We start from the raw sequence: 43,260 nt of genomic DNA, 5'->3' as shown, positions 1-43,260 counted from the left end.
AACTCGCCATCCAGTACTCTATGGTGACTCCCTCCCAAGCAGGAGAGAGCACATGAACCAGTGCCAAGTTGCGATCCAGGCCAAGTTGCTGTACTAAAGTTGTTGCACTTGGCTGTTCGCAGATTGCCCCACCTGTACGCTTATACAGCGGGGCCGAATTGACAGAAACTGCAGCGCTCGGTTGCTTTGTTCGTCCGACGCCAAACAGTTGCTGTTCTGCTTTCCACTTTTCAATTGTCAAGGTACCTGTTTGGAGATGGTTCGTAAACCTTCACTTGTAAAAGTATACTCCATTCATGCAAATGACCCGAAGGTTTTCCGTTCATTTGCGCCAGTACGTGTATTATCTCACATCTTTTGTGATCTGTCAAGAGGTTTTCGGTCTAGATTATATCTTTTCAAGATCACTGATTTTTGTTTCTTTCTCCATGAGCCTCTTACAGAAGCAGGCATGCCCAAAAAGAGCACGCGAACTACTGTGTATAAGTTTCACTCAGGAGAATGTTCCTTGAGGAGAGCCACCTTATCGTGGCTTTGGAGTACTGGCCGCTCGTCAGATAGGAGCATCAAATCCTGGCAGATCAGATGATTATCTTCACGAGGCTCTGGTATTATGCCATAGCTCTGACGCGTTGTCAATAGTTTTTTCGCAATTTTTTTGAAATTTATGCTTCTGTTTTGATTGTTTCCTGCTCTTGCAGATACAAATGCCACCAGCGCCCAGATAAACAGTACAGGCCCTTTTCTTCATGTGAATAGAAACCAGATTCCCAGGGCAACGAGGAGAAAAGCACTCAAGATTTCGCTGAGTTCTTTCACAGGCTTGAGGAGATTCCGCAAAGTACGGCCCAGCAACAGCCCGGTAATGGTCATCAAGAAGCCTTGCACACCTATTAACGCGCAAAGAATCAAAGGATTTACCATCCTGTTGCCAGAAGCGCCGTTTGCTATAGCGCCAAATGAAAAACCAATCGCTAACTCATCCAGGCTGATGCTGAGAGCGAGCAGGAGCTGCGATCCCCATTGAGGCCGCTCTTTTCTAGCCGGTTTGCTCTGAATGCTCGCTTGTCGAGATTTTCTCCATTTGCTGACATACTCGCGACCCTCTTCAAAAAGTTCCCATAAGCCAACACCGATTAAGAGCAGAGGTCCAATGAAGTGCATCAGATTGCCGATCAGCGCGGCAGCGGCAAAGCCAATGACAAGGCCAACTAATGGCATCAGCATTTCTGCTAACGAAAATAAGAGCGCGGAACGTAACCATGTTGGAATCTCCAGGCTTCTGCTTCCACTCCCAGCATGTTCTCTAGAATAACTTTTGATACCAAGACTGATCGAAACCCCAAGCGTATCCAGGCCCAATGGAAGAATAAATAAGAGTAGTGATGCCGGGGGCATAAAGCCTCCTTTCATCGCTCATAGCGTGTGGGAAGATGTAATCAGAAATACACCAGCGATTCCAGCCACTCCTCTCCATCAGGGCCTAATGCTGTCCCCAGCATTTTCGTCACCTCATCGCTCAATAAAATAGCCCGGTCTTTGCGATAGAGATTCAGGAAACGGGGCAAGACTTCCACGTCGAAGTTCGCGAGGATATCATCCGCAAATCGTTCGAGCAAAAGCGTATAGATCAGGTAGTCTTCGGCGCTGGTATCCTCGTACCAGTCGAAGCCACGCACCGTGACGGGTGTTTTCCCGTCCGGCTCCGGTTCGAAAATCTCCTCGTATTGCTCGTGCAAATCCGTCATGATGATCCCATAGCCGCCATGAATCTGGCGGAAGAGCCAGAAAGCGGCAAATTGTAGCTGCCACTCGTCGGCCCATAGCGGACTTTCTCCCGGCCAGGGACGAGGATCAGCCTCAACAAAGGCATGCGCCAGTTCGTGATAGAGAAGAAAGGCGAGTTTTTCTTGCGCCGGCTCCCCGATTATACTATCAAGCTCTTGAGGGACCACAAGTGAGGGGGGCTGCGTCACACTCGTCCAATAAGGTAAGGAGAGGACTGCGCCGGTTTCCTCCTGCTCCTCTCCCGGCGCGGAATCCCAATCTTGAGGCGCAACCACGAGTATTTCCATTTCGGGCATCGATTGCCCCAGCAGTTGCGTAAGCAGTTTACCGGCTTTTTCGACGGACTGAAAAACCCGACGCGCAAACTCTTCCTGGCCGGTTGGGTAGTAGACCGTCAATGGCTCGGCCAGTGTTTCATACTGTTCATAAGGAAATGCTTTCATCACCGCGCATCCGGCCTCACCATTGTGTCACTGCCAGCGGGTTCCGAGATTATGTCACTTCCCTTTGGCCCCTCCAGCGCTAGTTGAGCATCGCTGCCCTCGATCGCGTACTGGTGCAATTCTGACGGAGATTTTTCCCGGCGGAAGAGGCGATAAAAGTCTGTATAAAGCTCGCGTATACGGTTGGGACTGATGCGTTTGCCACCCTCATAGTACTCAAGCGCGACCTGTCCGATAGCCCATGTGCCGGCACCGGCAATTGCTCCGGCAACGAAATCACCACCAAACGGAACAGCTTTGGCCAACTCTTCGGCGAGGTAGCGCAGGCTCAAGCCGCCGACCATGGTGACAATCAGTTCGCGTGCATGTTTCATAGCGTCCGCCGTGTCCATCTGCTCGCCATACAACGCCGCTATCCGTAAAACCAGGCGTACCTGCGTCCCTAGTAGAATAGGAATATCCACCAAAGGTATCGGCTCTAAGCCGGCTGCCAGGCTAACCAGCGTGGCATTGCGAATAATCCGCTGGGCGGCCTCGCGACGATAGATAGGAAGCTCACGCCCGATCACCAGCGCCGCCTCAGGGCTGGCCTCAATCATTGCGGGAATAAGTTCCTCGGCCACATTCTCGCCTTTGAGGGCTGAAATCGGTATTACTCCCGGCACGCCGAGCAGCACCGACACCTCGTCAGCCATCTGCTCACCGCCTTCGCCGCCATGCAGCTGGTCAACCTTATTGAGAGCGATAATAGTGGGTTTATCGAGTTTCTTTATGCCGTTGTAGAGGTCGCGGTCTTCCTTCTGAAACCCTTTTGTGGCATCAATGAGAAACACGATCACACTAGCCTGATCCATGCCACTTTCCATCACATCCGGCAAGTGTCCTGGCGTATCGATCAGCGTGAAAGGGCCAAAATCACTGCGTATCAAGGTCTTGGTCGTACCGGCTTCGGGCGAAACAGGAGAAATTTGCTTGCCGATAATCTGATTGAAAAGAGTACTCTTCCCACTATTGGGCTGGCCTACAATGGCGACCGTGTTATTAAGCCCCTGGAGGACTTCGCCTTGAGCCTCCCGCCAGTTAATAGCCTTCATAAATCCCCGCACCGTCGTAATGTTCGTCGGCAAATTCCTCAGTGTCCGGATACCCAGATCGCGCCAACTTTTGGGGCGGTTCGTGCGACGTAGTAAACTCTTTACCGCACTGCTGATAATGTTCTGCTTTGTTTTTTCGTCACCGGTCGATTTCACTTCTCGTTTGCTAGCCATAAACGCACCTTTCCTCTCTCTATTTTTTCTGCCCTGCCTGTTTCATAAATTTCAGATGGACTCCCGAAGGTGAGGCCACACGACCAGGTTCAGGACAGGAGGCGCCATTGCTTCATCACACTCATTATAACCGCGCTTACCTGCTTAGAGCAAACTATTCGCCTACTATATAGAGAGTCCCTACAAACTAATACGTATGAAGGGCTATCTTGCAATACATATCCGTTCATTTGCCGCAAGATTCAAGCTCTATGCACCACCCGGGCAAAATTTGCTACAATTTAAGTGATCTATTGTATTGCATGTCCGGGCATATTCATACCCAACAACTATAGCAGAGACAAAGAAAGGAAAGAGGTTACCCATTATGGATCAGGCACAGATAACTCCCATTGCGGATAGGCAGCAGGAGGAAGAGTCGCTCATATATTCAGATTATCACAGCATTATTACAGGAGTGAATCGCTCCTGGGAATATGGTGGTTTTCCGCTGCCGGATGGCACCTTCTGGCGCTATCGCGAGCCTGACGCGGCGGTTGTAGTCGAGGGTGAGCGCATGCGCGTATCAGCCAAAATCAGCCGGGCCAACGACCAGGTACAGATACTCGATAACGCCAAAAACATGTTCTTCTCCACGCGGCTCTTCGATGTGCCAGAGCAAGGCGAAATATCATTTGAATGGAATATGCGCGCTCGCTGTGCTAATACTGCCCCGCACGACCTCTATGACGGGTTCGTGTCCGTCAACCTGCTCGACTTCACCACAGGCGCCGCGCTCGACTTCTTCGTCTGCAACGACATCATAGCGACCGTGTACGCTATCTTGCCTTTCCCAGGCGTACCAGAACCCGTCGATCCAGAAAATGCCGACAGACCCAAATACTTCTGCGACTTCAACGAACTCCCGCTAGAGACTGCCCCCGGACAGTTGCATCGCTATCGCATCACCTATTCGAGGAGGAAAGACGAGGTGCGCTATTTCGTGGATGGGCAAGAAGTAGGCGTCTACACCGGAGTTCCGGTCAAAATCAACTCCCTGATCATCGCGCTCGGCTTGATGACCGAGAAAAGCATCGAGGAAGGAAAAAGCGTCTCCGTGCATGGCCAGATTTTGACCGGCGAATGGGGTGCGTTTACGATTACCACTAGAAACGCATAAAAGCACAGGTATGTAGTGGTGCGATGATAAGACATCCCGAATCTGAGGAACAGGGAAGGAGAGAGGGCGACCAAAAAGGTGCGCTCTCTCTAAGCCCACCTGGCACCATTACATCCGTTCTCACAATTGTTCCAAACGCTCCAAAACCCTATCGATCTCTTCGGGCGTATTGTAATGAGCCATACCCAGCCGCAATGCTCCACCCTGTTCCTCAAGCCCTAAGCGCTCCATAATACCGAGCGCATAGTAATTGCCGTTCCAGGAGAAAATGCCGGCCTCGGCCAGGTATTCGGCCAGTTCTTGCGGCGAATGACCCTCAATATTGCAGGTAATTGTTGGCACTCTCCATGCTAAATCCTGCGGGTTGGTAATGCCATAGACCTGAATGCCCTTTATTTCCCGCAGGCCCGACAGCAACTGCGCCGATAAGCCACGCTCATAATCCATCACCGCCTGCATCGCCACCTTCAACTCCAGCTGCCTCCCGCTATACATATGCCCACCGCCAGTGGTTCTGAAGGCGTCCTTATACTGTTCGCCCTGTTCGCGACCCAGCATGGCCAGGTAATCAATCACGCCCACCAGTCCGGCCAATCCCTCGTGATTGAGCGTGCCCGTTTCCCAGCGTTCGGGAATATCGTTGCTGGATGGACGCACCTTATAGGCAGGAAATCGCTCCAGGTACTCGGCCTTACCATACAGGATACCGAGGTGCGGGCCAAAGAACTTATAAGATGAGCAGATCAGGAAATCGGCATCCAGCGCCTGCACATCAATTGGCCCGTGTGGAGCGAACTGCACGGCATCGATCCAGGCCAGGGCTCCGGCTTCGTGCGCCCAACGAATGATCGTCGTCACATCATTGATCGTGCCGACCGCGTTCGAAGCATAACCAACGGCTACCAGCTTCGTGCGCTCTCCAATCTTTGCCCGCATATCTTCCATATCCAGCGTCACATTCTCTGGATGCACATCAACCGTGCGAATAACCACGCCACGCTCCTGCAATGCCAGCCACGGCGCGACATTGGCATCGTGATCCAGCACTGTCACCACAATCTCATCGCCCGGCTGCAATGTTTTTCCAATGGCGCGGCTGAAAGCAAACGTCAAGGTGGTCATATTCGGCCCAAATACGATCTCATCTGGACTGCCGGCATACAAAAAATCCGCCATGGCCTGGCGAGCGTTCGCAATTACCTGGTCGGTACGGTGGCTCGTGAGAAACGCGCCATGTGTATTGGCATTTGCCTCCAGAAAATATGTCACCATCGCGTCGATCACCTGCTGCGCCACTTGCGTTCCACCCGGATTATCAAAATAGACGGCATGGTTGCCATTGACCTTCAACGCGAGCGAGGGAAAATAACGACGATACGGACTCAAATCGAGCGATTGCATGGGTTAAACCTTTCTTTTTGCTCTCGGAAATCTTCAGTCCTTCTATTTTACACGCTGCGATATTGCCGGCGATAGCTTATTTTCAGGATAAAAAGGATACAGCACCATCAAAAAATTACTCTTTGGCCTCTTGGCAAGGACTGCATCCCTGCCAAGAGGCCAAAGAGTCTACATTCTACTTGACCGTATATGATGCTCCTGAAGAACGCTCTTTTCCCCTACTTCATACCAGGCCCTGCATAGAGCATTCTCAACCAGGCTACGCGTAAAAGTCTCCAACCTTATTTGCCACCGCCTCGATGAACCACTCTCCGTAGGTGTCCATTGGCCCACTGTTAGCAGTAGGAACCGGTATGTCGCTCACACCAGGTTCGCTCGGACCGTTAATATTGACAAGTCCGATCTTATTGCCGTTGAACTCGGCGAATGATGCACCCAGAGAGAATGCCGATATACCCATCGGTTCACTATTGACCGTCGGAAGCGTATATTCGGTAAGAGAACCGTCGGAAGCAATTTCCCCAACCTTGTTGGCGGCGTATTCGGTGAACCAGAGCGTCGCACCATCGTATGCCGTTGTAATGCCATATGGTTCACTATTGGCCGACGGAAGCGGACTATCAAAAATCTTAGTGACAAACACACAATGGATATGAGGAGGAACACCAGAACATTGGGCTTGCACTTGCGTATGTCCGATCTTGCTGGCGTTATACTCAGTGAACCAGATGCGTGTGACAGAATTGCTCGGTTGTCCGCGATAGGTAATCCCTAATGGGCCGCTATTGGCGGTTGGAATCACGTATTCGGTAATAGCTCCCGTCGTCGTAATTTCCCCTATTTTGTTCCCCTTGAACTCCGTGAACCAGAGATTGGTTCCATCAGAGGTAATACTAGCCGGTTCGCTGTTGACTGTCGGGATGGGAAATTCAGTGATTGTACCGGATGGAGTAATGCGCCCGATCTTGTTTCCATTGAACTCCGTGAACCAGAGATTGCCATCCGGCCCACTGGTAATGCCTTGCGGCCCGCTCCCAGCCGTCGGGATGGGAAATTCGGTGAGGGCAGTTACTCCCTGGCCCGGCACAATCGTGGCCCTTCCGATCTTGTTTCCATTGAACTCCGTGAACCAGGCATTGTTATCGGATCCCTCAACAATACTGCTTGCCCAACTGCTAGCTGTCGGAATGGGAGACTCATCAAAACCATAGGTACTCACAGAATAGGATGCAACGCAACTACCAGAAGCATTACTCCAAAGTGGCTGAATCGCAAAGGTGCCGGTTGGTAACGTAATGTTCTGCAAGTTGATCCACTCGCACTTGTCACCAATCTCATAGCCATCCCAATCGGCCCAGGCATTAAGTTGGGGATCGGTCTGTGCCTCGGCAAGCTCATGTCCGGCAACGATACTGACGCCATCCAGGTAGCCTGCAGGCCCAGGATTCACATCATTCATGCCACACTCCCCGCCAGCATCAGGAATGTATGGGAAGTCCGTGTATTCCACCGGATCAGACTGATTCCAGATGACATTATGCCAGGCACAATACTGAGAGCCAAAACCAGCACTCGATTTGCCCGTTGCGGTGGCGATGAAGTAGGTAGCGTCAGGGTTATATCCAAAATGGGCCGCTGAGACCAGCGCCTCTTGTGCTAACTGACTTTGCGTCGGCTGGGTCGGCGCCGGGTCAACGGTATCGTTCCAGGTCCCGAGAAGCTGATTAGACGGGCTGGTGACGTAGCCACGACTGGTGTCATTATACTGTGTCACCGTATTGAGCCAGCTACTTCCTCCCACTCCGGCAAGGAAATTTTCAAGGTACGGCGCTTCACTATAGGGATCACTGCTCCAGTCCCAGAATGTGATATACACCTTGGGATATTTTTGGATCGGGCCTCCAAAGTATTGGAGATTACCGCTTCCTAACTTCGGTGCGGGAGCACCTTTAAGGCGGAAGAAGTGCGGCCCAGAGCTTCGGTGGATGTTGCTTCTACCTGTTATCGCAGCAGAAGCACCATGCAGTCGAGCGCTGTTGGAGCTATTAAACTCACTGGCGCCTGCGGCCAGCGTACCAGGAACTGTGACAGTCAGGGATACAAAGAGCATTACCAGGGCCGACAAGCACAAAAACCAGCGTAGGCTGCCACGAAGATGAATAGCTTGAAAGAACTTTTCAAAGAACATAATGTCTCTCCTTGCAGGGAATAACCTGCCTCAATCAACAATTGGCACTCAGAAGCCACATGGTTTGTCCATAGCGTTTCTACAGAATTTTTAGAAAAGATTGCCAACTAGTAATGCAGACATGCTGTTCAAATTTTCAGAGAATAGACGTGATAAGAAACCGTTTTTTGTGAATGAGATAGAAGGCGTCCAGGGGGAATTCTCCCCAAAAAGTACGAGCGACTACTCTTCTGCCATGATTGTATTTCATCTTCTCACCCTCAACCTCTTGCCAACACTACAATAAAATCTTAAATAATCTTGAAGTACTTTTAAGTATTGCAAATTACGGTAAAATCATCTATACTAATCTTAGTTAGATCGTAGTTCGCTACTTTATTAGAGAGGATATTATGGAACGCCTACTGACAACAGAAGAAGTCGCTGATCTGCTACGGATCGAGCCGGTAACTGTGAGGCGTCTGGTGACACGAGGTGAATTGATCGGATATCGTATTGCTGGAGAGTATCGTTTTGCCCCAGAGGATGTAGAGAAGTTTGTGCAGGGCCAGCGCGTCACTGTGAATATCAGGCCAGGGCCAGATCATCCATTTGCCAAATTCACTGAACGCGCACGCAAAGTACTGACGCTGGCGAATGAGGAAGCGCACCGCTATAATCACGATGGTATTGGAACAGAACACGTATTGCTGGCCCTCATGGAAGAAGGTGAGGGTGTCGCGGCCAGGGCGCTCAATCTTTTAAAGCTCCGGCAGGATGAGGTGCGGGATCAGATTGAAATGTTGCACCCAGCGGGAGAGCACGCAATCGAGGATGCACAGATTGGGATGACACAGCATGGGAAGGCAAGTATTGAGCTGGCGGTCCAGGAGGCACTACTGCTCAAGCATCATTACATTGGTACAGAACACCTGCTGCTAGGTCTGATTCGCGAACAAGAAGATATTACAGATCAGATCTTCCGAAGATCAGGGGTAACGCTTGAAAAGACACGCACCCTCATCAAGCAAATCCTGGCAGGGGAAACGGCGACTGTGTCTGAGCCGAAACGACAGGCAGAGTCATAGTGCAAGACCAGGCGATAGCCTTTTATGGTATGCCTCACTCCTGGTCATAACCAATTTTCCAGCGAAATCGTGTTTTGGAAATACCTTGCGCGGCATATGTGTTATACTATAAGAGTGACGTCAGATGTTGTTGTATCGTGTATGTGGGAGAACGTTTCCACCGACAGCAATTGGTTTGTAGACGTCGATGTGGGAGCATCAGAACTTGAGACTCTATGTAGGTGGCTTGCCGTATGCAACGACAAGCGAAGATCTTGCCGATATTTTTTCGCATATCGGTCAGGTCGTTTCGGCAACTGTAATTACCGATCGTGATTCGGGACGCAGCAAAGGTTTTGGTTTTGTAGAGATGAGTAACGATCAGGAGTCACGTGACGCCATTGATCAGTTAAACGGTTCGCGCGTCGGAGACCGCACGATCATCGTGAATGAAGCACGCGAGCGACAACAATTTGGCGGAGGCAATCGCTATCAAAGCCGAGACCGGCGTTCAGGCCCTCGCGACAGGGACGGATACCGGGACCGGCGCTACTAGTCTGCACTACTTCAATTCATTTTGATTGAGCAGATGAAAAAAAGGAAGCCAGCAACGTTGCTGGCTTCTTTATTCGATTGCCCGTTTTTGCCCTTGACAGCACATCTTATTAAATGTTAGTATTTGAGCGAGCATAATAGATACTTTAAAGAAGACAGGATGAATCACATGTTACACATGTTCAATGGCGGACCAAATCTCGCAGTCTGCTTACCCGCGTAGGCGATCACGCCGGGCTTACGCGGTAGGAAATGGCGCTACTTGATGCACCTGCTCACTTACCAGCTATGAAGTGAGTAGCTTTGTTTTACTGCTATTCGCATCTCCAGAGTTGCTTTCTTTCCTCCCTCGATTCTCTCCTGGCGTATGTCGCCGGGCATCGTTTTCTCGTTGCACCAAACCCAGCAACAGTACATGTCGCCCGCTACACCCGCGCCTTGCACGAGAACATGCCCCCAGTCGCCCGGATATCCTACAAGGTATCTCCAGGCATTTCTTTATTCAATCTCACTCACTTTTATCGCTTCGCAGTCCGCACTGTGAAAACTGAGATACATGAGGTACATCAGACACAATCGAATACCCGGCAAACTGATAAGGCAAGCAAAGAGTCTGATGGCTATAGGAAAGAGCAAACGAACATGTTACAGGTCAATCACATACATCTTTCATACGGCCCGCACCTGGTGCTGGACGATGTTTCATTTACTGTAGCGCCAGGGGAAAAAGCAGGCTTAATCGGCGTGAACGGCGCGGGCAAAAGCTCGCTACTCAAAATCATCGCGGGACTACAAGAGCCCGACAGCGGACATGTGATGTTGCCGCGCAGTCATGGCTACCTGTCACAGGATGTGGCCCATGAAACATCCGTCGCCGACGGTATCACCGTGCGCGATTACATCTTCGAAAGTACCGGTCTTGATGCGGCCATTCGTTCCTACGAAGAGGCATCAAATCGGCTTTCAGAGTCAGGTAATGGAGATATATCCCTGCTCTTGAAGCGCTTTGAGCAGGCACAGAGTTCGCTTGAGCGGCTGGGCTATTATAATGCCGATGCCCGTGCAGAGCAGCTGGTTGCCGGATTGAATCTCGGCGGCGTTACACTGGATCGTCTGGTATCCACGCTCAGTGGTGGGCAGAAGACGAAGCTTACGCTGGCGCGATTACTCTTCCAGGCTCCCGACCTCCTGCTGCTAGATGAGCCGACGAACTTTCTCGACGTGCAGGCCACGGCATGGTTGATGGAGTTTCTGGAAAGCTACCGGGGCGCGATTCTGATCATCTCGCATGACCTGGATTTGCTTGATCATAGTATCAATAAGATCCTGCGTCTTAACGAGTTCACACACAAACTCGAAGAATATCGCGGCACCTACTCCAGCTATCTCAAGCAAACCGGAGATGCGCTCGCCTTGATGGAACGCACGAGGGCACAGCAGGAGCGTGAAATAGCGCGCCTGCGCAAGACTTCGCAGAAACTTCGCAGCTATGGCGCAACACGCGTAAGCCAGCGTATCGCCGTCGATAAGCGAATCGCCACGCTTGAGGCAAGCAAGCCTGTGTTGCCTCAGACCAGTCGCCGCATGAAGATCGATTTTCCCATGCGCCAGCCGAGCGGGCAGATAGTCCTGCAAGCCAAAAAGCTTACCAAGAGCTATGGGACGAAGCAGATCTTCCGTAACATCAGCTTCCAGATCGAACGCGGGCAGCGCCTGGTCGTGATCGGCCTGAACGGCGCCGGCAAAACGACTCTGCTGCGCACCCTGCTGGGCATGACTGCGCTCAATGCCGGCACTGTAACCATCGGTGATCGCGTGCGCACCGGCTATTATGCTCAGGAGAACGAGGGCCTCGATTACACCAACACTGTGCTGAACGAGGCCAGAGCCATACTCCCCGATGATAGCAAACGGGTGCGTGGAGTACTGGGCCGTTTCATGTTCAGCGGCGACCGCGTATTCCAGCAGATTGGCACGCTGAGTGGCGGCGAAAAGACACGCCTGGCGCTTGCTAAGATGGTTCTCGATGGCCCGAACTTACTCGTCCTCGACGAGCCAACAACGCACCTGGATGTACTTTCGCGCAACATCATCGGCGAGGCGCTTGGCAACTACAACGGCACCATCATCGCCGTCACGCACGATGTCGAATTTGTACGCTACCTGCAGCCTGATACCTTGCTGCTGATGCCCGAAGGACGCATAATTCCTTATACGAGCGAACATGATGAGTTGCTGAAACAGGCTTGATCTGCTCTTGACTTTTCAGCAACACTCATGTACCCTTGTATCAATCAAACTCTTAGGAGACAAAAGTGATAACCTTCATCTAATCACATACCAATATTGTGGAATGCACCTGATTACAGCAAGATACCGCCAAAGTGGTATTTTATGTATTGCTTTTCGCACTGGTATTGTTTGAAGATGAAGGTTTTTTTGCTATGGCAAATGAGAGTCGCAGGCTCCAGGTCTACACTTGAGATAATACCCTGCAAGACACAGCATTGAAACTCCATACCCAGACCATTCAAGCAAGTCCTTTCACCGATGCCGCTCCAGGTGCTTTCCCTCAAACAAATTTCGCTTTCCATCTATCCTCATAAGGAAGGAATTTTCTATGGCAGAACAAAATATCGTCAATACTAATACAGATAAACCATTGAGCGGCCTGCTCTCAGCCGCGCCTGAACGGGCTATTCTCGTAGGCGTAGACATGCCGGGCGCGGACTGGTCGGTTGAGGAATCGCTTGACGAATTGGAGCAACTGGCAACAACTGCCGGCGTTACATGCGTTGAGCGCGTCATGCAGCGCCTGGATCGCCCACATCCCGGTACTCTGCTCGGCAGCGGCAAAGTGCAGGAAATAGCCGACCTGGTCCGCTATCACAACTGCGATGCGGTTATCTTTGACCTGGAATTGACGCCCGGGCAGCATCGCAACCTGGAGCGAGAACTGGAAACGCAGGTAATTGACCGCACGGCACTCATCCTGATCATTTTTGGTCAGCGCGCCCGCACACGCGAAGGACGGCTGCAGGTCGAACTCGCCCAGATCGAATACGACCTGCCACGGCTTGCCCGCCAATGGTCGCACCTCTCGCGCCAGAAAGGCAGCGTGCAGCAGCGCGGCGAGGGTGAAAAACAGATCGAAATCGACCGGCGCTTGCTGCGGCGACAAAAATCCCATATCGAGGAAGAACTCGAACACGTGCGCACCCATCGCCAATTGCACCGCGCTAAACGTAAGAATACCGGGGCACCCGTCGTAGCGCTCGTCGGCTACACCAACGCGGGCAAATCCACGCTGCTCAACCGCCTCGCGGGCGCGCATGGCCTGGCAGAAGACAAACTCTTCGCTACACTTGATCCTATGACGCGTCGTGTCCGTCTCAATGGAGGCCAGGAGATTTTGCTGACCGATACGGTGGGCTTCGTGCAGCGCCTGCCAACGACGCTCGTAGCAGCATTTCGCGCTACGCTGGAGGAAGTGGCCGAATCCGACCTGCTCGTGCATGTGGTGGATGCCTCAAGCCCTTCCATGCAGCGGCAGGTAGAGGCGGTCGAACACGTCCTCGAGGAGATCGGAGCGGCAAGCTGCCCCATTATCATCGCGCTGAATAAAGCGGATTTGCTGCCCAGTGACGACAGGATAAAACTCGCAGGCATGGCCGCAAACTTGCCCTCGGTGCAGGTATCCGCACTCGCTGGAACGGGCATCGATGAACTACTACACGCTATCAGCGACAATTTGATTGCGCAATTCGTTGCCCTCGACGTGCTTATCCCATACAACCGTGGCGACCTTGTAGCACAATTTCACCAATTCGGCACGATTGAGTTCGAGAGCTATGAGCAGGACGGCACCCATCTATACGGGCACATGCCAAAGAATCATAGTGGGCCATACATGGCATTCCAGCAGGTAAAAGCAACGGCTAAAAAGAGGCGCAGGGCTTGACATCTCTTATCTTGTAAGGTAATATATTCAAGGAGAGTATACCCAGGTTGAATATATTCATCTTGAAAAGAGAAAACAATGCGACCAGCAACATCTGATCCTGAAAAAATGCTCCCGCTGACTCCAGCAGTCTTCCATATCCTGCTGGCCCTGGCCGATGGCGAGCGGCATGGCTACAGCATCATGCAAGAAATTGCCGCCCAGACACACGGAAAACTACGGATTGGGCCAACGACACTCTATCGATCGATCAAGCACATGCTAGAAGTTGGCCTGATTGTCGAGTCGGATGAGCGGCCCGATCCAACTCTAGACGACGAGCGCCGCCGCTATTACCGTCTTACCGACCTGGGCAGGCGCGCGACGGTGGCAGAGATGCAGCGCCTGGAGCAATCCCTTGCTATCGCACATAGCAAAACATTGCTGAGAAATATGACCGCCGCATCGCCAGAGCAAGGAGCATGAGTATGTCAACAGGAAAATCATCCAGGCCCCGGATTATTGCACTCTCCCTGTTTCTCTACCGCTGCTTGCTGAAGCTGGCGCCCGGCACGTTCCGCCGTGATTATATGCAACCGGCGATACAAGATTTTCATAGGGTTTGCGCTGATACCTGCCGGGCAGATGGCGTCGCCGGCGTCCTCGCACTCTGGCCATTGTTATTTGGAGAAACAGTGTCGGGCATATTTGCCGAACATCTGAACGAAATCTTCGGGAGGAATCGGCCAATGCTTCCGACCATGCGCCGCTCGATGATCGTGGCTTTCTCGGCTTTTGTGCTTTTCATGCTGGCCTACACCGCTCTGGGGCATACTGCCGATCCCAGCGCTCCGTTCGATGCCCTTGGGCGTATCTATCCGCAAATAGGCATCGCTCACAGTATCCTGGCATACAGTGGGGATATCGCGCTGCTGGCGATTCTGATCGGTGGATTGCCGATCTTATTCGCAGCCGTGAGACATGCTCTTCCTGGTGGATTGCGCAACGTGCTGGGACTGTTTGTGATAGGCCGGAAAAGGGCTTTATTACTATTAGAGGTCGCATTGGCTATCACTATTTGTTTCCTTGTTTATCTTCTGGGAACGCAATACCTTTTCGGCCCTCCTGCATGCACTTCCACTAATGGATGCATTTCAGGACAACCTGCATTGTTGGTAGCCCTCAGCTTTGTCGCTATTATCCTGGCGATAACAGTTATTGTCTTCGTAATCCTGGTATTCACCGCTTCACTTTCTCTAGCTGTGCTGCGCAGTGAGTTCAGCGAACAGCAACTCCGCTTTTCGCTCATACCCATTGGCGTACTGACTATCGTAATGGGTGTCGGAACAGTGGCCGCGACTACCTGGCTCATCAGCTTATGGATACTGGCGCCGCAGTTCGCGGCAAGCGGGTCAGGTCTGGGTTATGGACAGACGGCGTGGGCCATTGCTATGATAGCAGCAATGGCTCTAGCAACAGTTGTAACAATAGGGGCATTCGGAAGCGGCCTGAGATCATGTAGAACCACAGCAGTATGAAAGGAATCATATTTGGGAACGACAACAGTAGAGATTCTCGTTATCGGTGGCGGCGTCATCGGCAGTTCCATCGCCTATCACCTGGCGCGACAGGGACGCCAGGTACTTGTTGTCGAACGCTCGCGGGTCGCCAGCAGACCGGCAGCTTCCTGGGCCAGCGCCGGAGGTGTACGAAGGCAGGGAAGGCACATTGCGGAAGCGCGGCTCGCAATTGAAGCAATCGCCCGCTGGCCTACGCTTGAACAGGAACTCGATGCGGACTTGCGCTATCGCCAGGGAGGAAACCTCTTGCTGGCCGAAAGCGACACCGAAGCCGATCAGCTCGTTCATTTCGTTCGCCACCAGCACGAAATCGGCTTCAGCGACGTACAACTGCTCGACCGCCAGCAGGTGCATGATCTCGTGCCAGGGCTGCACGCAGGAGTCACTGCCGGCAGTTTTAGCCCCGCCGACGGACAGGCAGACCCACCCCGCACTACACAGGCATTTGCCACAGCAGCGATGCGGCTTGGAGCAACCTGCTGGGAAGAAACACCTTGTTTCGGCCTACTGACGCAAGGCGAAAAGGTCACCGGAGCCTTGACCACGCGAGGTGAGGTACAGGCCGGACAGATCGTGCTTGCTGCAGGAACGTGGAGTGATGAAATCGCCGCGGCTACCCGTATCCGGCTGCCCATTCGCACTCGCGCATTGCAGATGGTGCTTTCGACTCCCGCGGACGCAATTACCGTGCAGCCCGTGTTGAGCGCCGTCAATCGTTCTCTCTCCCTTAAACAACTTTTCGATGGCGCATTTTTCCTGGGAGGAGGGTGGCTCGGCGAACCCATTGCCAACCGCACCGATTACCAGCTACGTCCTGCCAGTATCGAGGGCAACTGGAAAACCGCCTGCGAGCTACTGCCAGAAGTAGGCCGCCAGCAGATTGCCAACGCCTGGTGCGGCCTGGAAGCGCAAAGCATCGATGGCATTCCGTTTCTCGGCCCCATGCCAGGAATAGATGGTCTCACCTTAGCTCTAGGTTTTTCCGGGCATGGATTCGCGCTTGCTCCCGCTGTCGGGCGCGCCATTGCCGATCAGCTCGCAGGTCTTTCAACTCCGGAATTAGATGGTCTCAGCCCAGATCGGATCGCAACGTTTCAAGCTGATCAGGTCGAGGCATTCATTCATCAAATGGACGAGAGAGATTCATTGGAGTGAGATCAAGTTCTAGCCCTCGCAAAAATCGGGATATTTTAGATGTTACGCTTTCTGGCACCGAATCCAGATAGGCGAAATACTCTCTATCGGGAGATCAAACAGGCCAGGTTGTTCGTCGGTGCGGAAAAGCTGCGCAAAATCCCCGGCAGTATAGGCTTTCTTCAGGCGCGAGGCATAGGAAGTCACCAGCACGCGCAGATAGTGTTCGACATCGTAATCACGACGATTCTGGACATCAGCAGCAAGAGTTGGGTGCTCTCGTTCCTTCGCGGCATCTGCGTTTGCATCAACTTCTTCAGCATTGTCCTCGCCAAAGGAGATAGCCTCAGTCTCATCGGGTATCCACACGGAAACACCACCGGATGCGCGATAAAAGCGCACGCGCTCCCCAGGCGCCCATTTTGTGCGCCCGGCGGCTAACAGCGCCTCGTAAGCCTGCTCCATATGCCCCGTTCGCGTAGCCTCATACGTTTCAGGAGACTTGGAGAGACGCACGCTGGCCGCAACATCCGCAGCCGTAAATTTCCGCTGCCGCAGCGCTCTAACGGTCTCCAAAAACGCATTTCGCGCGCCCACTACATCGCCCGTCATAGTGCAGAACAATGCCTGGTGCAGGAAGCGCTCGCCGAAGCGTTCCGCGCGGCTGGAACGCAGCGCGACTCCATGCACAATCAGCTGGCCGTCGTAGGTGAGCAGAGCATAATTCTTGACCTCGTGGCTGAACATAGCGCGGTAACGCCCCTCGTACTCCAGGCGAATACCGGCAGGCAGTCCGGCTCCGATTTCCGCCACAAGCTGCCTCTCCTGCTGTTCCGTCCAATCCATCGGAACCGCGAAATAGACACCATCGGTATCAGCCTCGATCAATGCCATGCCGCGCTGGCGCAGGGCATCGAGTACCTGTGATAGCACCTCGCGCCCGCGCCTCGTCACCTCATCTGCCGCGTGAATATCGGCGAAGAGCGCCATCGAACCGGCCCCCATGTAGCCATAGGCAGCGTTGATCAAGATTTTCATCGCCGCTTGCGTCGCATCGTGCATATTGGCTTCCAGCGAGCCGGGAATAGCCGCCCGCGCCGCCGCTTTATGCTCCAGGCGTAAATCCGTCAATCGATCAAGTATACCAAGCAGAACGCCCAGCCGATCACCGGATGGTCCGATACGAAATGAACGCATCAGAGATGGATAGAGGGACGCCACGTCGGCTTTGACCACGTGCTCAGCTATCCCCGTCGCGAAGAGGTAGACAGCTCCCCCTTCATGCGACCCATGCGTGGAGTCCGCCTCTGCTTTCTGCCGCGGTAAGGCCATACCTGCGCGGAGATAGGCCCGCACAAGCACCGGTTCGAGAATCCCCATCGCCGGTCCCGCCGATGCTAATCGTTCATAGCGGCGCGGTGCCATTCCCGCCAGGGCAAATGACGCCCCCAGCAGGCGACGAGAAAGACCATCCACTTCCCGCACGTCGTCGAGCGCATAGCGGCGCACCATCTCCGAATCTCTACGATAGGTCTCGAAAATCGCCGCGCCTTCAAGGTATACACGATCTTCTCCTGCTATATGAAAATAACGGGCAACATCTTTCAGGCCGTAGCTTGGCAGGTCGCGCACCACGAAATCATAGCGGCGTACTGCATCCAGCGTATCGATCAATTCTCGTCCCGCTACACTATAGCGGACACGGCGACGAGCTTCCGGCCCGATAGCCAGCGTTTCATAACGCCGTTCCATCTGCTCCGGGCCACCACTGCGTCCCAGCCGCAGTGGTATACCCAACGCCTCGGCACGGTACTCCAGGAATTGCAGGTCAAAAGAGAAAAGGTTATGATTTTCGATAATATCGGGGTCGCGCTCGCGCACAAGCTGGCAGAGCGCCAGGATCATCTTCGCCTCGTCCTCAGCGCGTGGTGCCTCAAGCGCCGTCGCAAAGCCGCGGCTATCACGAATGGCAATCAGGAAAATACGCCCGCGGTGTGGATCAAGTGAAGTTGTTTCCAGGTCGAATTGCAAACGATGCAGGTCTTCATAATTCAGCCCGCGAAAATAGACGCGCCCGGTCTGCATCAAGTACTGTTCAACAGGCCCGACCTGATAGTAGGTATCCGCAAGGTCGTTGACGCTATTCACACGGCGCTCAAGACGCCGCGATGCGCCTTTGAGCAGCTCCCGTTCAAGAAAGCGCCCATCCCGCGCGCTGATAAGATAGCGATACGAGCCATCTGCCCCATCCAGGACACAATAGCTGATGAGTGAGGTATCGGCCCTCCAATCTGCACCAGAGAGGGTCAAGGTAGTCCCAAGGTGTGCAAGGTCGTCTAGAGAGGTTGCAAACAGCCAGGGGCGGAAGGTTTCCCGGAAACGCACGATGCGCTCGCCCTCGCGCCTCCAGACAATCGCACGCCCTTCGCGACCGGCCCAGACGGAAACGATACCGGGCAGAGGGTCCCAACCGAAGAGATACTCATCCTCGGAAAGGATTTCGAGATTATCAGAAACTGGACGAGGGATTGCCAACATGCTTCTCCTGGTAGAACTGTACGTTACGAACGTTCTTTCCAACTAAGCATAACATGAAGAACAGCTTGATAGCAAGGAATGCCAGAGTGCATAATGCATTTATGATAGGCCAGAAGATTGAAAGGGGATGTTATGGCCAAAGCGATGTCCATACAGGCAACCTATCAAACAGGAATGCAGTTTGACGTTACTTCTGGTTCCGGCCACCATGTCATAGTGGATAACGTCATCTTGCCGGGTGACCAGCATGTTGGCTTCAGCCCGATGGAAATGCTGCTGGTGGCGCTCGCGGGCTGCACCGGCATCAACGTGATCTCAATCCTGCAAAAGAAACAACAACAGGTCACCGCCTACGAAATGCGCGTCAATGGTATTTTGACCGAGCAGTTTCCCAAAATATTTGTAGAAATCAGCGTCGAGCATTTCATCACCGGGCCTCATGTAAAACCGGAGGCGGTAGCGCGGGCCATCGAACTTTCAGAAACGCGCTACTGTGGTGTCAGCATCATGCTCAGCAAAACGGCCAAAATCAACCACACGTTCCAGATCAGAGAGATTGCGCAGCAGTCGAATTTGCCGGGTGGCCAGTAGAGGCCACCCTTTCTCAACTATGCTGTCTCGTCGACGGTCTCAAAGCGCTCAGCCGTATATTGCAGGTGGCGGCCAAGCTCCTCGCCTTGCTGTGATAGGCGAACCGCGAGCGAGCGCCATTCCTGAAACAATTCCTCAAAACGCTGGCGGCTGATCCCCTGCCAGTCGCTCTCAAGCTGGGCAATACCGCCATGGATTTGCGGCATAATTTGATTCTGGATTTGCTCATCGAGCTGCACGAAGATTTGACCGAGATGGCGCATCACATCGGTATTTACATGAATATTTGACATTGCGTACCGTACTCCTTTCCCTGTAGGAAAAACAGAATTTGTCTTGACTCGATCCACATGCTTCAACAACGCCCGGCAAACAAACATATCTCAACGTATGTCGTCGTATCTTCTGTGTTTGCCTGCTTATATGCAATATAATTGTCCGCTCAATTTGCTTATGCACACATACTTATATGCTTATACATCCGGGCCAGGCAAAAGCCTCAGCAACCTCTTGACACAAGCCATAAAGGCAGGTATGCTTGTAGTAGATAATAATGACCAATCGCCCAATTTAAAAACCTGCATAAGCCGGGGAGAGAGAGTATATGCCAAAAATTGTAGACCAGCAGACACGCGAAGCGACTCGCAAACGCATCATTCGTGAGGCCGCAGCAGAATTTGCTCGCCTGGGATTTGAACAGGCCAATATCAACACTATCGCTGAGCAGGCAGGCATTGGCAAGGGAACCATCTACCTGTACTTCGAGAACAAACGCGACCTCTTTCTCGCCATGCTGCGCCAGATCGCGCACTCGCACCTGGCCTCAATTCGCGCAGCTCTTGCCGGTGACGGAAATCTCCATGCACGCCTGAAACGTCTTTTCCTGGCTTTCGTGCAGCTCGCCAATGAGGATGCCGATAGCTTCAATGTCCATATGAGTACTTTATATGGTGTTAACCGCGCTTTTAAAGCTGAAGCAACAAAGCTCCTGCGCGACTATATCGCCGTCATCGCCCTGACACTCGAAGAGAGCAGGATACGTGGTGAAATTGAATCTACTGATATAGAGGCTACCGCATTGATGGTATTAACATTGACCGAGTCATATGTACTTTCTGCTAATGCGCTGGGCCAATCATTGCACGAAATGACGCAACAGGCGAATCGTGTTGCCGATATGATCCTGCACGGGATTGGAGTATCCTCTCCCTGAGGCAAGCGGCGATATTTTTTTAACCCTTTTTATGACCGACCGCCCACTCATTTATGGATGTGCTAGTAGCAAAGAAGAATGGAGTAAAGACTTGAGGGGAGAGACTATGATTTATTCAGCAATCATCACTTTTTTCCGGCGGCTCTTTCACCTGCGACGCACGGCCCGCAGCTTCGAGAGCCCGCGCTATCTGCTCAAATGGCTGCTGCTCAGTACCCTGATCGGTTTAGTTGCCGGGCTGGGTGCTATCGCTTTCTTCGCATCAATCCACTTCACCACCCAGGTCCTCTTAGGGAACATTGTGGGGTATCTCCCGCCGAATCCTGCCGGTGAGGGAACCATGACCGCGATACCATTCTGGTCGGCTGCTCGTCCCTGGCTGCTGCCGGTTATCACTACCGCCGGTGGTTTAGTGGCGGGCATCATCGTATTCACCCTGGCGCCGGAAGCGGAAGGACACGGTACCGATGCCGCCATAGCTGCATTTCACCAGGGCAAGCCTATCCGCGCTCGTATCCCCTTGATCAAGCTGGTTGCCTCAGCCATCACTATTGGTTCCGGCGGGTCGGCGGGTCGCGAGGGTCCATCGGCACAAATCAGCGCCGGGTTCGGTTCGCTCTTAGGCACCTGGTTACACCTTGATTCACAGGATCGTCGCCTGGCGATTGCCACAGGCATTGGCTCCGGCATTGGCGCCATCTTCCGCGCCCCACTTGGTGGTGCTGTGCTCGCCGCTGAAATTCTCTATAAGCATGACCTGGAGATCGAAGCAATTATCCCTGCGCTTATGGCAGCCATCGTAGGATACAGCGTCTTCGGTCTCTGGTCGGGCTGGAATCCTATCTTCGGAACACAGGGCAACCTGGCATTTACCTCGCCCCCGCAATTGCTCTACTACGTTGTGCTCGGGCTGATCTGCGGGCTGGTTGGAGTTTTGTACGCGCGAGGCTTCTATGGCATCACGCATTTCTTTCATAAGATTCCTTTGCCCAACTGGATCAAACCGGCTATCGGCGGACTCTGCGTGGGGTTGATTGGACTGGTCATTCCACAGGCCCTGGGTATGGGATATGGATGGGTAAATATCAGTATGGGGCCAGGCCTATTTAACATTCCTCTCTGGGTACTTCTGGCTTTGCCATTTGCCAAGATTATAACAACCGGCCTGTCAATCGGTTCCGGCGGTTCCGGCGGTATTTTTGGCCCCGGTATGGTAATCGGCGGCTTTCTGGGCGCAATGGTCTGGCGCGTTTCCTATCACCTGCTGCCGGGGCTTCCTGCGACCCCCGCTCCATTCGTCATTGTAGGTATGATGGCGCTTTTCGGTGGCATTGCCCACGCGCCGTTAGCGGTGATGCTGATGGTTGCCGAGATGACCGGCAACCTTTCCATGCTTGCCCCGGCTATGATTGCCGTTGGTATCTCCTCCATTATCGTCGGTGAAAACACCATCTACACCAGCCAGGTAGATACCCGCGCGGATTCGCCTGCTCACCGCTTGCAACTCTCTTTCCCCTTGCTTTCTACCCTGACAGTCAGGCAGGCGATGGTGAAGGCCGGGCTGATCTTCTCACCCACACAAACAGTGGCAGAGGCAGAGAAAATGCTGGAGGGCCGCGTGGAGAGTGGCGCGCCCGTCATTGGTCCGCTCGGAGGTCTGAAAGGCGTACTTACCGTTGCCGATATTCAACGCATACCCCTCAATGAGCGCGACCAATGTAAGGTCGCGGAAGCAATGAATAAAGGGGTGTTCGTTATTCATGCCGATGACACGCTTGACGCTGCACTGGAACAGCTTACCAGCCATCGCATCAGCTGGGCGCCCGTCGTCGATCTCGAAGTACATCCCGAGGGGCCGCATGTGATAGGAATCCTCTCGGCCAGCGACATCATGCGCGCATATCGCGAGACCCTGGCAAAATCCTCCCGCCGCATGCGCGGAGTGGTTGAAGGAACGGTAATGATCGAGGTGAAAATCGAACCAGGTATGCGCATCGCCGACCGCCCGCTGCGCGAGGCGCATCTTCCGATTGAAAGCCTCGTCGTCTCGATTCGCAGGCAGGACGAACTGATTTTCCCCCGTGGCAGTGCCGTCATTAAACCCGGCGATGTGGTTACCTTCCTTGTCAGTCCGGCAGGAGAAGAGCGTTTGCAGCAATACCTCGCGGAAAGAGAAAAACTGGCAGCAGCCGTCCAGCGGGAGCCAACCACAAGCAAAACGGCATAGCTACATGCCTGAAGGAGCGGTAGAGATGTAAAGCATTTCAAGCTCTGCCACTCTTTTTCAGATCTTTTCTAAATCGATCAAAGACGGAGACTCTGCCAGGGGCCGATTGACACCGGCATTCATTTTCTGACATAATAACTGTGGTGATGCCGTCTGAACGAAAGGCGTCAGAAACTTTGCTCAAGGAGCAGTCCCGGTTATGCAACAAATGCCTGCAAAAGAAGAAATGGAGCGCGACTACCACGCCGGTTATGCACGCGTTATGTGGTTCGCCGAACAGGCCCGCTTACGCGGCTGGCGCTTAACCGACCGGCAGCTGATTCATGAAATCATCCAGCGTGAACGAGCCGCCCAGATTCGCGAGAAAAGTTCTTTACCCGTTGTCGGCCCAGGCATACGCTCGGCTGCTTATAATCGCGGCCAGGCCGACGCCTTGCGCGCTATTCTACGAGAGCAGCGCGAGAAACGCTGATCATTTGCTCTCACATTTCCTGATCACAGCAGGCCTATCTTCCTGTTAGCTGCATTCCTACTCGTTTCCCCTCTTTCTGCTGCTATCTCTATATTTGTATAAAATTCATTGATAAATTGTCGCGCTTAATTGCATGTTTATTTTTGTGAAACTCATGTGTTATTTACACAAGATTTTCTACTGAATTTTGATTGTTCAGTTGACAATTTATCAAATATATTTTATAAATCAGAATGGCACGGGGAAAACGAGGAAGGGGTACTTCCTCGCAGAACAAAAGTTGATAAGGGGGGAACGAACCATGAAAACTGTAATGAGATTCACACTTCTACTCGTCTCCGTATTTTTGTTGATGCTGACAGCAGTAACATCTCCAGTTCTTGCTTCCAGCAAAGTTACGTCTAGTAGTGGCGTATTGCCCGCAGTGGCACATGGATCGGCTTACGCGGGATATTTGAAGGTCCCAAAGGGCGGGCATATAGCAAGTGTAGGGCCGCTCTTCCCTGTAGGCCTGGGATGTAATACATCATCGAAGACCGTCAGTGCCACGGCGGGTTCTTTATCGCTAAGTGGGTTCGCCACATCCGGCTCGCTCGTCGATAAAGTCACGACAAACTATTCGATGTCAACAGTCAGCGTTCAGGCAAGCTCTGATGTGCAAAATGTCAATGTGCTTTCGGGTCTGATTAGCGCTGACGAAGTAGACGCTGTCGCAGCGAGCACAGCTACAAGCTCAAGCGCTTCGAGCTCGAACAATTCAACCTTTACGAACCTGGTGGTTCTGGGCAATCACATTAACGGCACTCCTGCTCCCAATACAAAGATCACACTTCCCGGTTTAGGTTACGTCATTTTGAACGAGCAGGTTGGTCCTGTGAATCACCATACCCAGACGCACATCTCGGTAACAGCTATCGACGTAGTTGTGACTACAACTAATGGCTTCAATCTACCCATCGGCACCCACATTCTCATCGCGCATGCTGAAAGTGGTATTACGGTTCTCAGTTTCCCGGCAATCGTTGGTGCCAGGGCTTACGGCCTGCTTACCTACGACAAGATCGACAGAAATTTTGTCAAGAGCGGGCCTTTTGCGAACGTATCGATTGGTTGCTCTGGCGGTAACAAGACGAACAGCGTGGCGAGCGTCACGGTGCCGGTCATAGGAAGTACCGGAACAATCACGGATACCGCGTTCGGAAAAATCCAACCCGCAGGGGGGAACGCCAACAGCTCATCTACAGTCGAGCAACTGGACCTGCTCAGTGGCCTCATCTCGGCTGACACCGTTATGAGCAGCACAAAGACGGCTTTTAGCACTTCGGGATCTGCCTCTGCCACCACCAGCCTGGTTAACGCGGTGGTAAACGGTGTACCGATTTCAGCTAATCCGGCACCCAATACGAGGATTGATATCGCAGGACTTGGCTACGTTATCGTGAACGAGCAAACGCTCAAAGTCACATCATCGCGTGCCTCTGCCTCGGTGAACGCCTTCGATGTTGTTGTCACCGCAAACAACTCGTATGGCCTTCCCATAGGAGTACACATCATCATTGCGCATGCCGACTCTCACGTGAACACCTTCTAATCGTGAATCACCATTCGTGGTGAGTAGTAATCCTCTGTGCGAGCTATAAGACGAACGCCGGACATGTTTAGATTGCCTGGCGTTCGTACTTCGTGGCATACCGATTCTCCATCTTGAATGTTTAGGAAAGAAGTAATCAGTAGTTAATCATTTCTTCCCTCTACGTCCAGGTATATACCTGCATCAAACTCAAACCTGGAAATACTTCATGGACGGGTTATGGCTAGAATAGTAACGATCATCAATTTCAAGGGTGGTGTTGGGAAAACAACCACGGCAGTTGAACTATCTGTCTCTCTGACAAAATACTTTGGACGCAGAACGCTGCTCGTCGATCTCGACCCGCAGGCCAGCGCCACCTTCTATGTGATGGAGCAGGAACGTTGGAAACAGTGGAAAGACAGCAACGGCACCACTTATAACATCTTCGAGCAAAGCAACAGGCGCTTCTCCATTCGCAATGCCATCGTTCCAGATGTCATCCAGGGGAAAGCGCCTATCTTCGGCTTCGACCTGCTGCCATCGCATCCCGATCTCGTCGACGTAGACCTGCGCCTGGCGGATTTCATCGGCTACAACGTCCTGCAGCGTCACCTTGATGATATTCGCGACGAGTACGATTACATTATCTGTGATTGTCCTCCGAATTTTAATCCGGTGACAAAGAATGCATTATGGGCCAGCGATGCCTATGTGGTTCCAACCGTGCCGGATTTCCTCTCAACCTACGGTATTGGCCTGTTACAGCGCTCGGTCAACAAACTCTTCGCTTCAGTACCACGTGGCGCAACATTCAGCGGCCCGGTACTTGGCGGCATCATACTGACTCGCATCAAGGCGAATACGCGGCTGCACACTGACTATTGCAACCAGGTCTATTACGAATATCCCGGCAAAGTGTTCAAGCATACGATCAGCGATAGTATCGTTGTTGCCGCTGCCGCCGACGGCCACCTGCCCATCAGCGCCCTCTACTCCACCAACGAGTACCAGGGGAAATTACAACGCCAATTCCAGGACGTTGCCGGAGAATTTATCTCGCGCATCCATCACTTCCACTCGCAAAGAATCCGGGAAGCCAGTCGATTTGAATAATACGTGAATATGAGGAGCCACTTATGAAAACGCGTCTCACCATCTCCGAGCTTGAACAGATGAAAACACACGAACTCGCCGATCTGCTTGCCAACGTCGTCCTCCTGCTCCGCCGTATGCCAGATGTCGAATGCGGGCAACTCACCCAGCATGTTGCACCACTCGAAGACTTCAGCCAGCCTGAACTTCCCCCACAATCCATAGCAGAGATGTCTTTTACCGAAAGCGAACTGAACAAGAAAAAAGTAGATGAGCTAAAAACGATTGCCAGGGGTATGAATCTTTCAACTGCCGGCAAAAAAGCTGACCTGCTGAAGAGGATACTGACAAGGGCGAGAGGCGGCAAGAGCGAGCAGTTCGCGATCCAGGATGTGTAGATAGATCAACAGGTTGAAAGTCTATAAAAACCATGATTCCTTCCGTCTCTTCCTATATCTTGCTACTGCGCCAGCACTACAATATAATGGCCTACGGAGGATACACTTTATGCATTGATCGGTAATTTGCTGCGCTTCCAAATCATAGTGCAGAGAGGAGTCGCACTTGCCAACAGAAGAGGTAATTCAGAACGCTGGCTCCGTCTGGTTCCTCACAGGCCCTCTGCGAGGCAACTCCTATCCCATGATGGGCCATAGCATCACCCTTGGCAGCGATCCAGGCAACGATATCGTCATCAGCAATGATCCCGCTATCGCGCCATTTCATGCCCGCCTGCTCCGCAAAAACGGAATCTGGCATATCGAAAAACACCCTCAAGCCAGCGCGCTCATCGTCAACAAAAGTCCTATCACTGCAAGCACTCTTGGCGATCATACCCTTGTGGAAATAGGCACAGATACATCCTTCCTCATCTCTCTTCATCGCCAGGAGCAAAAAGAACCATCTGATACGCTTACACTGCAAGCACCAACAGCACGCTCATTAAGGCCGGAAGCTAACGCGACTCAACTGGCAGTATCTCCCGGCACCAGGCTAGATGAGACGGAAATAGCGCCCCTCTCCTCTCTCGGCCTACCAACCATTGAAATCAGCAGCAATGCTTTCAGTAACAGGCAGGTCTACGTACTCGATAAACCGGTTACCAGTATCGGGAGGAGCAGCAGCAACGACATAGCCATACCCGCCCAGTGCGTCTCAGCTCAGCATATGCAAATTGTTCGCGAGGGCAACCAGTTCGTCCTGATCCATCCACATCAGGAGCGTGAGAAAACCCTCAACGGACTCCTCTATCAGGGCCGCAAAATCCGTGGCGATGAACACTTCCGAAAAGTGCTCACCCAGGGAGATATCTTCCGTATTGGCAACGAGAATGGCACTTTCGTCACCATTACCTATCATGACCGAAAAAGCGAGACAGAGGACGAATTGCCGCCGGTACGCCCGATCAGCCTGCGTAACGCGGAAGTAACCATTGGAAGACTCCCAGATAATGAAGTCGTGCTGGCGCATCCCCAGGTTTCCGCCCATCATGCGCGCCTGCTACGAGAGGGCGGAACCTACCGCATCATCGACCTGAATAGCACGAATCACATCTACGTCAACGGTCAACAGGCCACAAACCACCTGCTCAGAATGAGCGATGAAATTCGTATTGGCCCTTACCGGCTCATCTTCGAAGGCAACCAGCTCGCTCAGTACGACGAAAGTAATTTCATTCGCCTCGACGCACTCAACCTCAAAAAATATGGCCATAACCGCACGACCCTGCTCAACAACATCTCCCTCTCCATTGCGCCGCGTAAATTCGTCGCCATCGTTGGAGGTTCCGGCGCCGGAAAATCCACCCTGCTTGGCGCATTGAGCGGCCTGCGGCCGGCGGATGACGGCCAGGTGCTTTACAATGGACAGGATTATTACCGCAACCTCGCGGCTTTCAGCGCCCAGATCGGCTACGTCCCCCAGGATGATATCGTCCACCGTGACCTGACCGTTGAACGCGCGCTCTATTATGCGGCAAAGATGCGCCTGCCGAAAGACTTCACACACGAACAAATACAGCAGCGTATCGAAGAAGTACTGGAAGATGTAGAGATAGCGGAGAGGCGCAACCTGCTCATCAGAAAACTCTCGGGTGGCCAGCGCAAACGTGTTTCTATCGCCCTGGAATTACTGGCCAATCCCCCACTCTTTTTCCTCGACGAGCCCACCTCTGGTCTTGACCCCGGACTGGATCGGAAGATGATGTTCCTTTTGCGCAAGCTCGCCGATAAAGGACATACCATTATCCTGGTTACCCATGCCACGAGCAACATCAGTACCTGCGACTACGTCTGTTTTCTGGCCCAGGGTGGGCTTCTCGCTTACTTCGGGCCTCCCGACCAGGCAAAGATTTTCTTCAATAGAGATGATTTCGCGGAAATTTATAGCAATCTTGAAGCTACCGAAGAGAATAGAGACATCCCTGAAGAGGCCGAGCTGCACTTCCGCACCTCCAAAGATTATCAAACCTACGTGGCGCAACCTCTGCGCGATGTAAAAGAACCAACGGGCAAGGTCGCAATTTCAGCCCCAAAAAAGCCAAAAGCAACACAAGGAAAGCGTTCGAAACGCGGCAATCCCTGGAAGCAATTTATCCTGCTCAGCATGCGCCATGTTGAATTGCTCAAAAATAATGCCAGCAACCTCAGCATCCTGCTCCTGCAAGCTCCTCTGGTCGCGCTGCTGCTCATGCTCCTGGTTCGATTCGAAATCGGAGGCGGCATTCTCAGTCCTGGCAATATTGTCCAATGCCAGACGGAGATCATCACCTCCTCGGGTCCACTTGCGCTTCCTAATATCTCTACACTGCCTCCCACGGTAGATTGCAGTCAAATCGTCACGTTTCTCAATACCGATCCTGATGGTATGCAGTATGCCCAGGCACATGGCGGCACAAATCAGGCTCTGCAAAATTTTATCGTTCCCGCCGATAGTGGCGATGCGCAACGCGTCATCTTCCTCATCAGTTTCTTCGCCGTGCTGTTCGGTACCATCAATGGGACGCGTGAGATTGTGAAAGAGGCCGCGATTTATCAGCGCGAGCGGGCCGTCAATCTCGGCATCGTGCCCTACCTGCTTTCTAAAATAACAGTATTGGGTATACTGGCTCTGCTCCAAAGCGCTTCAATGCTCCTCATTTTGTATGCCTTTGAACCATTTTCGCAAAGCGTCTTCCTGCAACCATTCATAGAGACATATATCACACTCGCGCTTGCCGCAATAGCCGGAGTGATACTCGGATTGCTGATCTCGGCAGCTTCACCCAACGATGACACAGCGAATAGCCTGCTCCCCATCGTTATCATTCCACAGGTCATCTTTGCCGGCTCCATCATTCCACTGAAGGACTGGTTCACGCAGGGAATGGCCGCGCTTTTCCCATCGCGCTGGGCTTTGACGGCCCTCGGCACCTCGTTTGGCTTACATAGCGACAAGATCGACGGCGGCAAACTCTTTGGTAATGACCCTACCTATCACGGGACGCTGTATTCTATCTACACGCAGGCAGATGGAATACAGCGTATCGCACTCGCCTGGATCGCTCTTGCCGCCACCATCCTCGTTCTTACCGCCCTTACCGGCATATTCCTGAAACGAAAGGATGTGCGAGGATAATATCTTCCCTGTAGGGACAGTGCCTGTCCTCTTCGGAGCTGCCAACAAAAATGCTATAATGAGGCCACAAAAACATATGAGGAACGAAAAGCAACATGCAATCTGAAACATCTACACCATCGACCTACAAAGGGCCAACACCCGGCTCGCCCGAACACATACAGGCCATCCTGGCCGAACTGCACCGGCTCTATCCCGATGCCAGATGCAGTCTTAACTTTTCGAACCCGCTCGAATTGCTCATCGCTACGCAGCTTTCCGCGCAATGTACCGACGAGCGCGTTAATATGGTCACCACTGATCTCTTCCGTAAGTATTGCCACGTCGAAGATTACGCTCGCGTGAGCCAGGAAGAACTGGAGCAGGATATTCGCTCAACCGGCTTCTATCGCAATAAAGCCAGAAATATTCGCGCCGCCGCCCAACGCATCATCACCGACTTCGGAGGCGAGGTCCCTCGTACTATGGCCGAATTGCTCACCCTGCCCGGCGTCGCCCGCAAAACCGCTAACGTCGTCCTGGGCAACGCTTTTGGCATCGTCGAGGGAATCGTCGTCGATACGCATGTTGGTCGCCTCGTGCGGCGTTTCGGCTGGACCATCAACGAAGACCCCGTCAAAGTTGAACAGGACCTCATGAAGATTGTTCCTCGAGAGGACTGGTTGAACCTCTCGCACATGTTGATCTATCATGGGCGCGCCATCTGTCTCGCTCGCAAACCCCTCTGTGAGGAGTGCGCATTGAACGATCTCTGCCCCTCCGCCTTTATCGCCAAATCCGGCCTCGTTTATATGCCTGAATCTGGCCGGTAAGAAAAAAGGTCGTTCAGTCGCCCACCAGTTCGGCATGTGCTAGCTTCATATATATGCCCTGCTGTTCAGGCGGCAGCATTTCCGCAATGCGCGTCATAATATCATTTGTTAGCATCTGCAGGCCAACCTTGCGTGAAACGCCATCCGGCAGTCTCGGCACGAAAGGCTCGCCAACCTGTACCTGTACGCGCGGCAAGAAATGACGCAACGAACGCAGGACCGGGCGCGTCCCTATGTTCGCTACAGGCAGCACGGTTGCGCCAGAGCGAATAGCCAGCATCGCAGCACCCGCACGGGCGGGCATCATCCGCCCTCCTCGCTCAACCGCCCCTTCAGGAAATACAACGACAGCCCGCCCCTCCTTCAAATAGACCAGGCCCTTTTCCAGCGCAACACGGTCACTCTCGCCTCGATGTACCGGTATCTGGCCGGTCATGGAACAGAGCAGGCCAACCAGAGGCCAGCGAAAAAGTTCAGACTTGGCAAAAAACCAGACTCGCCTCGGAACCACAACACCCAACAGCATCGGATCGTACCAGCTTGGATGATTCGCAACGATCAGCAGCGCGCCATCCACCGGCACGCGCTCTCGACCATGTATCTCATAACGACAAGCGAAATGGGTCACCACCCAGATAAATCTACGCAAGAAACGATACAGCATTTCATATCCTTACACACAACGCGCCCATCAGAATTTCGGCGTCGAAACGGATCGCACAGAATGTCTCACCATCCATTTGCGCATTGACCGGCTTCTGGCTCTCAATATGCACCACCTTTGCCCGGCAACAGCCAATCTCCGGAACATGCTTCTCTTGATGTTGACCCTTCTGCACCACCGGCAACAACTGTAAAGCCCTCAGCAAAGATGTATATCTGATAAAACAGACATCAAAAAGACCATCCGTATGATCCGCGCTGGGATTGATGCGGAAACCGGCGCCGTATGTCGGCCCATTGGTTACTGCCAGCAAAACATATCGCCCCTCCTGCTTCTGACAGTCAGGCGCTTGTTCACCCCCATCAAGCGTGAAAGATAACCATGGACAGCGATGATATCCAAACAACAATTGTTTCAACGTCGAAATATAATATAGCCTCGATCCAGACATTAGAGGGTATTTCTTCAGGCGATTGGCCGCAACAGCAATATCGGCGTCCAGGCCCACGCTGAACGAATTGACAAAATATCGCTCGTTTACTCGCCCTGCATCCACGTCTACCGATTGGCCGTGAAAGGCTCGCTCTACTGCCTGAACCGGGTCTCGCGGCAAACGCAGCGTATTCCAGGCGAAATCATTGCCCGAACCTGCCGCCACAATCCCCAGCGGAACGCGCCTTCCGGCAGCGAGTATGCCATTGACGACCTCATGCACAGTACCATCACCACCAACCACGACAATGGGGCGATCCTTCCTGGCCGCTTCCAGAGCGAATTCCTTCGCCTGCCATGCTTGCGTCGTCTCCACATAATGGGCCCGTTCCTTTTGCGCGCGCTCCTGCACAATTGAACGATGATATTCCATTTTACCACGATTAGCGGCGGGATTAAGGATCACAACGGCATTCCGGGTTGATGGTGAAGCTGTCTCCATATCAGGTCTCCTTCCCTGGACATCGCATTTCTTAAAAATTGTATCACAGGGATGGGTGCTCAACAATTAGAATTTTATCGCTTTTTCCATTGAATTTTGCCAATCAACAAGCTATAGTTTGATGGGAAGAAAAATACCGGTATTGCTAAGCTCGAAGCGGCTTTACGACGTTCAGTGATAGAAGCCTGGCAGGTTATGGAAAATTTAGAAGCTTCACAACCCGTTTAAAGGACATAGTCATATGGATCATTTCCATTCTCACTATAAACAAGAGATATTTCAGCATGCTCCAGGGGTATCCCAACGGGAAAAACTGTTGCGCGTGCTCATCGTCGATGACCATGAAATTTTCCGGCATGGTTTGCGAGACCTCATCAACAGGATACAGCGATTTCAGGTCGTTGCCGAAGCCGGTTCAAGCACAGCCGCCCTTGCGGTAGCCGCGAGTACGTCCCTCGATGTGATTTTCATTGACCTCTCCTTACCCGGCGAAAGCGGGCTTTCAATTATTCCTCAACTCAAACAAGTAAACCCTCATCTCTCCATCATCGTACTCTCCGAGACCATGACCAACGAGACACTGCTAGAAGCCATGTTGAGCGGCGCGGATGGTTATCTCACGAAAGACATCCCCGCGGTTGAAATCATGAACATCCTGCTAGGTTACCTGCAAGGCGCGCCCACAATGCTGCCTGCTGTGGCAAATAACCTTATTCATCAACTCGTCAAAAAATGTAACGAACTTTCATGTCGCGGTGATAGTCTCGAAGGGCAGATTCTTCGCTGCGCTCAGAATGACAGGCTCCGGACACACCCAGGTATATCCGGGACATGTCATTCTTCGCTGCGCTCAGAATCAATTATGCACGACTTAAACAGTACAAAATCGAAAGAACCATTGCTTAGTCCTCTACCTCCTTCCGCAAAGCCCGTTTTCGTTGGCTCTTCCACGACTCCGTTACAAACCCTGACACCTCAGGAAGAGAAGGTTTTTCACCTGATGCGCCAGGGTCAGAGTAATAAAGATATTGCCACTCAGCTCTCCATTTCTCACTACACCGTTGGGAAACATGTGCAGAGCATTTTACGCAAACTGCATGTCAAGAATCGCACCCAGGCCGTCACCTATACCTCATTTGAGGGGGGAGAAAACAGGGGAAACGATGAATAAAGAACCTGGCAGTGAAAATTATCTACTGAAAATGAGGAATTGAAATGTAATCTTGCTTTATGCTTTAATTAATACAGTTCGTTATGTAGAGCTTAGCAAGAAACCATATACTCGTCATACATGAGATATATGATCGATGATCAAGTACGGGGGTTACCATGAAATTGTTGATTGTCGACCCTGACAGAGACCTGGTTGAAATGCTCATGAGCTGGCTCAAAACGCTGGGGTACGATGCCTATCGCGCCTATTCAGGAGAGCAGGCTAGAGGAGTGTGGCTAGAAGAACAGCCAGATCTCGTCATCATAGACAATATATTGAAGGATATCGATGCGCTCACGTTGTGCAGGGACATGCGCAGCAAACATGATGCGCTGGTAATTGTAGTAACCGATGGAAAAGATGTCCAGGACGAAGTTCGTTGTCTGGAGTCTGGAGCCGATGATTATGTGCGCAAGCCTTTTTTCCCGTCTCAGCTTCTGGCGCATATTCACGCGGTTTCTAGAAGGGGACGCTCCAGCCTGGCACAGCGGCCATCCTCCATCCTTACAGTCGGCCCGATTATTGTTGATTCGTTGCATAATGAAGCCACCATTCATGGGAAAAAGGTGCGCTTAACACAAACGGAGAGCAAATTGCTGTACTTGCTGGCAGTCAACGCCAACAACGTCTGCACCTCGCACCAGATCGTTTCCCATATCTGGGGCTTTGGTAACGATGGCGATACGTGCTTAATTAAAGCGCATATTCGTCATTTGCGCCAGAAAATAGAACCAGAACCTGGCCAGCCGCGTTATATTTTGACAGTTCCCGGTGTAGGCTATACCCTGGTACGCCGTTCAGTGGAAGAACCGGCTGCCAAAGAACCGGCCCATGCGCTGCTTGCCGCTTCTCTATGATATCGCTATTTCTTCGATAAAGAGCGATAATCAAGGAGAGAGATGCTTCGCTGCGCTCAGCATGACAGGCCCCGGAGACACCTGGCTGTCTCCGGGGCCTGTCATGCTGAGCGCAGCGAAGCATCTCTCTCCAGATGTGATGACTCCTTCACTCCACTTCATATATTGATACCATTTCTCAGTCAAGAGAAACATCTGATGTACACGACGATTCTGTATACTTGCAGCAAGTCAATCAACCATGCTCTACTGCATTTAGGGCGGTAGGGACAGCGGCTTGTCCCTGCCCCAGTCTGGGGGGACGCGGACAGGGACAAGCCGCTGTCCCTACCGGGCAACCCGATTCGGGCATCACAATTCATGAGGGACAGCGCCTGGTGTCTGTCCTTCTCGGCTGGCGAGGAAAGTAGACCTGAGATGATTTCTAAACTACCAATCTCTGATGGGCCCCTAAATGGCATGGGAGAGATGAAAAACATGGCAGATACTGGTCATGATAAGGCGATCCCCTACTACAATACCCTCCGGCGAATACCCGAACGCTATCGTGAAACGCTCTCGCTGTCCTTGATGAAGCAATACCAATGTGTTGTAATTGGTTCAGCACGCGGCGTAGTAACCGTTGCTATTTCCGATCACGAGGACATATCCATTCTTGAAACAATGAGCCGGTTGTTAGGACGGTCTATTTTCCCGGTTTTAGTCAGTCCGGTTACAATCCGTTTAGTTATTCGACGATTTGAGCATTACCAACGCAGTAAGGCCAGGATATTCGGGCAGCGACCCTTTCTTAACCCGGCCTTTATAGATGTAATGGTCATGACTATTATGTACATGCTAGAAAACCAACAGAATCAGGAATAACTGATCTCCCAGTTGGTACAGGCTTGTGAATGGGCTATTTTGCGTACTATGCTCCTCCACGCCCTAAGACCATGACCGGCACCGTAAGCAAAATAAGCTTCAGATCGAGTAAGATAGATTGGCGCCGGAGATACGCAATATCCATCTCTACCATCTCTTGAAAGGTCACTCGGCTGCGGCCATAGACTTGCCATATACCAGTCAACCCCGGCTTTCCACTTAAACGCAGCAGATCATTCGGGCTGTACTTTTCCACCTCATAAGGCACCGGAGGGCGAGGGCCGACCAGCGACATCTCACCACATAATACATTCCAGAATTGAGGCAGTTCATCTATACTCGTCTTACGAAGAAAGTGGCCTATCCTCGTAATCCGTGGATCATTATGTAGTTTAAACTGTATGGAATTCCCCTCGCCAAGCGCTTCCCCCTGCATGTATAGCTCGATAGCCTGGCGGTGGATGCTCTCGTCACTATGGTGATGCATCGTTCGGAATTTGAGCAAGGTAAATTCTTTGCCGTTCAATCCTACTCGCTTTTGGCGAAAAAAAATTGGGCCGCCTGAATCCAGGCAAATCGTTACCGCAACAAAAGCAAACACGATTGCCAGGGGCACAATGAGAAGCAAGGTGAAAATAATATCAAGGATACGTTTTGCCCTCAAATAAACGGTATTTATAGAGATGGCCTGAATAGATGATGTCTGAACAAACATTGATCAGCTTCCCTTTCTCTGCGAGCGATACTATCTCACTTCTACGTATTCCCAAGCATAAATGAGCCAGGTGAATAACCGGTGCAGGCAGCTATAGAGATATGGATTCTTCAAGAGGGACCTGGTTATCACTCTGATACAGCTCACCGGCAATCTGGTGAGGAAGCACCAGTTTGTCGTATTGATCGCGCCATGGTAGGATTTTCTAAACACAAGAAGAAAGCGCGCAACTCCATTTCAACCCTCATTGGCATCAAACAGAAACGCGAGGATGTTAGAGTGCCAACAGTGTGGGAATATTTGCGATCACAGAATATGGCTATTTATGAAGGAGCAACTTTCCATATGCAGATACCACTAGTAGACCTGCGCGCTCAATATGAGACAATCAAGCATGATGTGATCACGGTACTCGAAGATGTGCTTGAGCATATGCAGCTTTTTCTCGGCCCATATAGCCAGGCCTTTGAAGAGGAATTCGCGACCTTTTGCGGTTGCGAATTCGGAATCGGAGTATCAACGGGTACTGATGCCCTGGCGCTCGCTTTGCGAAGTTGCGAAATCGGGCCGGGCGATGAAGTCATAACGGTTGCCAATACCTTTATCGCGACTGTAGAAGCAATTGCCCTGGTAGGGGCTACTCCCGTCTTTGTGGATATCGACCCCGAAACATATACCCTTGACTGGCGGCAGCTCGAGGATGTTTTGACGCCTCGCACGCGTGCTATCCTGCCTGTCCATCTCTTCGGACATCCCGTAGATATGTGGCCCGTCCTGGCATTCGCGGAAGCGCATGGACTGCATGTGATTGAAGATGCATCCCAGGCCCACGGAGCAACCTATCGCGGGCAACGAGTCGGCAGCCTGGGAGATATTGGATGCTTTAGCCTCTACTACAGTAAAAACCTGGGAGCATACGGAGAAGCTGGTATATGCGTCACTAATAACCCCGGGCTAGCGCAAAAGTTGCGCATGTTGCGCGACCATGGCTCCCGCACGCGTTACCATCACGACGTGCCTGGTGTCAATGCGCGCCTGGACGAAATGCAGGCCGCCATCCTCCACGTCAAGCTCCCACACCTCGAACAATGGAATGCTGCGCGCCGCGAACACGCCCGGCTTTACACAAAATTGCTCCAGGGGTTTGTTGAGGGACTACCGGTTGAAAGACCCTGGGCAACGCACGTCTACTACACCTATGTAATACAGGTACAGGAACGCGACCGTTTCCGCCAGTCTTTAGAGGCGGAAGGTATCGCTACAGGTGTCCACTATCCTATTCCTCTACATCTGCAACCCGCCTGTACGCACTACGGATATTCACAAGGAATGCTGCCGGTTACAGAAGCGGCGATGAAGCGCATTGTCTCTTTACCGATGTACCCCGAATTGACAGCAGAAAAGATACAGGTGGTAGCCAACGCGGTTAAGAAATATTGCGTACCGGGCGTGGCGAGCTTATAGACGGATATTGAGAAACATGCGGCGTGAAGCTACATGTGATATTTCAAAAGGACAGGTAGAATGATAGCAAAAGATTTACGTTTTGCAGTAATCGGCTGCGGATACTGGGGACCTAAAATTGCGCGCAACCTGGATTCTTTGCCGCACGCCGCCGTGACCATGATGGCCGATACGGATGCGAACCGCATAGCCTCACTCAAATTAAACCAACCATGGATACAGGCCACGACAGATGCAGGAGATATATTTCGCTCAGACGTCGACGGCGTCGTGATCGCGACACCGGTTCGTACTCACTACAAGCTGGCGCGCGCGGCCCTGCTGCATGGCAAACATGTTTTGGTCGAAAAGCCTCTGACCGCCAACGTCCAGGAAGCGCAAGAACTTGTCAACCTTGCCGCCGAACACAAGCGTATCCTGATGGTAGGGCACACGTTTGAATATAATCCTGGTGTGATCGAACTGCGCAAATTGATACAAAGCGGAGACCTGGGGAGAATTTATTCCATCGAGGCAGAAAGGCTCAACCTGGGCTTATTCCGCAACGATATCAACGTGATCTGGGATCTCGCCCCGCACGATGTCTCAATACTACTCTATTTACTGGGCGAAAAGCCCCGCGATATCCGCGTCCAGGCACACGCGCATGTACAACCACACATCCATGATATTGCACATCTCGACCTGGGATTCGCGCATGGAGTCATTGCCCATATCCATGTGAGCTGGCTGCATCCCTGTAAGATTCGCCGCGTAACCGTGATAGGCGACGCTCGTATGGTAGTTTATGATGATACCAATCCGGCAGAGATGATCAAGATTTACAATAAAGGAGCCGATGTTCACGCTGATCCCGTTGTTTCCTACCGTTATGGCGCTATCACCATTCCTCATATCGACTGGATCGAACCCTTGCACCTGGAATGCGCCGATTTCGCAAATGCTATCCGTACAGGAACACAACCCCGCGCCCACGGCGGAGTAGGATTAGAAGTGGTGAAGGTACTGGCAGCAGTACAAGAAGTATTGGAAGATCGAGAAAGACAGCGTGATGCGGTAGCCGTCTAGCTTATTTGCTAACCATCGTAGGGGCAGACGTACCCTGATGGTCACCCGCTATCTGGTGGTCTCAAAAACCACGCATCATAAATAAGTATGGAACAAGTAACAACTCTACTACAGCAGGCAATGGGTCATCGCGGCAGAAAACGGATTCGATATCGAAGTTTTTCAGGCTTTGCAGGTAATTCTGCCAATCTAGATTGCCTCGCTTGATCTCGACCAACGCGGTTGCAAGATCGGTAACGAGGCGAATCCATTTGACGCCAGATCTGGCGCGAGAGGTTTGCAGCGGCTCACCCAACTGGTCACAAAACAGCATGTATGGGAAATCGACACCGGCACACTGCCCAAGCGTATGATAGCCCCAGGTGCGCGCGTTCACGTCCAGGAGCTTATACTGCCCATCGCGAGCATCAAGTTTGTATTCCAGTTCCGCAAGCCCATAATAGTTGATCTCCCTTAGAAAACGTTCTGAATAGGTCTCTAGCAGCGGCTGATCGACCGTCTCCACAAACGTACTCGCTCGGCCAAACTCGGGCGGGTGTTGGCGTCGTCGCCGGGCAGTCATACTGCCAATAGCCTTTCCGTCCTTAAAGAACGCACAATATGCATATTGCTGCTGTCCATCGCCAGGGATCAGTTCCTGGATCATCGCTTCCCCAGGCCCAACCAGGCGCAGGGCTTCCGAAAAACGCTCTCGTAATTGCGCCGAGGTATCAGCTCGCCAGGCTTTGGCCCTGGTTGCATAGATAAAATGCTCTTTCACCGCTGGCTTTATTACCAGTGGTAGTGCTGCTTCAAGCGCTTCCAGCTCGCCAACATCCGCTGGATACCAGGTACGCGGCGTAGGAATGCCTAGCTCCCGCGCAAGTTGATACGTGTTCCTTTTATTCCACGCCCATTGAATAGAATCCCAATCAGGCGTTGGAACGCGAAAAAACTGCATGAGCTGAGAACGATAGCGGGAGAAAGCCGCCACCGTTTCATCACGAGTTGGATACAGTATCCAGTCCTTGAGATTGTATTTCCGGCCAATATGAAGCGCGGCTTCTACTGCATGCTGTTCATCGCGCAGGTCTGCTACCCGGATGGCATGGGTGGTATAGCGAGAGAAGCGTGAGATAAAGAACTCATTATCGACCACGCAAACGGGTATGCCATGCCTTCCCAGGCTGCGCGCTATGCCCAACCCTTGAAAATCGCCGCCAAAAACAACTGCGCCGGTTTGCCGGGTGGGCGCCGGAGCCTCAAAAATAACATCGAAAGCAGGCTCAACCGGCGCGCCACCCCGCTGTTGATCGCTTATTTGCAGTACTCTCCTGTGCGAAAAAATGGACATTGCTTCCCTATTCTTAGGTGAAACCGGCTCACTTACGAAGACCGCGCTACGCCACTCGCGATGCGATGAGCGAGCGCCTTCGTCCCCGACACAAAGCGGCAGGTGGGACCAAAGGTATGCCCTGCTAACATACCGGCAAAATACAGGTTTGCTACAGATGACTCATAGTCCTCATTGAGGATTGGATAGCCGTTCCTCACCTGTATTTTTTGCAGCAGACTCGCATCAAGGAAGCTCAATTTGCGCACATCAGCCTTATAGCCCGTTCCAAGCATCATATAATCGATATTGCGCGTAGTGCCATCATCCAATACAAGATGCAGCCTTTCTCCACAAGGCGTTGCCTTCACCACCTGCGTTTTCTCGGTAATGCGCACATGTCCCTCGACACGCGGGCGCAACCATTTCGATCCCCCAGGCAACACAGCACGCCGGTGTAGCCGCATTCTGATCGCATCAGGTAAACGACTATACAACCCGGGGAAAGCTACTAGCCAGTTGATACCCGGAGGCCCAACATCTCCGGGAGGGTAAAAGATATGTTTGGCCGGACCAGTCTTTTCGTACAGCATTTTCGTGTGCCATCGCACAGGCCCTCGTGCAATCAGCTCTACATTTGCTCCGGCCTCATTTAAGAGCGCCGCATATTCCAGCGCGCTCTGCCCGTTGCCGATCACCACCACCGAGCGGCCGGCAAAGGCGGAAAGATCTTTATTTGTCCCTGTATGACCGGCCAGGGTCTCAGGAAGGTCTCGCGCGTACTCGGGCAGGTAGGCAAACGAGGAAATGCCTGCTGCGACAATCACCTTCTCCGCCTCGATTGACCGGCCATCAGCAAGTTCCAGGCGAAAACCGTTACCATCAGCAGCAAGCCGCTCCACGTACGTTTCATCAAGATCGGGCACATTTTGCTGCTGAAACCAGAGCGCGTAGTTCAGAAAATTGCGCAGCGGAATTGGCTCCTGGCGGGGAAGTTTATTCAGGGCATAGTAACGGTCGATGGTATATTTACCGGCAGGATCAGAGATAGACGAGGCTGTCCAGATCGACTTCAGGCATAGACCTGCCGGCATTTTTTGCCAGAGTTCCATAGGCTTTCCAAATACTTGTGCCGGGACACCTTTTCCTTTGAGATGGGCGGCCACCGCAAGCCCATAGGGCCCGGCTCCGACAACTACTGTTGTTCCGTTCTTCACTTTTGTCTCCTTTGATAGAGAATCAACCATGTAACATATTCGTGCATCGCTTCACTTGCGCCCTGCCCCATGACCTGATCATCAAATTAGCACCGGTAAGTGTTGATATAGTAGTTATGGGGGTAGAGAAGTCATACTATTTGCAGAAGAAAAGTGCAGAGTCATTACCCGGAAGCCGGCTTGCCCGGTAATATTTTCTGTACTTCAGCGCATCCCTTTCCACCTGATTTACACGCCCACCACACACGCTATGCTTCTCTATCGAGAGTATCCTTCTCTCTAGCTAGTGAAAGGCGGGCGACCGTAGCGTGCGAATTTGTGTAGAGTGCAGATGTATCTAGCACATAATCATTCATCGCACTCGTCACGCGGTACGCCCCTACAAAGAACGACGTTTAGAGGGATAGACAATCATGAGACGGACTCTAGAGGTTTTTTTTCGCTATCCTTTACGATTTTTGATCTTTCTGGTCGTGCTGCCTATGGTAGGGGTAGCGGTCATTTACGTTATGGTTCCGCGAACCTATCAATCAACGGCATCACTATGGGCTTTGCATCGCTATGCGGTCATCGGCGCAACTGGCCCCGAGGCTGATCTGACATCTACGCCGGCCCAAACGCAGGCAACAGCTCTTAGCGAATTGCTCCAGACCCGCGCGTTTGTTGATACGGTGGTCAAGGGTATTGATCTTGCTCCAACACTCAATCTCGACTCGACCACCACCGACAATCCACAGCTATTGGAAGATGCGCTTTTTAATGACCTATCGAAGAACGTCGTGGTCACTCCCCAGGCATATAATCTCTTCGCGGTGAGTTATACGAACGCAAATCCTTATATAGCTCGCCAGGTCGTAGCGTCTATTATCTCGCAATATGGAGCGCAAAGCCTGGATTTATCAATTGCTGAGGGGCGCAACCTCTTAGCTAGCTATCAACAGCAACTTGCTACCGCTCAGAAAAGCGCCAATGATGCAGCCGCAGCTGAAGCCAGCTACGTATCAGCACATCCCACCAGCCAGTTGGCGAATGATCCTCAACTAGCTAACCTCGATGCGACCAGGGTGCAGGCACAACTCACCGTGCAGAATATACAGGCCACCATTAACACCATCGAGCAGTCAATCGGCGCGCAAGGGACAAATGTAAGCAGCCTCTTCCAGGTTCTTGACCCTCCCCAGTTACCCGATAGACCGGTTTCGCGCCTGAAATCCTATCTTCTCGGTGGGGGGGCCGGCCTGGCTCTTGCCCTACTGGCCGATACGCTCTTCCTTGTTATTCTCGTCCGCCGTGACCATACAATATACTCTGCTGTCGAGCTGCAACATATTATTGCTCCTCCTGTCGTCATGCAATTGCCCAATCTCTCACTTCCTACCATTTCGCTCCTGATCCCAAATACCGCGCGAGAGCAACTAGTGCGCGAGAATAAGTAACACATATGGCCACAAGGCTCTTCCCAATTTTGATGATAAAAACTTAGCATCTAGATCGCGAGCATCATCTATGCCTGAACGTTCAAATCAGATGAATCATAAGGAGACCATAATGGCAAGCAATTCCAATGCTAATGTACCGGTTAGTGAAACACAAGAAGACTCGTCCACGGAGCAAACACAAGCCATCCCTACATCCCTCTCAAAAGAGGCGCGAAGGATTCTTCGCTTCGGGAAGAATGACAGGCACCCTGATGCCAACCTGAACGAAGCGAAGAATCCTGCCAGAACACACCCTGCATTGGAAGTAGACGACAGGCCCACTCAAGTCATTCTTCCCGAAGCGAAGAATCCCGCCGGAACACACCCTGCATTGGAAGATGATGAGCAGCCGGCTACGCAGCCTCTATCAAGAGAGGTACAGCGTATAGCTGAAACACCTCTTCCGCCGCCGCAACCTGTTATCGTCCATAATAAGGCACCCGTGGACAATGCATTCATCACAAAAATACATAAACAAAATTCCGCGGCTGCTCAGATATTCCAAAACCGTTACCGGCAGTTGTGCATCTCCCTTTTTTTCAATGAGCACGCTCCTGTACGCAGCGTCGGATTTACCAGTTCGATTGATGGCGAAGGAAAATCGCTCATCTCACTATTAATGGCACAGGTGTTAGCGCGTGACTCGCTAGAGCCAGTTACATTGCTCGAATGTAACTGGGAAAACCCTACCCTTCATAAGTACTTTCACCTGCCTGAAGCTCCCGGTTTGGCGGAATTCGTGCGCGGATCATGTACGGCAGAGGATGTTTGTTACCAGGTCGAGAACAATTTAACAGTAATCCCCGCCGGTGATGGCTCGCAAGACGCGATGAAATTGC

Annotated in this window: 37 protein-coding genes (1 of these 37 running past the window's edge); 24 read left to right on the top strand and 13 right to left on the bottom strand. The window is 52.2% G+C overall.

Features of this window, described 5'->3' with window-relative positions:
- The 4 genes from VFA09_24640 to VFA09_24625 form a co-directional block, all read right to left on the bottom strand.
- Positions 1–241 (bottom strand): hypothetical protein (locus VFA09_24640; protein ID HZU70483.1); only part of this gene is annotated, 241 nt, incomplete at its 3' end.
- Between the two features lie 506 nt (positions 242–747).
- On the bottom strand, positions 748–1,398 hold the full coding sequence (locus VFA09_24635) for a manganese efflux pump (protein HZU70482.1): 651 nt from the start codon (positions 1,396–1,398) through the stop codon (positions 748–750).
- Positions 1,399–1,439: 41 nt separating this feature from the next.
- The gene (locus VFA09_24630) at positions 1,440–2,231 is read right to left on the bottom strand and encodes a hypothetical protein (GenBank protein ID HZU70481.1); all 792 of its coding nucleotides are present in this window, start codon (positions 2,229–2,231) and stop codon (positions 1,440–1,442) included.
- A complete protein-coding gene (locus VFA09_24625) occupies positions 2,231–3,499 on the bottom strand; it encodes a GTPase (protein ID HZU70480.1) in 1,269 nt (422 codons plus the stop codon). Before VFA09_24625 ends, VFA09_24630 begins: the two co-directional genes overlap by 1 nt.
- 367 nt (positions 3,500–3,866) lie before the next feature.
- Between VFA09_24625 and VFA09_24620 the strand changes: the two genes are divergently transcribed.
- The gene (locus tag VFA09_24620; protein ID HZU70479.1) at positions 3,867–4,658 is read left to right on the top strand and encodes a DUF6081 family protein; all 792 of its coding nucleotides are present in this window, start codon (positions 3,867–3,869) and stop codon (positions 4,656–4,658) included.
- 120 nt (positions 4,659–4,778) lie between these two features.
- On the opposite strand, the gene VFA09_24615 is transcribed toward VFA09_24620, so the two are convergent.
- Positions 4,779–6,059 (bottom strand): cysteine desulfurase-like protein, encoded by a 1,281-nt coding sequence (locus VFA09_24615; protein HZU70478.1) that lies wholly within the window; start codon positions 6,057–6,059, stop codon positions 4,779–4,781.
- Positions 6,060–6,318: 259 nt separating this feature from the next.
- Positions 6,319–8,247, bottom strand: a complete 1,929-nt coding sequence (locus tag VFA09_24610) for a hypothetical protein (protein HZU70477.1) — start codon at positions 8,245–8,247, stop codon at positions 6,319–6,321.
- Between the two features lie 392 nt (positions 8,248–8,639).
- On the opposite strand from VFA09_24610, the gene VFA09_24605 reads away from it, so the two are divergent.
- The 7 genes from VFA09_24605 (at position 8,640) to VFA09_24575 (ending at position 16,523) form a co-directional block, all read left to right on the top strand.
- Positions 8,640–9,314, top strand: coding sequence for a Clp protease N-terminal domain-containing protein (locus VFA09_24605; GenBank protein ID HZU70476.1), 675 nt, complete (start codon positions 8,640–8,642; stop codon positions 9,312–9,314).
- 205 nt (positions 9,315–9,519) lie between these two features.
- Entirely contained in the window at positions 9,520–9,849 is a 330-nt protein-coding gene (locus tag VFA09_24600) for an RNA-binding protein (protein ID HZU70475.1), read from the top strand.
- A gap of 641 nt (positions 9,850–10,490) precedes the next feature.
- The gene (locus tag VFA09_24595) at positions 10,491–12,098 is read left to right on the top strand and encodes an ABC-F family ATP-binding cassette domain-containing protein (protein ID HZU70474.1); all 1,608 of its coding nucleotides are present in this window, start codon (positions 10,491–10,493) and stop codon (positions 12,096–12,098) included.
- A 370-nt stretch (positions 12,099–12,468) separates the two neighbouring features.
- Positions 12,469–13,809 carry a GTPase HflX gene (hflX, locus tag VFA09_24590; GenBank protein HZU70473.1) on the top strand — a complete coding sequence of 447 codons (1,341 nt, stop codon included), beginning with the start codon at positions 12,469–12,471 and terminating at the stop codon, positions 13,807–13,809.
- A 78-nt stretch (positions 13,810–13,887) separates the two neighbouring features.
- Positions 13,888–14,274 carry a PadR family transcriptional regulator gene (locus tag VFA09_24585; GenBank protein HZU70472.1) on the top strand — a complete coding sequence of 129 codons (387 nt, stop codon included), beginning with the start codon at positions 13,888–13,890 and terminating at the stop codon, positions 14,272–14,274.
- A 2-nt stretch (positions 14,275–14,276) separates the two neighbouring features.
- Positions 14,277–15,326, top strand: coding sequence for a hypothetical protein (locus tag VFA09_24580; GenBank protein ID HZU70471.1), 1,050 nt, complete (start codon positions 14,277–14,279; stop codon positions 15,324–15,326).
- A 12-nt stretch (positions 15,327–15,338) separates the two neighbouring features.
- Positions 15,339–16,523 (top strand): FAD-dependent oxidoreductase, encoded by a 1,185-nt coding sequence (locus tag VFA09_24575; protein HZU70470.1) that lies wholly within the window; start codon positions 15,339–15,341, stop codon positions 16,521–16,523.
- Positions 16,524–16,565: 42 nt separating this feature from the next.
- Here the strand turns inward: VFA09_24575 and VFA09_24570 are convergent, their stop codons facing one another.
- Complete coding sequence (locus VFA09_24570; protein ID HZU70469.1) at positions 16,566–19,040, bottom strand: DNA polymerase domain-containing protein; 2,475 nt, start codon at positions 19,038–19,040, stop codon at positions 16,566–16,568.
- Positions 19,041–19,172: 132 nt separating this feature from the next.
- On the opposite strand from VFA09_24570, the gene VFA09_24565 reads away from it, so the two are divergent.
- Entirely contained in the window at positions 19,173–19,631 is a 459-nt protein-coding gene (locus tag VFA09_24565) for an OsmC family protein (protein HZU70468.1), read from the top strand.
- 17 nt (positions 19,632–19,648) lie between these two features.
- Here VFA09_24565 and VFA09_24560 read toward each other — a convergent pair whose 3' ends face one another.
- The gene (locus VFA09_24560) at positions 19,649–19,924 is read right to left on the bottom strand and encodes a WXG100 family type VII secretion target (protein HZU70467.1); all 276 of its coding nucleotides are present in this window, start codon (positions 19,922–19,924) and stop codon (positions 19,649–19,651) included.
- A 311-nt stretch (positions 19,925–20,235) separates the two neighbouring features.
- On the opposite strand from VFA09_24560, the gene VFA09_24555 reads away from it, so the two are divergent.
- From VFA09_24555 to nth, 8 genes are all read left to right on the top strand, one after another.
- A complete protein-coding gene (locus tag VFA09_24555; GenBank protein HZU70466.1) occupies positions 20,236–20,844 on the top strand; it encodes a TetR/AcrR family transcriptional regulator in 609 nt (202 codons plus the stop codon).
- A gap of 106 nt (positions 20,845–20,950) precedes the next feature.
- Positions 20,951–23,071 (top strand): chloride channel protein, encoded by a 2,121-nt coding sequence (locus VFA09_24550; protein HZU70465.1) that lies wholly within the window; start codon positions 20,951–20,953, stop codon positions 23,069–23,071.
- A 199-nt stretch (positions 23,072–23,270) separates the two neighbouring features.
- The gene (locus tag VFA09_24545) at positions 23,271–23,543 is read left to right on the top strand and encodes a hypothetical protein (GenBank protein HZU70464.1); all 273 of its coding nucleotides are present in this window, start codon (positions 23,271–23,273) and stop codon (positions 23,541–23,543) included.
- 301 nt (positions 23,544–23,844) lie between these two features.
- Positions 23,845–25,134 (top strand): choice-of-anchor P family protein, encoded by a 1,290-nt coding sequence (locus VFA09_24540; protein ID HZU70463.1) that lies wholly within the window; start codon positions 23,845–23,847, stop codon positions 25,132–25,134.
- Between the two features lie 219 nt (positions 25,135–25,353).
- Entirely contained in the window at positions 25,354–26,229 is an 876-nt protein-coding gene (locus VFA09_24535; protein ID HZU70462.1) for a ParA family protein, read from the top strand.
- A 23-nt stretch (positions 26,230–26,252) separates the two neighbouring features.
- Positions 26,253–26,606, top strand: coding sequence for an SAP domain-containing protein (locus VFA09_24530; protein ID HZU70461.1), 354 nt, complete (start codon positions 26,253–26,255; stop codon positions 26,604–26,606).
- Positions 26,607–26,772: 166 nt separating this feature from the next.
- Positions 26,773–29,823: an FHA domain-containing protein gene (locus tag VFA09_24525; GenBank protein HZU70460.1), complete on the top strand. Its 3,051-nt coding sequence runs from the start codon at positions 26,773–26,775 to the stop codon at positions 29,821–29,823.
- A 95-nt stretch (positions 29,824–29,918) separates the two neighbouring features.
- Positions 29,919–30,635: an endonuclease III gene (gene nth / locus VFA09_24520; GenBank protein HZU70459.1), complete on the top strand. Its 717-nt coding sequence runs from the start codon at positions 29,919–29,921 to the stop codon at positions 30,633–30,635.
- A 13-nt stretch (positions 30,636–30,648) separates the two neighbouring features.
- Here nth and VFA09_24515 read toward each other — a convergent pair whose 3' ends face one another.
- On the bottom strand, positions 30,649–31,299 hold the full coding sequence (locus VFA09_24515; GenBank protein HZU70458.1) for a lysophospholipid acyltransferase family protein: 651 nt from the start codon (positions 31,297–31,299) through the stop codon (positions 30,649–30,651).
- Between the two features lies 1 nt (position 31,300).
- Positions 31,301–32,233 carry a diacylglycerol kinase family protein gene (locus VFA09_24510; protein ID HZU70457.1) on the bottom strand — a complete coding sequence of 311 codons (933 nt, stop codon included), beginning with the start codon at positions 32,231–32,233 and terminating at the stop codon, positions 31,301–31,303.
- Positions 32,234–32,474: 241 nt separating this feature from the next.
- Here VFA09_24510 and VFA09_24505 point away from each other — a divergent pair, with 241 nt between their 5' ends.
- From VFA09_24505 to VFA09_24495, 3 genes are all read left to right on the top strand, one after another.
- Positions 32,475–33,404 carry a response regulator transcription factor gene (locus VFA09_24505; protein ID HZU70456.1) on the top strand — a complete coding sequence of 310 codons (930 nt, stop codon included), beginning with the start codon at positions 32,475–32,477 and terminating at the stop codon, positions 33,402–33,404.
- A gap of 158 nt (positions 33,405–33,562) precedes the next feature.
- Entirely contained in the window at positions 33,563–34,303 is a 741-nt protein-coding gene (locus tag VFA09_24500; protein HZU70455.1) for a response regulator transcription factor, read from the top strand.
- 417 nt (positions 34,304–34,720) lie between these two features.
- Positions 34,721–35,167: a hypothetical protein gene (locus VFA09_24495; GenBank protein ID HZU70454.1), complete on the top strand. Its 447-nt coding sequence runs from the start codon at positions 34,721–34,723 to the stop codon at positions 35,165–35,167.
- A gap of 46 nt (positions 35,168–35,213) precedes the next feature.
- Here the strand turns inward: VFA09_24495 and VFA09_24490 are convergent, their stop codons facing one another.
- Positions 35,214–35,882 carry a sugar transferase gene (locus VFA09_24490; protein ID HZU70453.1) on the bottom strand — a complete coding sequence of 223 codons (669 nt, stop codon included), beginning with the start codon at positions 35,880–35,882 and terminating at the stop codon, positions 35,214–35,216.
- 345 nt (positions 35,883–36,227) lie between these two features.
- Between VFA09_24490 and VFA09_24485 the strand changes: the two genes are divergently transcribed.
- Positions 36,228–37,346 carry a DegT/DnrJ/EryC1/StrS family aminotransferase gene (locus tag VFA09_24485; protein ID HZU70452.1) on the top strand — a complete coding sequence of 373 codons (1,119 nt, stop codon included), beginning with the start codon at positions 36,228–36,230 and terminating at the stop codon, positions 37,344–37,346.
- A 60-nt stretch (positions 37,347–37,406) separates the two neighbouring features.
- On the top strand, positions 37,407–38,414 hold the full coding sequence (locus VFA09_24480) for a Gfo/Idh/MocA family oxidoreductase (protein ID HZU70451.1): 1,008 nt from the start codon (positions 37,407–37,409) through the stop codon (positions 38,412–38,414).
- Between the two features lie 61 nt (positions 38,415–38,475).
- Here VFA09_24480 and VFA09_24475 read toward each other — a convergent pair whose 3' ends face one another.
- Both VFA09_24475 and VFA09_24470 read right to left on the bottom strand, forming a co-directional pair.
- The gene (locus VFA09_24475) at positions 38,476–39,747 is read right to left on the bottom strand and encodes a hypothetical protein (protein ID HZU70450.1); all 1,272 of its coding nucleotides are present in this window, start codon (positions 39,745–39,747) and stop codon (positions 38,476–38,478) included.
- A gap of 32 nt (positions 39,748–39,779) precedes the next feature.
- Positions 39,780–40,943, bottom strand: coding sequence for an NAD(P)-binding domain-containing protein (locus VFA09_24470; protein ID HZU70449.1), 1,164 nt, complete (start codon positions 40,941–40,943; stop codon positions 39,780–39,782).
- Between the two features lie 413 nt (positions 40,944–41,356).
- Between VFA09_24470 and VFA09_24465 the strand changes: the two genes are divergently transcribed.
- Together VFA09_24465 and VFA09_24460 are read left to right on the top strand one after the other, a co-directional pair.
- Positions 41,357–42,379 carry a hypothetical protein gene (locus VFA09_24465; protein ID HZU70448.1) on the top strand — a complete coding sequence of 341 codons (1,023 nt, stop codon included), beginning with the start codon at positions 41,357–41,359 and terminating at the stop codon, positions 42,377–42,379.
- A gap of 112 nt (positions 42,380–42,491) precedes the next feature.
- A protein-coding gene (locus VFA09_24460) for a hypothetical protein (protein HZU70447.1) crosses the window boundary here: on the top strand, positions 42,492–43,260 show its 5' portion. The gene runs 269 nt beyond the window's last position; the window shows 769 of its 1,038 coding nt (coding positions 1–769); its start codon is at positions 42,492–42,494; the stop codon falls past the right edge of the window.

Source organism: Ktedonobacteraceae bacterium (genome assembly GCA_035653615.1).
In the GTDB taxonomy this organism is placed as follows: domain Bacteria; phylum Chloroflexota; class Ktedonobacteria; order Ktedonobacterales; family Ktedonobacteraceae; genus DASRBN01.
This window is presented reverse-complemented; position numbering and strand designations above follow the sequence as displayed.

Excerpts from the sequence above, each read along its gene's own strand:
- VFA09_24580 (HZU70471.1), top strand. The coding sequence starts at position 14,277 with ATGTCAACAGGAAAATCATCCAGGCCCCGGATTATTGCACTCTCCCTG.
- hflX (HZU70473.1), top strand. The coding sequence starts at position 12,469 with ATGGCAGAACAAAATATCGTCAATACTAATACAGATAAACCATTGAGC.
- VFA09_24535 (HZU70462.1), top strand. The coding sequence starts at position 25,354 with ATGGCTAGAATAGTAACGATCATCAATTTCAAGGGTGGTGTTGGGAAA.
- VFA09_24485 (HZU70452.1), top strand. The coding sequence starts at position 36,228 with ATGCAGATACCACTAGTAGACCTGCGCGCTCAATATGAGACAATCAAG.
- VFA09_24570 (HZU70469.1), bottom strand. The coding sequence starts at position 19,040 with ATGTTGGCAATCCCTCGTCCAGTTTCTGATAATCTCGAAATCCTTTCC.
- VFA09_24635 (HZU70482.1), bottom strand. The coding sequence starts at position 1,398 with ATGCCCCCGGCATCACTACTCTTATTTATTCTTCCATTGGGCCTGGAT.
- VFA09_24615 (HZU70478.1), bottom strand. The coding sequence starts at position 6,059 with ATGCAATCGCTCGATTTGAGTCCGTATCGTCGTTATTTTCCCTCGCTC.
- VFA09_24585 (HZU70472.1), top strand. The coding sequence starts at position 13,888 with ATGCGACCAGCAACATCTGATCCTGAAAAAATGCTCCCGCTGACTCCA.
- VFA09_24480 (HZU70451.1), top strand. The coding sequence starts at position 37,407 with ATGATAGCAAAAGATTTACGTTTTGCAGTAATCGGCTGCGGATACTGG.
- VFA09_24555 (HZU70466.1), top strand. The coding sequence starts at position 20,236 with ATGCCAAAAATTGTAGACCAGCAGACACGCGAAGCGACTCGCAAACGC.
- VFA09_24545 (HZU70464.1), top strand. The coding sequence starts at position 23,271 with ATGCAACAAATGCCTGCAAAAGAAGAAATGGAGCGCGACTACCACGCC.
- VFA09_24605 (HZU70476.1), top strand. The coding sequence starts at position 8,640 with ATGGAACGCCTACTGACAACAGAAGAAGTCGCTGATCTGCTACGGATC.
- VFA09_24630 (HZU70481.1), bottom strand. The coding sequence starts at position 2,231 with ATGAAAGCATTTCCTTATGAACAGTATGAAACACTGGCCGAGCCATTG.
- VFA09_24550 (HZU70465.1), top strand. The coding sequence starts at position 20,951 with ATGATTTATTCAGCAATCATCACTTTTTTCCGGCGGCTCTTTCACCTG.
- VFA09_24465 (HZU70448.1), top strand. The coding sequence starts at position 41,357 with ATGAGACGGACTCTAGAGGTTTTTTTTCGCTATCCTTTACGATTTTTG.
- VFA09_24565 (HZU70468.1), top strand. The coding sequence starts at position 19,173 with ATGGCCAAAGCGATGTCCATACAGGCAACCTATCAAACAGGAATGCAG.
- VFA09_24625 (HZU70480.1), bottom strand. The coding sequence starts at position 3,499 with ATGGCTAGCAAACGAGAAGTGAAATCGACCGGTGACGAAAAAACAAAG.
- VFA09_24610 (HZU70477.1), bottom strand. The coding sequence starts at position 8,247 with ATGTTCTTTGAAAAGTTCTTTCAAGCTATTCATCTTCGTGGCAGCCTA.
- VFA09_24490 (HZU70453.1), bottom strand. The coding sequence starts at position 35,882 with ATGTTTGTTCAGACATCATCTATTCAGGCCATCTCTATAAATACCGTT.
- VFA09_24500 (HZU70455.1), top strand. The coding sequence starts at position 33,563 with ATGAAATTGTTGATTGTCGACCCTGACAGAGACCTGGTTGAAATGCTC.
- VFA09_24595 (HZU70474.1), top strand. The coding sequence starts at position 10,491 with ATGTTACAGGTCAATCACATACATCTTTCATACGGCCCGCACCTGGTG.
- VFA09_24475 (HZU70450.1), bottom strand. The coding sequence starts at position 39,747 with ATGTCCATTTTTTCGCACAGGAGAGTACTGCAAATAAGCGATCAACAG.
- VFA09_24560 (HZU70467.1), bottom strand. The coding sequence starts at position 19,924 with ATGTCAAATATTCATGTAAATACCGATGTGATGCGCCATCTCGGTCAA.
- VFA09_24530 (HZU70461.1), top strand. The coding sequence starts at position 26,253 with ATGAAAACGCGTCTCACCATCTCCGAGCTTGAACAGATGAAAACACAC.
- VFA09_24495 (HZU70454.1), top strand. The coding sequence starts at position 34,721 with ATGATTTCTAAACTACCAATCTCTGATGGGCCCCTAAATGGCATGGGA.
- VFA09_24510 (HZU70457.1), bottom strand. The coding sequence starts at position 32,233 with ATGGAGACAGCTTCACCATCAACCCGGAATGCCGTTGTGATCCTTAAT.
- VFA09_24620 (HZU70479.1), top strand. The coding sequence starts at position 3,867 with ATGGATCAGGCACAGATAACTCCCATTGCGGATAGGCAGCAGGAGGAA.
- VFA09_24540 (HZU70463.1), top strand. The coding sequence starts at position 23,845 with ATGAAAACTGTAATGAGATTCACACTTCTACTCGTCTCCGTATTTTTG.
- VFA09_24515 (HZU70458.1), bottom strand. The coding sequence starts at position 31,299 with ATGCTGTATCGTTTCTTGCGTAGATTTATCTGGGTGGTGACCCATTTC.
- VFA09_24505 (HZU70456.1), top strand. The coding sequence starts at position 32,475 with ATGGATCATTTCCATTCTCACTATAAACAAGAGATATTTCAGCATGCT.
- nth (HZU70459.1), top strand. The coding sequence starts at position 29,919 with ATGCAATCTGAAACATCTACACCATCGACCTACAAAGGGCCAACACCC.